The organism is Aquabacterium sp. (genome assembly GCF_049274795.1).
In the GTDB taxonomy this organism is placed as follows: Bacteria; Pseudomonadota; Gammaproteobacteria; order Burkholderiales; family Burkholderiaceae_C; genus Aquabacterium.
Map to the genome: position 1 here is coordinate 114,146 of NZ_JBASTH010000070.1, position 52,511 is coordinate 166,656.

Genomic DNA, 52,511 nt, shown 5'->3' on the forward strand with positions numbered 1-52,511 from the left:
TGTGGGGCGACACCACGCTGGTGCTGCCGCCCGGCGCGCCCGATGCCTGGCAGGACATGCTGGGGGGCCGCGTGGCGGCCGTGGCCACGGGCACCGACGGCCCGCCGCGCCTGAACATCACCGACGTCTTCCACAGCCTGCCGATGGCGGTGCTGGTGCCGCACGAGGCCTTCTCCGATATCCCGCGGACATGAAAACGCTCAATATCCTTTTTGCCACGCCGGAATGCGCGCCCTGGGTCAAGACGGGGGGTTTGGGTGAAGTCAGCGCTGACCTGCCCAAGGCCCTGCGTGCCCAGGGCCTGGATGTACAGGTGCTGATGCCGGCCTATGACTCGGTGCTCAAGGCCGCGCATGCGGCAGGCGAGGTGGCGCCCGTGGCCGATCTGCCGGCCGCGCACGGCTTTCCGGCGGCGCGGCTGCTGCGCACGCACCTGCCCAGCGGCGTGCCGGCCCTGCTGGTCGATGTGCCCGCCCTGTACCGGCGTGATGGGGGCCCCTACGGTGACCCATCTGGCCGCGACCATGAGGACAACGCCATCCGCTTCGGCCTGCTTTCGCATGTGGCCGCACGCCTGGCCAGCAGCCTGAGCCCCCTGCCCTGGCAGCCCGACGTGCTGCATTGCAATGATTGGCCCACAGCGCTGGCGCCGGCCTACCTGGCCCATGGCCTGCAGCGCCGCGTCGCCACGGTGATGGGCCTGCACAACATGGCCTTCCAGGGCCTGTTTCCGCTGCACCTGGCCGGCGCGCTGGGCCTGCCGGACCACCTGCTGCACATGGAGGGCGTGGAGTTCTGGGGGCAGCTGTCCTTTCTGAAGGCGGGCATCCAGTACGCCGACCACATCGTCACCGTGAGCCCCACCTATGCGCGCGAGATCCTGAGCGAACCGCTGGGCTGCGGCCTGAGCGGTGTGCTGGGCAACCGGCGCGAGGTGCTGTCGGGCATCCTCAACGGCATCGACACCAGCGTGTGGGATCCCTCAACCGATGCGCACCTGCACCAGACCTACGATGCGGTGACGCTCCAGCGCAAGCGCAGCAACAAGCTGGCCCTGCAGCGCCGCATGGGCCTGCCCGAGAACCCGGAGGCCTTCCTGATGGGCATGGTCAGCCGCATGACCGACCAGAAGGGCGTGGACCTGGTGATCGCCGCGCTGCCGGAACTGCTCAAGGATGGCGCGCAGGTGGTGGCCCTGGGCGCGGGCACGCCTGCGATGGAAACCGCCTGGCGTGAGGCCACGCATGTGTGGCCCGAGCAGGCTGCGTCCTTCATCGGTTTTGACGAATCGCTGGCGCACTTGATCGAGGCAGGTTCGGACGTGTTCCTGATGCCCTCGCGCTTCGAGCCCTGTGGCCTGAACCAGATGTACAGCCAGCGCTACGGCACGCCGCCTGTCGTGCATGCCACCGGGGGGCTGGCCGATGCGGTGCTGGACGCGGTGAGCGAGCCGGGGCAGCCCAGCGTGTCCACCGGCTTCAAGATGAACGAGCCGACGGTGGAGGCGCTGATCCAGGCTGTTCGCAGGGCGCGTGAGCTATACGCCGATGCCGATACCTGGGGCACGTTGTGCCGCAATGGGATGGCGCAGGATTTCAGTTGGGCGGGCAGTGCGGCTGCCTATGCTGACTTGTACGCTGGGTTGGTGGCACGCCGTGGCGTTGTGCCTTGATTTGGTTACCGCTTGCTTTACTGCAACAGGTTGGGCGCTTTGTCGGGGCAGCGCGGGGCACGGGATGTGGTGGCAGCCGTCCGGGCTTCAATGTTGGCGGTCCCGCCTTCGGCAGGACTGCTCTGCGGTGCTCGTCCAGGACAGGTGGCTGCGCAACTCGCCCTTTCAGGGCTCAAACATGCTCCCCATCCCCTCGCTCTGCGAGTGGCAGACCTGCCCTTCCCTGCGCGCCTCCGACGCCAACAAGGCGCCCGGCCGCCCGCTCCCACATCCCATTTGTGCCCCGCTGGTGGCGTGCGTAGAAGGCCGAGCCGGGGCACCATTGGTGTGAAGAGCAAGGCTGCCCTGAGCGCCAGCCTTTGCAAAGGGCAAGGAGGCGACCTCCGCATGCTTCGTCACCGGCCGCGATGGCGGGCGCGACATCGACCTGCGCAAGTTCGCCGCCGAGGGCATGCAACTGCACGGCCTGCTGGCAGGGCTGGACCGCGCCGACCAGGTCTACAACGGCATCAACGCCAGCATCGACAAGTACATCGCATCGCAAGGCATCGACGCCCCGCCTTCATCGGTGTACGAGCCGGTGTGGCAACCCGATGGCGAACAACTCAGCCTGGACCTGCAGGCTGCCGGTATCACCAGCGTGATCTGGTGCATCGGCTTCAGGCCCGATTTCGAATGGCTGGATGCGCCCGTGTTCAACGGCTGGGGCCAGCCCGTGCACACGCGTGGCGTCACGCAGCAGAAGGGCCTGTACTTCCTGGGCCTGCCCTGGCAGTACACCTGGGGCTCGGGCCGCTTCTCGGGCGTCTCGCGTGATGTGGCCTTCCTGGCTGAGCGCATTGATGCGCAGCGCGAGCTGTGCCCGCCGTTGTCGTCGGCAACGACAGGGACCAAGCCCACGCATGTGCAGATGGCGATGGCGGCCTGAGCGGCGCCAAGCTGTCAACCCGTCTTGCTCAACCACTCGCGGTAGAACTCGACGAAGGCGCGCACCCGCGCCGGTGGCGCCTGCCGCCCCGGCGGGTAGACCGCGTGGATGCCGCCAAAGGGGGCCTGCCAGTCCGGCAACACACGCACCAGGCGGCGTTCGCGCAGTGCCTTGGCGGCCGCGAACTGCTCCGTCACCGAGAGGCCCATGCCGTGTTCGAGTAGCGCCATCAACGCCGCGCCAGAGTCCACGCGCAGGCGGCTGCTCATGCGCACCGTCTGCGCCTCGCGGCGGGCGTGGGTGAAGGTCCAGGTCAGGGGAGATGGCAGCAGGCTCAGCGCCACCCAGTCGTGCTCGGCCAGGTCGCTGGGCTGCTTCGGCATGCCGCGCTGGTGCAGGTAATCGGGGCTGGCCAGCACCCATTGTTCGAAGCCACCGAGCTTCAGGGCCCGCTGGGTGGCGTCGCGCAGCCAGCCAACGCGGATGGACAGGTCCAGCCCCTCGCGCACCAGGTCCACGCGCTGGTCGGTGGCGCGCAGGTCGATGTGCAGGGCCGGGTGCAGCACGGCGAAACGCGCCAGGGCGGGCGCCAGTGACTGCGCTGCATGGTCTACCGGTGCGGTGATGCGCAGGGTGCCGTTGAGCGGCCCGTCGTCACGGCCCAGGTGCGCCACCGTGTCCTGCACGGAACGCAGTGGCGGGATGCATTCGCCATACACCTGCTGCCCCAGCTCGGTCAGGGCCAGGCGGCGCGTGGTGCGCGTGAGCAGGGCGCCACCCAACTGGCCTTCCAGTTCGCGCAGCACCAGGCTCACGCGGGCCTTGGTCTGGCCCAGCCGGTCGGCCGCGGCCGTGAAGCTGCCGGCCTCCACCACGGCCGCGAAGACCAGCAGGTGGTTCAGGTTCAGGGTGTCGATGGTGGCCATGCACGATTGTCAATCATCTGGAAACAATGAATTGTCGGCCGGGCTCTTTATCGAATCAATTGGCGGGCGCAAGATCCGTCCATCACGAACCCATTCCCGACCCTGAAGGACACACCATCATGAAGATCGCGATCATCGGCGCCACCGGTTTCATCGGCACCCACCTGCTGGCGGAAGCCGCCTCCCGTGGCCACACCATCACCGCCCTGGTCTCGCGCCCCGAGCGCGTGGCCACCACCGACAAGGTCAGCGCCCAGGGCGTGGACGTGACCGACACAGCCGCCCTCACCGCCGCGCTGAAAGGCCAGGGCTTCGAGGCCGTGATCTCGGCCTTCAGCGGCCATGCCCAGGCCGACACGCTGGACTACTACGTCAAGGGCTTCAAGAGCATCCTGGCGGCGGTCAAGGCTGCCGGCGTGCCCCGTTTCCTGGTGGTGGGCGGCGCGGCCACGCTGGAAGTGGCGCCCGGCAAGATCCTGCTGGACAGCCCCGACTTCCCCGCCCAGTGGAAGGGCACGGCCCAAGGCGCCCGCCAGGCGCTGGAAGTGCTGCGCGCCGAGCCCACGCTGGATTGGACCTTCCTGAGCCCCTCGGCCATGATCGAGCCCGGCCAGCGCACCGGCCAGTTCCGCCTGGGGGGCGACCAGTTGCTGGTCGATGCCCAAGGCAACAGCCACATCTCGCTGCAGGACTACGCCGTGGCCCTGATCGACGAGCTGGACAAGCCGGCCCATTCGCGCCGCCGCTTCACCGTAGGCTACTGAACGCCCACGGGTTCCCCACAGTAAAAAAATGCTGCACCGTGGCGGTGCATGGCCGACAATGGCCCGATGCAAGGATCTCGACGCCGGATCGCCTGGGCTCTGGCTTGGTGCTGCGCTGTCGTGGCCCCAGCCGCCTTTTCCCAGCCTGCGGGTGGGCTCGCGCCACTGTCGGCGTCGCCCTTGCAGGACAGCATTGGCCAGCGCGTCGATGCCTGCACCACCTGCCACGGGGCAGATGGCCGCGCCGGCCCCGATGGCTACTACCCGCGCCTGGCGGGCAAGCCTGCCGGCTATCTGGCCAACCAACTGCTGAACTTTCGTGATGGGCGGCGCAGTTATGCGCCCATGGTCTATCTGCTCGACCACCTGAGCGATGCCTACCTGCACGAGATCGCCGGCTACTTCGCGACGCTGGATGTGCCTTACCCGGCGCCTGCCCGCCCCACTGAATCGCCCGCCGTGCTGGCCCGGGGCCAGCGGCTGGTCATGCAGGGCGATGCGGCCAAAGGCCTGCCGGCCTGCGTGCTTTGCCATGGCCAGACGCTGACGGGCGTGGCCCCGGCGATCCCAGGCCTGCTGGGTCTGCCGCGCCACTACCTGGCCGGGCAGATCGGTGCTTGGCACAACGGCCGACGGCGCGCACAGGCCCCCGACTGCATGGCCGACATCGCCCGGCGCCTGTCACCCGATGATGTCAGTGCGGTGGCGTCGTGGTTGTCCAGCCAGCCTTGGCCGGCGGGTGGCAAGCCGGCGGTGAGCCTGCCCCAGCCCTTGCCGATGCCTTGTGGCGGTGTGCCTCGGAGCCAACCATGAGCCTCAAGGCACGCCGACGCCGGCTGATCACCTTGGCCCTGCTGGCTGCATTGGCGGGCATCGCCACCGCCACGGTGTGGTCGCTCAACCGGCTGGACGAAGCGCCCGTGCCCGAAGCCCAAGGCGCCGCACCTTCGATCCCCACCACCGAGGCCCAGATCACGCGCGGCGCCTACCTGGCCCGCGCCGGCAACTGCGCCACCTGCCACACCGAACGGGGTGGTGCGCCCTATGCCGGCGGCCGCCCCCTGGCCACGCCCTTCGGCACGGTCTACAGCAGCAACCTCACGCCCGATGAAGCCACGGGCCTGGGGCGCTGGTCGGCCGACGCCTTCTGGCGCGCGCTCCACAACGGCCGGTCGATCGATGGGCGCCTGCTCTACCCCGCCTTCCCCTACCCCAACTACACGCAGGTCACTCGCGCCGACAGCGACGCGCTCTACGCCTACCTGCGCAGCCTGCCGCCGACCAAGGCGCCCAACCGCGCGCATGAGCTGGCCTTTCCCTTCAGCACGCAGCCGGCGCTGGCCGTGTGGCGCGCGCTGTACTTCCGCCCTGGCGTGCACCGTGACGAGCCCGCGCGCACGGCCGAGTGGAACCGCGGGGCCTACCTGGTGCGGGGGCTGGGCCATTGCGCGGCCTGCCACGAGGCGCGCAACCTGCTGGGCGCCTCGCAGGGGCTGGAGCTGGCCGGTGGGTTGATGCCGCTGCAGAACTGGTACGCGCCGTCGCTGCGTGATCCGCACGAGGCCGGCGTGAGCGACTGGTCCGAGCAGGAGATCGTGGCCCTGCTGCGCACCGGCATGACGCCCAAGGGCAGCGTGATGGGGCCGATGGCCGATGTGGTCTACCGCAGCACGCAGCATTTGAGCGAGCCCGACCTGCGCGCCATGGCGGTCTTCCTCAAGAGCCTGCCGCCGGCTGGATCGCGGCCACCTGAACCGGTGCGCGCCACCAGCACACGCCTGGCCCAGGGGGCGGCGCTCTATGCCCGGCATTGCGCCGCCTGCCATGGCGAGCAGGGTGAAGGCGTGCCGGGCGTCTACCCGCGCCTGGCTGGCAACCGGGCCGTGCGCATGGCGGAGCCTGCCAACGTGATCCGCGTGATCGCCAAGGGTGGCTTTTTGCCGGCCACGGCGGGCAACCCACGCCCCTTCGGCATGCCGCCCTTCGCGCACCTGCTGTCGGACGACGAGATCGCCGCGGTGGCCACCTATGTGCGCGACAGCTGGGGCAACCGCGCCGGCGTGGTCGAGCCGCACGTGGTGGGCCGTTTGCGGGCGGGGGGCGACGACTGAGTCAGCGCGGTGCGGCGCCCAGGCGCCACAGCGAGGTCACTTCGGCGGCGCGGGCGGCATGCAGCGGGTCGTCCGCATCGCTGGCCTTGGGGTGGCGCGGGCGGATGTCCAGCCGGTCGATCACCTGCAGGCCGCCAGCCTCGATCCAGCCCACCAGCTCGGCGCGTGTGCGCAGGCCCAGGTGCTCGGCCAGGTCGGAGATGATCAGCCAGCCCTCGCCGCCCGGGGCCAGGTGCGCGCGCAGACCGGCCAGGAAGCCGCGCAGCATGCGGCTGTCCGGGTCGTACACGGCCTGCTCGATGGTGGACACCGGCTTGGCGGGCAGCCACGGCGGGTTGCAGACCACCAGCGGCGCCTGCCCGGGTGGGAAAAGATCCGCCTGCAGCAGCTCGACCTGGGCGGTCAGGCCCAGGCGCTGCAGGTTCTCTCGGGCGCAATCCAGGGCTTGGGTCGAGAGGTCCGTGGCCATGATGCGCCGCACGCCCCGGCGGGCCAGCACCGCGGCCAGCACGGCGCTGCCGGTGCCGATGTCGAAAGCGATGTCAGTGGCGGGCAGGGGGGCCTTGGCCACCAGGTCCACGTATTCGCCCCGCACGGGTGAGAACACGCCGTGGTGCGTGTGGATGCGGTCCTTGAGCGCGGGGATCTCCACGCCCTTCTTGCGCCATTCGTGGGCGCCGATCAGGCCCAGCAGTTCGCGCAGCGGGGACACATAAGGCGCATCCACCGCGCCATGGGCTTCCAGGCAGGCCTGGCGCACATCCGGTGCGCGACGCAGCGGCACGCTGTGATCAGCCTCGAAGGGCAGCAGCAGCATCCCCAGGATGCGGGCGCGGTGGCCCTGCTGCTGGCGGTGCTGGTGGAAGGCCTCGCGGGCGGCCTCGGGTGTGAGTTGCTTCGCCGGTGCCTGGCGCGGCGCTCGTGCCGGCCCTCCGCGTGTGCCAGCCTTGGGGCGCCGCCCGTGCTGGTCCAGGCGCCGGTCCAGGGCCTGCAGCAGGTGCCGCGCGTTCTGGAAATCGCCTTGCCACAGCAAGGCCGTGCCCTCGCAGGCCAGCTTGTAGGCGGTGTCGGCCGGCATGCGGTCGTCGGCGGGCACAACCTTGTGCGGCGCGGGCTGCCCGCCGAGGGCGCCCCAGCGGGCCTCACGCGCGGTGCCGTCTGCGTTGGTCCAGTGGATCAGGGTGGGAGCGTTCATGGGCCCGGGCAGTGTAGCGGCAGGGGGCTTTCAGGGATTTCGGTCGCACACCGTCATGTTTGCGGACGGGATGGGCCGATCAGGCCCCCTCAAGCTGGGGGGCGGCAGCGCAGGTTCTGCACCTCGATTTGTTGGATTGCATTAATGTGTGTGTCCGAGAGTTACAGATCGCTCGCCATCGGCGGGTCAGGAGTTCACACACATGAAAAGCATCGTCGCTGGCGCCCTGGGTGCCTTGACCCTGCTGGCTGCGCCGCTGGCATCCGCCGAGAACCTTTTTTTCACCAAGAGCAATGTGGTGTCGCTGCCGTCGGACCGTGTCAACGGCACGGCCTCGTCGGCCAATGCCTGCGCCAAGGAAGGCGTGTGCAGCGAATCCCTGAGCTTCAACACCGCCACGGCTGGCGTGCTCAACGTCACCGCGGCCGATGGCGGCAAGGCCAAGTCGGCCCTGGTGTTCCAGAGCAAGGACGTCAACGCCGGCCTGGGCGTGGCTTCGGGCTATGACAAGGGCAAGCACGGCTCCAAGATCACCGACGGCAACTACTCGCTGGATTCCTACAGCGAGACCCTGACCCTGAGCTTCGGCACCCAGGTGTCGCTGTACTCGCTGTATTTCTTCCCTGATGACCGCTCGACCTATGCGGCCACGCACGAGCTGGACAAGTTCGACGGCTTCACGCTGTCCATCGACGGCGGCAAGGCGGTGGAGTACTCCTTCGGCACCCTGGGCGGCCAGGGCGTGAGCTTCTCCACCCCGCTCACCGGCACCACCTTCACGCTGGGCTATGCCAAGTGGAAGTCGCCTGAAGACTATTACCTGGCCGGCGTTTCCTTCCTGCCGACCACCCCCGTGCCCGAGGCAGGCACCTTCGGCCTGATGGCGCTGGGCCTGGGCGCCGTGGCGCTGGCAGCACGCCGCCGCCGCGCCTGATCAGCCTGAACGGCTGACGCACCGAGACAAGGCGGCCTGTGGGCCGCCTTTTTTCATGGCTGCATTCATGACGGGAAAAAGGCGGGTTCTTCCGTGCTCCGCCGTGGCGCCGGCCGCCACACAATCACACGGTGATGAGCGTGGCCGGAGGTCTGCCCATGGTTCGCCTTGAAATGCTTGCTGTGTGTGTGCTGCTGGGGGCTCATGCCTGGGCCTGCGCGACCAGTGATCCTGCCGCGGCCCCGCCCAAGGCCCAGGCCCGCCCCTCGGTCATCGCCTTTACCGGGGCCGATGAGCCGCCCGAGCGCCAGGCCGTGGCCAGCTACCTGGCCGATGTGCTGATGCCTGCGCAGGGCGCGCGGCGCACCCCCACCGGCTACGCCCTGCTCGATGTGTCCGGCGGCGTGGCCCGCACCATCGACCTCACGCTGACGCAGCACCAGTGCTGGAAGATCAAGGACGGCTACCAGTGCCAGAGCACGGTGCGCACGACCACCAAGGCCACCGGGGGCCGCGCCCGCACCGCCCTGCTCCAGATCGACAACGATTACCAATGGCGGGAAGGGCGCTTGTTCAGCGCCCGGCTGGAGGCGGCCCGCACGCGCCCTTGAGGTCCCTGCGGGGCATGCACCCCACGTATCATGAGGTCGCCCGCGGCCATGGCGCCGCGCCGGCGTCTACCTTGTGAGATCCCATGGACACCTTCTACTTCGCGCCGGGAAGCTGCTCCCTGGCCGTGCTCATCGCGCTGGAAGAAGCAGGCGCCCCTTTCCAGGCCGTGCGCGTGGACCTGGCCCAGGGCCAGCAGCGCACGCCTGATTACCTGAAGCTCAACCCCAAGGGCCGTGTGCCGATGCTGCTCACGGCGCAAGGTGCGCTCACGGAAACACCCGCGCTGCTCCTGTACGTGGCGCAAAGCTTTTCGCAGGCCGGCCTGGCACCCTTGAGCGATCCCTTTGCGCTGGCACGCGTGCAGGCCTTCAACAGCTACCTGTGTTCCACGGTGCACGTGGCGCATGCGCACGGCAAGCGGGGCTCGCGCTGGGTGGATGCGCAGGACAGTGCCGCGATCGAGGCCATGCGCCGCCATGTGCCGACCAGCTATGGCGATTGCTTCGAGCTGATCGAGCGCGAACTGCTGCAAGGCCCCTGGGTGATGGGCGAGGCCTACAGCATCGCCGATGCCTACCTGTTCACCCTGGCCGGCTGGCTGGAGAGCGATGGGGTCGACCCCGCCCGCTTCCCGAAGGTGCTGGCGCACCGCCAGCGCATGGCTGAGCGCCCCGCCGTGCAGCGGGCTTTGGCGCGTGTGCAGCAAGGGTGAGCAGGGCGCACCGCCACGGGGGGGCGCCTAGCCCCCTGATGGCGTGTCGAAGAACGCCGTGGGTGCGATGCCGAAGTGCCGCTTGAACATGGCCGCGAAGGCGCTCTGGCTGCGGTAGCCGGCCGCCAGGGCCACATGGGCGACCTTCTCGCCCTGGGCCAGTTGCTCCAACCCCGCCAGCAGCCGCGCCTGCTGGCGCCATTGCCCGAAGGTCATGCCCGTGTTGGCCGCGAACAGGCGGTGCACCGTGCGGGCCGTCAGGCCCAGGGGCTCGGCCCATTGCGCCACGGTGCGTTCGTCATCGGCCGTCATCGCGGCCACAGGCATGGGCGTGCGTTCGAAACGCAGATGGCGTGTGGCCGGATCACGCAGCGGTAGCCTGGGCATGCCATGTCATCCCTGTTGTCCTGTCTGTACCCGCTGATTGCCATCGCGGCGGTGTTGCTGGGCGAGGTGCCCCAGCGCCATCACTGGATCGGCGGCGGGCTGGCGCTGGCCGGCGTGGCCCTGGCGCAATGGTGGAGCCAGCCGTTGCGTTCACCCGGTGCGAAGGGCGCCAAGGGCATGGCACCGGTGCGGCCATCAGTGAGCCGGCCATGAAAAAGCCCGCGCGGCGCATCCGTCGATGCGGCGGCGGGCTGTGTGCGATCCAGCGGCACGCGGCTCAGCGAGCCGGCGTGCCGACAGGGGGATCACTTCTTCTTGGCCGCGGCCTTCTTGGCAGGCTTGGCAGCCTTCACCACGGGCTTGGCGGCAGCCTTCTTGGCCGGCTTGGCAGCGGGAGCCTTGGCAGCCTTGCGGGCAGCAGCCTTGGCATCCACGGCGGCCTTGAAGGTGGCGCCAGGGGTGAACTTGGGCAGCTTGGCAGCGGCGATCTTGATCTTGGCGCCGGTGCTGGGGTTCACGCCGTTGCGGGCAGCGCGGGCGTGCAGCTTGAAGGAACCGAAGCCGGGGATGGTCACGGCGTCGCCCTTCTTGACTTGGGCAACGATGGTGTCCAGCAGCGTTTCCAGGACGCGGCCAGCTTCAGCCTTGGACAGGGAGTGCTTCTCAGCCAGGCGTTCGATGAGATCGGTCTTGTTCATGAAGAATCAGGATGGTTGATGGAGGGGACCCGCCGGGCGGGTCACGATGCCCTGAAGACAGGGCGCCTTATTGTGAGGGCAGATTGAGGCGATTTGACGGGCACCGTGGCCTGATGTGCGTCTGAAGAGCCCGATTCATGGGCCTTTCGAGCCCATGCGTTGCATGAAAGCCCTGTTCAACGGCCAAACAGGCCCTTGATGACACTGCCGACGCCCTCCGCGATGCCGGACAGGCTCACGCCCAGCGCCTCGGCCAAACCCGCGGCGGTGCGCATGGCCAACTGTTCGTTGAGCGAGAAGGCGGGGTCGTCCAGGCGGCCTTCGAGCGTGAAGCTCAGATCGATGCGGCCCTTCTCGCTCATGGCGGCCAGCACGGCCCGGCGTGGCACACCTGCGATGTTGCCCAGCACGCCCTGGCCGCTGCCCAGTTCCAGATCGATCAGGGTCATGCGGCCTGGCGCCTTCAGGCGCTGGTCTTTCACGGTGGCGTCGAGCTGCATGTCCAGGGTGCCGCGCTTGACACCGCCCTCGTTGAGCTTGAGCAGGTAGGGCTGCAGCGCGACCAGATCGACACCTTCGAGCCGAGTGCTCACCTGCGCATCGCGCGTGGCGGGCGTGACATCACCCTTGATGGCGATGAGCCCGTTGCGATGCGGGCCTCGCAGGCGCGCCTGCAGATCGATGTTCACCGGGGTGGCGAGCGCGGGCAGCACCACGGGGCCGATGTCGGCATGGACCTGGTCGAGCAGCAGCTTGTGGGGCTGGCGGCGCACGGATGCGTCATAGAAGGCCACCTGCACGCTACGCAGCTGGATCGTCTCGATGTGGATGTCGGGCAGGCTGGTGTCGACGGGTGTCAGGCCTGAAACGGCAGAGGCGGCCGAGGATGCGGCACTGGCGGCGGGTGCGGCTACGGCTGAACCGAGCCAGCCGCGAGTGGCCGTGCTGGCGCTGGCATCGGGCGTGGCTTTGTCACTGTGCTCCAGCCATGCGGGCAGCACGCGCAGCTGACCTTGCCGCGTGCGCAGTACGGACACATGGGCATCCTCGATGGTGACGCTGCGCACGCGCCATTGACCGCGCAGCAGGCTGCGCAGATCCGGCACGGCCTGCACGCGCGTGGCGCGCAACTCGTCGTCATCGGGCCATCCGGGGCTGGAGGCGCGCACGCGCAGATCGCGCAGTTCCACCGCGCGCCAGCCCAGGTCCATCGTGCCCACGCTGGCATGGGGCCCCAGGGCCTGCAGGATGCCGGCCTGCAGCCGGTGCAGGGCCAGCTGGTAGCCGCCCAGGGCGATCAGCAACAGGGCCACCGGCACGCCGATGGCCCAACGGATCCAGCGCGGTGGCCGGCTCATTCAGGCGATGCCTGGCCGTTGCCGGGCGGCCAACTGATCAACAGGCGCAAGGGCTTGTCCTTCTCGATCTGCACGGGCTTTTGCTGGCTCTGGCTGGCCAGTGTGGCGTGCACGGTGTAGTGGCCGGGCGCGAGCTTGACCAGCAGGAAGGGGCCTTCCGAGCGGGCCTTGAGCACCTGCTGGCCGGCCGCGTTGCGGATCTGCACGTCCACATCGGCGGCGAACTGGGCCCGGCCTTGCGGGGCACGCACCGCGAATTCCAGCGCCAGGGGCCAGTGGCGCGATTCGGCCTTGATCACTTGCGATTCGTCCTGGCCGACGCCACCGGTGAGGTACTGCGTCTGGCCACTCGTACGCACCGCGGGCAGCAGGGCTGCGGATGCCGGTGCGGACGCCGGATCGGCAGGCTCTGCGGCTGCGGCCTTGGGCGGTTCTGCAGCAGGGGCGGGCACCTGCGTCTGTGCCAGGCTGCTGCCCAAGCCGCTGAGGGCCAAGGCAGTGCCCAGCGCCAAGTGGCGCCAGGTGATGATGTGTTCGACAGTACGCTTGTTCATGACAGGTCTCCTTCTCCATCAGCGGGGTCGAAGACATCATGGATGATGACATGCGCTGGCGCAGGGCCCGCCATCGCAAGCCCCTGGCGTGGCCAGGGGCCGTGCTCGTTGCGGCTGTAACGAGCTGTGTGGGCCCCTGTGGACGATGGGCTCAACCCAGGCGCACGGGCACGAAGATCTTCTGCCCATCGCGCTGGATCAGCAGCGCCACCGACTTGCTGGACTTGTCGATCAGGCCGCGCACCTGGTCCACCGATTTCACCGGCGTGCCATTGACGGCCACCAGCACATCGCCCGGGTGCAGGCCCGCCAGTTCGGCCGGGCCATCGGTGTCTTCGATCATCAGGCCCGTGTCCACCCCCGCGTCGCGCCGCTCCTGCGGCTGCAGCGGGCGCAGGGCCAGGCCCAGCCGGCCTTGCTCAGCACTTGTGTCGGCCGAGGCCAGCTTGGCCGCCTTCTCGTTGGCATCGCCCAGGCGTGCGCTCAGTTCCTGCTGCTTGCCATCGCGCCACACCTCCAGCGTGATCTTGTCGCCCGGGGTGGATTGGCCCACCAGTGCGGGCAGATCGCCCGAAGCCACGATGGCCTGGCCATTGAGCTTGCGGATCACATCGCCCACCTTCAGGCCGGCCTGATCAGCGGGGCCGCCCTTCTCGATGCTGGACACCAGGGCGCCTTCGGGCTTGTCGAGCTTGAAGGAATCGGCGAAGGCCTGGTTGACCTCCTGGATGACCACGCCCAGGCGCGCATGGCTGGCCTTGCCGTTCTTGAGGATCTGGTCGCGCACCTTGGTGGCCACCTCGATGGGGATGGCGAAGGACACGCCCTGGTAGCCACCCGTGCGGCTGTAGATCTGCGAGTTGATGCCGACCACCTCGCCGCGGGCGTTGAACAGCGGCCCGCCCGAGTTGCCGGGGTTCACGGCCACGTCGGTCTGGATGAAGGGCACGAAGCTGTCGTCTGGCAAGGAGCGGCCCTTGGCGCTGACCACACCCGCCGTCACGGTGTTCTCGAAGCCGAAAGGGGCGCCGATGGCCAGCACCCACTCGCCCACCTTCAGGTCACGCGTGTTGCCCAAGGGCAGGTAGGGCAGGTCCTTGGCGTCGATCTTGATCACGGCCACGTCGGTCTTGGGGTCGGTGCCGACCACCTTGGCTTTGTACTCGCGGCGGTCGGGCAGCTTGACGGTCACGTCCTTGGCATCCTGCACCACGTGGGCGTTGGTCAGGATCACGCCGTCGCTGCTCACGATGAAGCCCGAGCCCTGGCCGCGCACGGTCTGCTCGCGCGGGCCCTGCTGCTGCGGGATGCCGCCGAAGCGCTTGAAGAATTGGAAGACGGGATCGTCCGGGTCCATGCCGGGGAAGGGCGAACCGTTGCCCGAGGTCTTGACCGTGCCGGTGACGCTGATGTTGACCACGCCGGGGCCGCGCTGCTCGGTGATGCGGGAAAAATCGGGCAAGGTGATGGTGGCCGGGGTGGCGACACTGCCTGACGACGGCGCCGTGTTCAGGGGCGCTGCCGTGCCGTTGGGGCCGGTGGCGCTGGCGTTGGCCACGGTCTGGGCCCGATCCTGCAGCAGGGCGTGCGAGGTGATGGCGCCGGCGCCGGCCGCGCCGACCAGGGCTGCGGCGGCCAGCGCGATGATGGATTTCTTGCGCGAGGGGAAGACGTCGGTGGGCATGAAGGCTCCTGTGACCATGAGGCATGCGGTGCATGCGATGGACTCACTGTGCGCAGCCTGCCTTAGCCCTTCCTTAAGACTGAGCTGCCTGTGTGTGCTCGGGCAGGCGCAGGCTGGCGCGCAGGCCGCCTCGCGTGGGGGATGTCGCCAGAGAGAGCGCGGCGCCGTACAGCTCGGCCACGGCCTTGACGATGGCCAGGCCCAGCCCGCTGCCCGTGCTGGGCGTGCCGGGCACGCGGTAGAAGCGGTCGAGCACACGGGCCCGATCGGCCTCGGGGATGCCGGGGCCGCTGTCGTCCACGCTGAACACCACGCCCTGGCCGTCGCGGCGCACGGCCACGTCCACCGAGCCGCCGTCGGGGGTGTACTTCACGGCGTTGTCCAGCAGGTTGCGCACCAGGATGCGCAGCGCCTCTCGGTGGCCCCACACGGCCACCTCGTCGGCCTGCACCAGGCCCAGGTCGATGCCCCGGGCCTGTGCAGCGGGCACGGCCTCGGCCAGTTCCAGCCGCGCGATGTCGGCCAGTGACAAGGCCTCGGCCTTGGCGCCATGCGCATCGCTGGCTTGCTGGCGCGCCAGGATCAGCAACTGGTCGACCAGGCGGGTGGCGCGGTCGATGCCGCCCAGCAGGCGGGTGATGGCCAAGGTGCGAGCTTCGTCGTCGGGCGCGCGTTGCAGGCCCTGGGCCTGCAGCTTGAGCGCGGCCAGGGGGGAGCGCAGTTCATGCGCGGCATCGGCCACGAAGCTCTTCTGCGCGTCGAAGGCGCGGCGCACCCGGCCGAAGAGCAGGTTGGTCTCTCGCACCAGGGGCTGGATCTCTTCGGGCACGCCGGCCTCGTCCAGCTCGGTGAGCTCATCGGGCTGGCGCAGGGCCACCTGTCGGCGCAGGCGGGCCACGGGGGCGAGCGAGGCGCCCACGGCCCACCACACGATCAGCAGCAAGGCCGGCCCGATGATGGCGATGGGCAGCACCGCGCGCAGGGCCAGGTTGCCGGCCATGCGGCGGCGCACGGTCAGGTCCTGCGCGATCTGGATCACGTGCGTGCGCGAGGCCAGTGAAAAAACACGGTAGGAGGCACCTTCGGCGCGCATGGTGGCAAAGCCCAGCACCACGCGGGTGGGCAGGGGCACGCGCAGGTTGGATCGGAACACCAGCAGGCCGCCGGTGGTCCACACCTGCACGGCGAACTCCTCGCCGGGGCGCGCCTCACCAGGGCCGTCGAGCGGGCTGGTGACGGTCACTGGCAGGCCCGAGCGCAGCGACATGGCCATCTGCTGCATGTGGTAGTCAAAGATCTGGTCGGCCTCGGACAGGGCCGAGCGGTAGGCCAGGCCGCCCTGTAGCAGGGCCGCGAGCGTGATGGCCGCGATCAGCAGCCACAGCAGCCTGGCGCGCAGCGAATGGATGCCGGGCAGGGGGATCATGTGCCGCGGCCTTCCTGGCTGTGCTTGGGCACGCAGTAGCCCAGGCCGCGCACGGTCTGGATCAGCTCGGCGCCCAGCTTCTTGCGCAGGCCATGGATGTAGACCTCGACGGCGTTGCTGCTGATCTCGTCCTTCCAGCCGTAGAGCTTGTCTTCGAGCTGGCTGCGCGAGAGCACCCGGCCCGGCCGGGCGATCAGGGGTTCGAGCACGGACCACTCGCGCGCCGAGAGCTGCACGGGCTCGCCGTTCACGCTGGCTTCGCGGGTGCTGGGGTTCAGGCTCACGCCCTGGTGTTCGTACACGGGCTCGGCGCGGCCGTCGGCACGGCGCAGCAGGGCGCGGATGCGGGCCAGCAACTCGTCGAGGTCATAGGGCTTGGGCACGTAGTCGTCGGCCCCGGCGTCCAGGCCGGCGATGCGATCGGGCACGGCATCACGCGCGGTGGCCACGAGCACGGGGGTGCGGTCCTTGCGGGCACGCAGGGCGCGCAGCACGTCCAGGCCATCGCGGCGGGGCAGGCCCAGGTCCAGCAGGACCAGGTCGTAGGCCTGCGTGCGCAGGGCGGTGTCGGCCATCTCGCCATCGCGCACCCAGTCGACCGCGTAGTGCTCGGCGCGCAGCAGGTCGAGCACGGCTTCGCCGATCATGGTGTCGTCTTCGACGAGCAGCAGGCGCATGGGCGTGGTGTTCTGTGTGTCGGGTGGGGCGTGGCCAGCCGCTGAGCTTAGCGCAGCACCGCCACTTTGCGCCACAGGGCGTGGTCGCGCCACTGTGCCGGCGCTGGCTTAGCCCTGGCTTAACGGTTGTGTTGGCTGCTGTCTTGGTGGTTGGCTGGCAGGCACACCGCGCAGCGCCTCGGCCATGCGCTGGTGCAGCAGGGCGGGGGACACGGGCTTGTGCAGCAGGGTCACGCTGCTGTCGATGGCCTCGCGCAGGCGTTCCGGGGCAGTGTCGCCGGTCACCAGCAGGGAGGGCAGGGCCCGGCCCAGGGCGGTGCGCAGCAGGTCGATGGCTTCGGCCCCGGTGCGCTGGTCACGCAGGCGGTAGTCGCTGATCACCAGATCGGGTGCCTGGGCGTGGGCCAGGTCCAGGGCCTGCTCGATGGACTCGGCCACATCGCATTGGCAACCCCAGCTGGCCAGGGTCTGGCGCATGCCGTCGCGCACGGCTTCGTCATCGTCGATGACCAGCACGCGCCGGCCGGCCAGCACCGTCTGGTGGGCTGGGCCGGTGGGCAGGTTGTCGTCCCACGGGGGCGTGGTCTGCGCGGCATCGGCCTGCGGCAGCGACAGGCGGAACACGCTGCCGCGCCCGGGCCGCGAGGCCAGCGACAGGGTGTGGCCCATCGCGCGTGCCAGGCCCTGGGCGATGGCCAGGCCCAGGCCCAGCCCCTTGCGCCGGTCGCGCTCGGCATTGCCCAGCTGGTGAAACTCCTGGAAGATGGCCTGGTGCTGCGATGCAGGGATGCCGATGCCGGTGTCCCACACTTCGACCACCCACTGCCCGCCCTGGTGACGACAGCCCAGCAGCACGCCGCCCTGCTCGGTGTAGCGGATGGCGTTGGACACCAGGTTGCGCAGTACCAAGGCGACAAGCGCGGGATCGGCGCACACCTCGGCAGGCGTCTCGCGGGTGCGGTAGACCAGGCCCTTGGCATCGGCCTGCGGTGCCAGTTCGGATTCGATCTTGTGCAGCAGGGGCTGCAGGGCGAACAGGCGCCGCTGGGGTTCGATGACACCAGCCTCGATGCGGGAGAAATCCAGCAGCGTGTCCAGCATCTCGGCCGAGGCCTGCCAGGTGGCGCGCGCGTTGTCCAAGGCTTCGGCCTGCGGCCGGTCCAGGGGCGCCGTGCCACTGCCAAGCACCTCCAGGAACATGCCCTGGGCATGGATGGGCTGGCGCAGATCGTGGCTGGCCGCGGCCAGGAAGCGCGACTTGGCCACGTTGGCCTGCTCAGCCGCCCGGCGCTGGGCCTGGGCGTTGGCCGTTTCCTGCCGCAGGCGCTCGATCAGCTCGATGTTCTCGAAGCGCAGGGTGATGGCTTGGCGTGCGGCCTGGGCGCTGTTGCGCGACTGGCCCAGCAGCGAGGCCGTGTAGAGCACGCCGGCCACGCCCAGGGCGTCGTAGGCCGGATCGCCCAGCGTCCACAGCTTGGTGGCCAGCCCTGTCAGCAGACAGACCACGAAGGCGACGAAGGCCGGAAACACTGGCGACAGCGATGACATCGAGCTGCCCGCGATGCCGCCGATCACGGCCACGACCAGGATGCTGCCGGCCAGGGTGCTGCTGCTCAGGGTCACCCAGGCCAGGGCGCCCCACAAGGCGCCATCCACGGCATTGAGCGCGATCAGCCACCAGGTGTTGCGGTGGGCGCGCTCGAGCGGCACGCCGCGGCGCAACTGCTGGCGGCCCACCCAGGCGCTGAACAACTTCCATCCGATGGTGGCCGCGCCCCACAGGCGCAGGGGCCACGGGTTGTGCGCATCGGCCAGGGTCCACACCAGCAGCAGCACCAGCAGCACACCGGGGATCACGGAGCTGATGATGTGCTGGTGCAGCAGGCGCTGCAGCTCGACCAGCAGGCGAGGGTTGGCCTGCGCAGGCCACGCCAGGCGCGTGAAGGGCATCAGGCGATCAGGCCGCGCCGGCGGGCCTCGAAGGCGGCCTGCGAGCGGCTGGCCGCGTTCAGCGCCACCAGCAGTGACTGCACGTAGCCACGCACGGTGTTTTCCGACAGGTTCAGGCGCCTCGCGATCAGCTTGTTGGACAGCCCCTGGCAGACCAGGTCGAGCACTTCGCACTGGCGTGCGGTGAGGCGCAGCTTATCAGCGGCCGCGGAGGCATCCTGGGCCTGCGGGGGCGCGCTGGGGGCCTCGCCCCGCAGCAGTTGCCGGATCACGCCCAGGATGTGCTCGGCGCCATCGGCCTTGGAGGCGAAGGCGCGTGCTCCGCGGTCCAGCGCGGAGCGCACCGTGCTGCCGGAGGTGTCGGACGACAGGATCAGCACCGGCACCTCGGCCCAGCGCCGCAGCACCAGCGCCATGCCATCCAGCCCGTTGACGCCCTGCAACTGGATGTCCAGCAGCACGATGTCGGGGGGCGGCATGTCGGCGCGCATGGCTTCTTCCAGGGAAGAGGCTTCGTTGAACTCGGCCTCGCCCAGGCCATTGGCCAGCACCATGCGCAGCCCGGTGCGGAACAGGGTGTGGTCGTCGATCAGGAGCAGGCGCGGTGGCGACATGGCAGGGTGTGGGCGTTGTGCGGACGGGGCATCCTGCAGGCCCGTGCTGTCCAGCGAAGTGGTGGATTCTGGCATGGTGCCCCATGGCGAGTCATGCCCCGGGATACAAGGCGCCGTAAAGCCCCGACGCACCCGCGAATTGTTGCACTGCAGCACAATGTGGCGCCAGGCCCTTGCCATTCACCTTTGCCCCTTGCGCCCCATGTCGTCCGCTTCCGCCCTGCCCCCGTCGCCCGATGCCTCGTCCACCTCTGCCAGGGCCGTGTCGCATGAAGGGGCCTTTGGCCCGGCCGTGCTGGCGTTGGGCGTGGGCGGCTTTGCCATCGGCACGGGCGAGTTCGTCATCATGGGCCTGCTGCCCGAGGTGGCGCGCGACCTGACCGTCACCATCCCGCAGGCCGGCCATGTGATCAGTGCGTATGCGCTGGGCGTGGTGATCGGGGCGCCCTTGCTGGCGGTGCTGGCCGCGCACTGGCCGCGCCGCCGGCTGCTGGTGGCCTTGATGGCCTTGTTCGCCATCGGCAACCTGGCCAGCGCGATGTCGCCTGACTATGCGTCGATGAACGTGCTTCGGCTTGTCGCCGGCCTGCCGCATGGTACCTATTTCGGCGTGGCCGCGCTGGTAGCCGCCTCGCTGGCACCACCCGCGCGGCGTGCGAGCGCGGTGGGGCTGGTGATGCTGGGGTTGACCAGCGCCACGCTGGTGGGGGTGCCGATTGCCACCTGGCTGGGCCAGCACCTGGGCTGGCGCGCCGCCTTCGTGATGGTGGGCCTGATCGCGGCCGTGACCTGTGTGCTGGTGCAGCGCTTTGTGCCGGATCTGCCGGCGCCGCAGGGCGCCAGCCCCTCGCGCGAACTCGGCGCGCTCACGCGCCCGCAGGTGTGGCTCACCCTGGGCATCGGCGCCATCGGCTTTGGCGGTATGTTCTCGGTGTTCAGCTACATCAAGCCGATCCTTACCGAGGTGACGGGCCTGTCCGTGAACACGGTGCCCATGGTCCTCAGCCTGTTCGGCCTGGGCATGGTCGCGGGCAACCTGGTGGGCTCGCGCTTGGCGGACAAATCCCTCACGCGCACCATCGCGGGCCTGCTGGTGTGGAACGCGCTGGTGTTGGTGGGGGTGGCGTTCACGGCGCCATACGCTGTGGCTATCTCCATCAATGTCTTCCTGGTGGGCACATTGGTGGCCATCGCTCCGGCGCTGCAGATCCGGCTGATGGACGTGGCTGGTGACGCGCAGACGCTGGCCGCCGCGCTCAACCACTCGGCCTTCAACCTGGCCAATGCGCTGGGGGCCTGGCTGGGCGGCATGGCCATTGCCGCCGGGCTGGGCTGGACATCGACCGGCTGGGTCGGGCTGGCGCTGGCCCTGGGGGGCATGGCGGTGTTCGGCCTGTCGGTGTGGCAGGACCGGCGCACGCTCAGGCGCGGGGCCTGAGCATCAAGCATCTGCCCGGGTTGGCTGCCGAGATTTTGATATTGTCGACAAAATAGAAGGCGCGGCAGCACACGCTCAACAGGCTCGCCTCGCGGCTATTTGGTGGCCGGATCGCGCCTCAACTGATCACTATTTAAGGGCGTAAAACCCAGAAGCGAGCCCCGCCGTCAAAGATTGCGCACCAGAGGTGTGCAATACCTGCCTTAGGGCAGTGTGTGCAATATTGCCCGTTCCTGCTGACACCCGGACATCACCCACAGCCTTGTGCTTTTTCTGGAGATGTCCGTGATGCCTGCCAAAACCGCATTGCACCGCCGCGCCCTGATCGCCGCCGCCCTCGCCTGTTCGCTGCTGCCCGCCCAAGGGCGTGATGGCTGCGCGCGAGCTGATCTGCAAGGAAAAGGTCACCGTGCTGTTCGGCGGCCTGGACACGCCCGTGTCGGTCGCCATCGTGCAGATGGCCAACCAGGATAAGGTGCCCTTCATGGGCTCGTGGGCCGCAGGCACGCCGATCGCCAAGAACGGCGGCAACCCCAACTTCGCCTTCCGTGTCTCGGCTGTGGACGAGATCGTGGACCGCGGCATGCTGGCCTACGCGCAGAAGAACTTCAAATCGGTCAAGCCGGGCATGATCCTGGTGAACAACCCCTGGGGCGAATCCAACGAGCGGGGCCTGACCGCTGCGCTCAACGCCAAGGGCATGAAGGCCGCGGGCGCCGACACCCTGTTCCTGGTAGGCAATGTGGGCCCGTCGGCCCAGGTGGTGAAGTCGCTGGACCGCATGGGCCGGAAGGTGCCGGTGGTCTCGCACTGGGGCCCGGCCGGTGGCCGTTTCACCGAGCTGGCCGGCCCGAACGCCAAGAACGTGCACTTCGTGCAGACCTACAGCTTCTTCGGCAAGCAGTCGCCCGTGGGCGAGAAGGTGATCGCCTCGCTCAAGGCCAAGTACCCTGCCGTCAAGGATATGGGTGACATCACCCCGACCGTGGGCGTGGCCAATGCCTACGACGCGCTCAACGAGAACGACTACGTGTGGGCGCAGTTCATCGGCGACGAGATCCTGCCGGTGGGCCTGGCCAAGTAAACGCTGAACGCACGGATCGGATCACACGATGCTTTTGCTATCCGCCTTGATCAGCGGCCTGGGCCTGGGCAGCATCGATGATGCCTGGCGCGGTGCTGGCCTTGCCGGCGCTGCGCGTGAAGGGGCCTTACCTGCCCATGATCACCATCGCTTTCGGCTTCGTGGTGGCGCACAGTGCGGTGGAGTTGCGCGGCCTCACGGGTGGGCAGAACGGGCTGATGGGCATCATGGGCCCGGCCTTCGGTGAAGTGCGTGGCGAGCGGGCCATGGCCACCATCGCCGTGGCGGCCGAATCCATCGGCCTGCAACCCCTGGCGCTCAAGACGGTGGCCTTTGCTGTGTCCGCCGCGCTGGCGGGGCTGGCTGGCGGCCTGTATGTGCCGCTCTCGGGCTTTGTCACGCCGCAGAGCCTCGGTTTTTCGCAGAGCCTGCTGTTCTTCGGGGCCTTGCTGTTGGTTGTGCTGTGGGCTGCGCCGCAAGGCCTGGTGGGCCTGGCGCAGTGTGCGTGGCGGCATCGCGCGCACCTACCAGACCTCGCTGCTGTTCGGCTCGCTCAGCGTGCTGGACAACGTGGCGCTGGCGCTGCCGCGTGGTCGTGATCGATGCCGGCAAGCCGCTGGCCGAATGCACACCCGCTGCCGTGTAGCAGGACGCCGTCGTGCGCCGCGCCTACCTGGGCGAGCCCGGCGCGTTGCAGGCCGTGCCCCGCGCCGCCGGTGTGGCCGACGATGCCCGCGAACTGCTGGGCGCCAACGGCGCGGGCAAGTCCACCTTGATACGCAGTCTGTGCGGCCTGCACCGCCCGCTGCAGCAAGGCGGCATCCATCTGGATGGGCAGGACTTGGCCTTGTTGCGTGCCGAGCAGATCGTGGGCCGTGGCCTGGTGCTGGTGCCCGAAGGGCGCGAGGCGAGTGTCGAGCAGATGCTGGCCATCGGCTGTGCCTTGATGGCGCGCCCGCGCGTGCTGCTGCTCGATGAGCCCTCATTGGGGCTGGCGCCGCAGGGGATCGCCGAGCTGTTCGCCGCGCTCGATGCGTTGCGCGCCGAATCGATGACGCTGGTGCTGGTCGACCAGATGGCACCGCTGGCCTACCTGGGCGGGCACTGAGCGAGGCAGCAATTTCGGTCAGGACCAGGCCGGCGCATGGACCTCAACGAACTGCTGGCATGGATCAAGGCGCGGCTCGACGAGCCACTGACACTCGATGCCATTGCCGCCCAGGCCGGGGTGGGCCACCTATGGCGTCGTCTGCAGCGCCGACCGCGACGAAGGAACCTTCGCCTACATGGCTGGCGTGCCGCCCTCAACGTGTCTTGCGCAGAAAGGCCTTGAAGGCCTGCCCGAAGCGTGGGTCGGCCGCGGCCCCGACATTGAAGCGGGACCCGGCGCACGGCTGTGTCGAGTCCACGTTGAAGATGCAACCCGGGGCCATCACGATCTTCTGTTTGAGCAGTTCCTTCGCCAGCGCCAAGGAGTCGTCCATCCGGGGCAGTGAGGCCCACAGGTACAGCGAAGAGCTGTTCTTCACGAACACCTCCGCCCCGATGGCATCGAGCGATTCGATGGCCGAGCTGCAGGCGGCTTCAAGCCGGCCGCGCAGCTTGTGCATGTGCCGCTGGTAGTGGCCTTCGTTGAGCATCACCTCCACGGTCCGTTCGCAGTACTCCGAGCTGCTGATGTGGATCAGGGCCTTGAGGTCGGCCAGGTCGCTCGCGAGGTCGTTGCCACAGGCGACGAAGCCCACGCGCAGCGCCGCGGAGAACGATTTCGAGAAGCTGCCGATGTAGATGGTTCTTTCGAGCTGGTCCAGTGCCGACAGCCGAGGCGCCGAGGTGGGCTTGAAGTCGGCCAGGGGATCGTTTTCCACCAGCAGCAGGTTGTACTTCTCCGCCAGTTGCAGCAGCCGGTAGGCCTTGGCCAGCGACAGGTCCGAACCGGTCGGGTTGTGGGCCAGCGACTGCGTGAAGAACAGGCGGGGCCGGTGTGCCTGGAGCGCGGCTTCCAGCGCATCGAGGTCCGGGCCGTCGTGCTGTCTGGGCACGCCGACCACGCTGGCGTCGGCCAGCTTCAGCTTGCCGAAGAGCGGGTAGTAGCCGGGCTCGTCCACCAGCACTTTGGCGCCGCGTGGCACGAAGTAGCGGATGACCATGTCCAGGGCTTCGTTGGCCCCGTGCGTCAGCACGATCTGGTTGGGCTCCGCGCCGATGCCGAAGTCGGCCAGCTTGCGCACCAGCTGATCGCGCAAGGGTGCATAGCCAAAGCGGCTGCCATACCGGAACAGGGCGCCCAGCCCCGTGCGCACGACCTTCTGCTGGTACTTGTCCAGGCGCACATCGGCCAGCCATTCGACAGGCGGGAAGCCGTCGCCCACCGCCAGGCCATCAGGGTGTGACTTGAGCTGCTCGCGCAGCAGCCAGACGGTGTCCATGGCGCGGCCGATCCTGCCGGACTCCTCGTCCGGGCGCTTGGTGCGCTTGTGCTCCACGACGAAGTAGCCTGCGCCGCGCTTGGGCTCGATCAGCCCGCGGGACACCAGGATCTCGAAGGCCGCCACCACCGTGTTCTTGGCGTACTTGTGCAGGGCCGCCAGTTCCCGCAAGGAGGGCAGCCTGTCGCCGGCCTTGTAGGCGCCATCTTTGATCTGGCGTTCGATGGAATCGGCCAGCGACACCGCCAGAGACGGGCGATCCGGGCGGTGAGGGGCGTCGAGAGGCGGATTCTTCATCGTGCGGCCGTCATGCAAGGTGGGTACACGGACAACTGTTCGTCTCAACTGTACCGACAAACTGTACCTTTTGCGACTGATACAGATTGCCTACATTGGGGCGCACTCGAACACAACCCTCCTGGATCCACGATGGCCCGCGACTCACGCCTTCCGAATTTCCGTGCGCTCTCACCGGCGCAGCGCCTTGAATACATCGCCGCGCAGGCGGGCTTGTCCGATGCCGAGCAGACGCTGATCAGCACCCCGGGCGCCCTGACCACGTCGCGGGCCGACGGCATGATCGAGAACGTGATCGGGACGTTCGAGCTGCCCTTCGGTGTGGCCGGCTACTTCCAGGTCAATGGCCGTGACGTGCTGGTGCCGATGGCTGTGGAGGAGCCCTCCGTGGTGGCCGCTGCCTCGTACATGGCCAAGCTGGTGCGCGAGTGCGGCGGCTTCGACACCTCCAGCACAGGGCCGCTGATGCGCGCCCAGGTGCAGGTGCTGGGCATCTCGGACCCATACGGCGCCCGCCTTGCCCTGCTGCAGAAGCGCGAAGAGATCATCGAGCTGGCCAACACGCGTGACAAAGTCCTCATCGGCCTGGGCGGTGGTTGCCGTGACATCGAGGTGCACGTGTTCCCGGACACGCCCCGCGGGCCGATGATCGTGATGCACCTCATCGTCGATGTGCGCGATGCCATGGGGGCCAACACGGTCAACACCATGGCCGAATCGGTGTCGCCCCTGGTCGAAAAGCTCACCGGTGGCACGGTGCGCCTTCGCATCCTGTCGAACCTGGCCGATCTGCGACTGGCGCGTGCCCGGCTGCGCGTGACACCCGAGGTGCTCAAGACCAAGGAGCGCAGTGGCGAGGAGATCATCGAAGGCATCATCGACGCCTACACCTTCGCCGCGATCGATCCCTACCGCGCCGCCACGCACAACAAGGGCATCATGAACGGCATCGACCCCGTCATCGTGGCCACCGGCAATGACTGGCGGGCCGTCGAGGCGGGAGCCCATGCCTACGCGTGCCGCAGCGGCACGTACACCTCGCTGACCACATGGGAGAAGGACACCAGCGGCGCCCTGGTCGGCACCATCGAGCTGCCGATGCCGGTCGGCCTGGTGGGGGGGGCCACGAAGACCCACCCGCTGGCCAAGCTCTCGCTCAAGATCATGGACGTGAAGTCCGCCCAGGAGCTCGGTGAGGTCGTCGCCGCGGTTGGCCTGGCCCAGAACCTGGGCGCCTGCCGTGCACTGGCCACGGAGGGCATCCAGCGTGGCCACATGGCGCTCCATGCACGCAATATCGCGCTGGTGGCCGGTGCGGTCGGTGATGAGATCGATGCCATTGCCAAGCGCATGGCGAGCGAGCACGATGTGCGCACGGACCGTGCCGTGGCGCTGCTCGCCGAGCTGCGCGGCCGCTGATCGCGAGCGCAGCACATCGGATTTGAATAAAGAGAGGCCGGCCCGATGTGGCGGTCCTCCCCGCTTGAGGAAGGAGACACTGCCATGTCCGCAGAATCTGAGGTACACCGCTGGCGCCTGCTGGAGGTGTGGGGTGACACCGTCGATCAACGCCATCTGGCCTTTGCCGCCCTGATCGGGGCGAGCATCAGCCTGGCGGGTTTCCTCGTGGCCGAGGTGATCCTGGCGAAGGTCGTCAGCCAGCCCGATCTGGCGCGCAGCTACGCGATGCTGGCCGGCTTGGTGTGCTGCCTGTTGTCCGGGCTGGTGTGCGCGCTGGCCTTTCCGCCCAAGCGGCAGGTGGTGGAAGACCGGCAGGCCGATGAGGCCTCCCGCTTGCAGGTGCTGGCCCAGCTCGACCAGGGGCAGGGATTGGGGCGCATCGAAGACCTGTCGCCCGATGTGCTGCGTGAACTGGAAGACATCCAGCTGCGCGCCTTGTTCGAGCGCTATGGCGCAGGCGGCAACACCGCCCGTGTCATCGATGTGACGGCCAAGCCCAGGGGCAATGCGAAGGAGTGTGCATGATGGATGCCGCACTGCTGAACGATCTGATGGTGGCCACGGGCATGGGGCTGCTCGGTGCTGCTGTCTTCGCGGCGATCGGACTGATCTCGGGCACGGACGAGACAACCACGCTGGCGCCGCTGACTTTGCTGGTGGTGCTGCTCGGCGTGCCGCCCGTGGGCGTGTTCACGTTCTTCCTGGCAGGGGCCGTGGCCAAGCACATGACGCATGCGATCCCCACGGCCTTGCTGGGCATTCCGGGCGACACGCTGGCCACGCCGCTGATGCGCGAGGCCAACATCATGCGCAACCTGGGGGTGCCGCACATCGCGCTGCGCAAGATGGTGTCGGGCGCCGTGGTCGCGGCCTTCGTCTCTGTGCCGCTGGCGGTGCTCTTCGCCGTTATCCTCGCGCCGTTCGGGCCCGTGATCGTCAAGGCCGCGCCCTGGATCTTCGTGGTGGCCGCCGTGCTGATCGCCTACTTCTCCGCCGGACGGTGGGCCGCGGTGGCCGCGCTGGTGCCCTTCGTGCTGCTGATCATCGCGCTGCAGGCGCTCACGGCCGCGCACAACGTCAAGCTGACGGTGAGCTATTTCCTGGGCATCGCCATCGGCCCGCTGATCGTGGACCTGGTCTCTTCGCTGGCACCGGGCGAACGCAAGAAGCAGGAGCGCGATACCGTGCGCACCTTCCAGTTGGCACCCGACGCCAAGGGATGGGCGGGCTACTTCCCGAACCCGCTCAAGGTGCTGGACCGTGTGCAGGTGAAGTGGACCCTGGCGACCGCAGGCATCTCCAGCGCGACCTTCGTCTTCAGCCCGGTCGCGATGACAGTGGTGCTCGGTGAGCTGGTCAGCTCACGCGTCAAGCACGCCTACCACCGGCTCACCACGACACTGGCGGCGAAGAATGGCGTCACGGAGGCCACCTACATCGCCGAGGCGCTGATCCCGCTGATCGCCTTCGGACTGCCGCTGAGCCCGGTGGCTGCAGGCCCGGCCGCACCGCTGTTCAATGCGCCGCCGCGTTTCACGGTCGATGGCCCCAACGGTACCGTCAACAACCTGCACAACATGCTGAGCCACTGGGAGTTCCTGGGCTATGGCCTGCTGGCGGTATTGCTGGCCACCATCGTGGCCTACCCGTTCGCCATGACCTACGCCCGGCGCGCGGCGCTGTTCGTGTCCCGCAAGGTGAGCCACGAAGCCATCATCGCGACCTTTGTAGGATTGATCATGGTGATCAGCATCTGGGAGGGGCAACTCCTGGGGCTGCTGGTCATCCTGACCGTGGGCCTGGTTGGCGGGATGCTGTCCCGTGCCATCGGGTTCAACTCTGGTGTCCAGTTCATGGGCTATTACACGGCTGTCCTGACCGTGCCCGCCATCCTGAAGCTCTTCGGCTGACCAGGCCTCATCGGCCCAACCCTGCTTTCTCACGTGCCCGGCGCCTGCGTGTGCCAGGTTCCTCTTGCCTGTCCATCCATTTGAAGGAGACGATATGACCTTGCGTGATTCCTGCCGTGACCAACGGATCTTGCCGGCATCCGCCACGAAGGCGCTGTCAATGGCTGCGGGGCTGCTGCTCGGCCTGACCGTGGCCGCACAGACGGCGCAGGCCGCCGCAAGCGGCTTGCGCTACACACCGGACACCCACGGCGTCGTGCCCATTCCGGCCGGTGAGCGCCAACTGCAGACCGTGGTCGCGGAACCCTACTTCAAGGTCTCTGACAAGGCGCTGCAGTTGGAAGGGCCCGCCTTCGACCGTGAGGGCAACCTCTACTTCGTGGAGGTGTTCGGTGGCAGCGTGATGAAGCTCACCAAGGACAAGAAACTCAGCACGGTGCTGCCCAAGAACGCGTACGGCTCTGCCGGCCTGGCCGTCCACAAGGATGGGCGCATCTTCATGGCGGGCCTGGGCAACTTCAAGGACACCGGTGTGGTGGTGGCCTTCAACCCGGATGGCGGCCAGCTGCAGACGATCATCCCCGCATCGGCGGGTTATCTGCCGGACGACCTGGTGTTCGATGCCGAGGGTGGCTTCTACTTCACCGACTTCAAGGGGACATCGACCCAGCCCACGGGCGGCGTGTACCACGTCTCGCCCGATTTCAAGACCATCACGCCGCTGATGCCGAACATGGCCGTGCCCAACGGCGTGGCCTTGAGTCCCAACGGCAAGGTGCTCTGGGCCGACGAGTTCAGCAATGGTCGCCTGCATCGTGTCGAACTGGCGAACGCCACCACGATCGCGCCGTTCGGCACCACCGTGACATACCAGTTCCAGGGCCATGCGCCCGATTCGATGCGCACGGACCGCGATGGCAATGTGTACGTGGCGATGTACCAGCAGGGCCGCGTGCTGGTTTTCAATGACAACGGCCTGCCCATTGGCCAGATCCTGCTGCCGGGCCGCGAGAAGGGACACAACCTGCGCTCCACCAGCCTGGCCTTCGTGCCCGGCACGAACGAGGTGCTGATCGTTACCAACGACGCGGACCGTGGACAAGGCTCCACCATCTACCGGGCCAAGGGCTTCGCGCCGGGCGTCCAGTTGTTCTCTCACCAGTGAGCCTTGCCAGGGAACACGCCATGAGCGACGCCGTCAAGATTGTCGAAGTGGGGCCGCGAGACGGCCTGCAGAACGAAGCCCGGCCCATCGAGACCAGCGAGAAGCTTCGGCTTGTCGAGTTGCTGATCGAGGCCGGGGTGGGGCATATCGAGGTGGCGTCGTTCGTGTCTCCGAAGTGGGTGCCCCAGATGGCGGGCAGCGCGGAGGTGATGCAGCGTGTGCCCAAGGTGCAGGGTGTGCACTACAGCGCGCTGGTGCCCAACATGATCGGCCTGGAGCAGGCCCTGGCGGCGGGATGCCGGGAGATCGCGGTCTTTGCCGCGGCCTCGGAGTCCTTCTCCCAGCGCAACATCAACTGCGGCATCCGCGAGAGCGTCGAGCGCTACCGCACCGTGGTCGAGAGCGCGCTCCAGAACGGCCTGCGCGTGCGCGGCTACGTGTCCTGCGTGCTGGGCTGCCCCTACGAGGGCCCGATCGCCCCGGACAAGGTGGCCGAGGTGGCGCACATGCTCCGCGAGATGGGGTGTTATGAAATCTCTCTTGGCGACACGATCGGCAAGGGAACGCCGCGCGGCACACGCCTGATGATCGAGGCGTGTGCCCAGCGTGTACCGCTCGGCGAACTGGCCGGGCACTTCCACGACACGTACGGCATGGCCATCGCCAATGTCTCTGCCGCACTGGACTGGGGGGTTCGTGTGTTCGACAGTTCCGTGGCCGGCCTGGGCGGATGTCCCTATGCCAAGGGCGCCACGGGCAATGTCGCGACAGAGGACGTTGTCTACCTTCTGCAATGCCTGGGGTTCGAGACCGGGATCAATCTCGAGCGCCTGGGCCGGGCAGCGTCATACATCAGTGGCGTGCTGGGTCGGCCGACCTCGTCCAAGGTCGGTCAGGCCATGGCATGCGCCACCTGACGAGGGTAGTGGCAACACGCTGCCCTCGTTAGTTTCTCCCGCCCATCAGGGCATCCGTCGCGCCGTCCCTGCGACAGGGGCTGGCCGCTGCATTTCCCACAACCGACGCACTGCACGGCACGTGCAGTGCGCGGATCAACTCAGCCTGAAGAATGGAGAAGCCATGAAGTTTCGAATCGGTTCCATCGGCTTGGCGGTATTTTCTGGCGTGGCCTGCATGGCTGCCAGCCCTGCCTTTGCCCAGTCCAATGTCACGGTCTATGGTCTCATCGACCTGGCCGTGGTGAAAGAGAGCAAGCGACCTACGGCCCTTGACCGGGGGTACCTCAACTGGCTCGGGGTCATGGGCTCCGAGGACCTGGGGGGCGGCCTGTCCGCGACCTTCAACTTGATGACGCGGTTCAACACGGACACGGGCTCCAATGAATCCAGCACCTTCTGGCACGGCGAGAGCACGGTGGGGCTCAAGAGCGCCACGCTGGGCCACCTGAGGCTGGGCCGGGCCATCACGCCGTTGTGGGGCCTGAAGTACCAGTTCGACCCCTGGGGTGACAGCTGGTTCGTCGGCTCGCTCGGCAAGTACCAGACGACCGGCCGCTTCTTCACCAACCCGACCTCCTGCATGACGGCTGCGGAGTGCCCAGGCTTCGCACGGCTGAACAACGCGGTCTTCTATGACTCGCCCACTTTCAGCGGTTTTGACTTTCACCTGACCACGCAGCTCGAGGTCGAGCCTGGTGCTGCCCGCAAGGGATCCGGGGCGTCGATCAACTATGCCTCGGGCCCCATCAAGGCCATGGTGAGCTGGGAGCGCAACACCGCGGACATGACGGCGCTGTACCTTGGCGGCTCTTATGACTTCGGTGCGGCGGTGGTGATGGGGTCGTTGGGCCAGAGCAAGCAGGACAACGTCTCCACCGAGAAGTCGTACATGGTGGCCGTGAGGGTGCCGCTGCCCAGCAGCAATGCGTTCCGGGCGGGCTATGGCCGCAATACCAGCACGAAGGACAACAAGATCAGCCTGGGCCTGCAGCACTTCTTCAGCAAGCGAACCCACGTGTATGTCGATCTCTACCGTGAGCGCATCGACTACACGCTCAATGGTTATGCCGTGGGCATCCAGCATTCCTTCTGACGCGCAAGGCGCGGCGTGGCCACCTGCCGGCCTGGCCGGCAGGTGGCCTGGCGCCGGTGCCGACTACTGGCTTGAACGATGACCAAGATCTACCCGAGCGCGCTGGACGCGCTCAAGGACATTGTCCATGACGGGCAACTTCTGGCCGTTGGGGGCTTCGGCCTGTGCGGCATCCCGGAAGCACTGATCGATGCGCTGCAGGCGACTGGGGCCAAGGCGCTCACCGTGATCTCCAACAACGCCGGGGTCGATGATTTCGGCCTGGGCAAGCTGCTCCAATCACGGCAGATCCGCAAGATGATCTCCAGCTATGTGGGCGAGAACAAGGAGTTTGAGCGGCAGTACCTCAGTGGTGAGCTGGCGCTCGAGTTCACACCGCAGGGAACGCTCGCCGAAAAGCTGCGGGCCGGGGGCGCCGGCATCCCGGCCTTCTTCACGAAGACCGGTGTGGGCACTGTGGTGGCCGAGGGTAAGGAGCTGCGTGAGTTTGGCGGCGACACCTATGTGCTGGAAGAGGCCCTGGTGCCTCACATCGCCCTGGTGAAGGCCTGGAAGGCCGATGCCAGCGGCAACCTGGTGTTTCGGCGCACGGCGCGCAACTTCAATCCGGCCGCCGCGATGGCCGGCCGGATCACCGTGGCCGAGGTCGAGGAGATCGTCGAGGTGGGTGCGATCGACCCCGATCACGTGCACTTGCCCGGCATCTATGTGAAGCGGCTGGTGCTCAATCCCACACCTGAGAAACGCATCGAGAAACTGACCCTGCGGACGGTGGAGAACTGAGATGGCATGGACGCATGAAGAGATGGCGCGCCGCGCCGCGAGCGAGCTGCAGGACGGGTTCTACGTGAACCTCGGGATCGGTCTGCCCACCCTGGTGGCCAACCACGTGTCACCCAACATCGATGTGTGGCTGCAGTCGGAGAACGGCATGCTGGGCATCGGCCCCTTCCCGCAGGCCCATGAGGTGGACCCCGACCTGATCAATGCGGGCAAGCAGACCGTCACCGTGCTGCCGGGCTCGTCGATCTTCGCGAGCCACGAGAGCTTCGCCATGATCCGTGGCGGCAAGATCGACCTGTCGGTCCTCGGGGCCATGCAGGTGTCGGAGCACGGGGATCTGGCCAACTGGATGATCCCCGGCAAGATGGTCAAGGGCATGGGCGGCGCCATGGACCTGGTGGCCGGCGTGGCCCGCGTGGTCGTGCTGATGGAGCACTGCGCCAAACATGGCGAACACAAGCTGCTGCGCCACTGCACGCTGCCTCTGACGGGCACACGCGTGGTGAACCGGATCATCACCGAACTGTGCGTGCTCGATGTACGGGCCGCAGGCTTTGTCTGCATCGAGCTGGCGCCCGGCGTGACGCCTGATGAGGTTCAACGTGCCACTGGCGCGACGGTGACGTTCGAGCTGGCCTGACTCCGCATTGTTTGTCTCCTCGGTACCCAGAGCGGTGCCTTTGGCCCGGTGTGTGCGAACCCAGCGGGCTTTTTTTCATCCGCCGGTCTTGCGCGGCCGGAACCTGAGCATGGATCGGGCAAAGCGCGGGTCGACGACATAGCCGACGTTGTACCGGCTCCAGGCGCTCACATGGCGTGCGTCCAGGCCGAAGAAGGCCCCGGGCGCGAGCGCGACGTGGTCTTCCAGCAGGGCCTTGGCGAGCGTGAGGGAGTCCGACGCCCAAGGGAACTCGGCCCACAGGTACAGCGTGTGCGAAGGCGTGCAAAAGAGCCGCGCACCCAGGCCCGTGAGCACCTTCGTGGCGTGCCTGGTCGAGCGCTCCACCTGATCCTGCAGGTGGGCCAGCTGCCGCGGATACTCGCGCGCACGCAGCACCGCATCGACGGTGCGCTCGGCATATTCCGAGGTGCTGACATGCATCAGCATCTTCACATTGGCCAGCCGCTCCGCCAGCCCTGCCTCTGCGGCAATGAAGCCAACCCGCAGGGCCGCGGCCACGGACTTGGTGAAGCTGCCCACGTACACCGTTCGACGCAGCTGATCCATCGTGCACAGGCGGGCCAGGGCATGCGGCTTGAGATCGGCGAGGGCATCGTTCTCGACGATGGTGACGTCGTACTTCTCCGCGATCTGCAGCAGACGGAAGGCCTTGGCGGGCGAGGTGTCCGATCCGGTCGGGTTCTGGCCCACGGACTGCGTGAAGAAGACCTTGGCCTTGGTGCTGATGAGCAGCCTTTCGAAGGCGGCGATGTTGGGCCCATCGGCTTCCCGGGGCACACCCACCACGGTCGTGCCATGCAACTGCAGCTTGCCGAACAGCGGGTAGTAGCCGGGCTCGTCGACCAGGGCCACGTCGCCCGGCCGCATCAGGCCGCGCACGATGATGTCCAGCGCGCCGTTCGCGCCGTTCGTCAGCACGATCTGATTGGCGCGGGCCTGGATGCTCAGGCTGGCCAGCTTGCCTTCCAGCAGATCCCGCAGCGGCCGGTGGCCATAGGGGTTGCCGTACTGGAACATCGAGGCCAGCGCCACGCGCGAGACCCGCTGCTGCACTTTCTCGAGGTGGTTGTCGGCCAGCCATTCACCGGGCGGGATGCCATGTCCGATGGCCAGGTGCTGCGGGTCGTTGTTGAGCTGCTCGCGCAGCATCCACACGGCATCCAGCGCCTTGTCCAGCGTGGTGGGCTGGTCTTCGGCTTCCGATGCGGTGGGCGCGAGCCTCACGAAATAGCCCGCACCGCGGCGTGCTTCCACTTCGCCGCTGGCCACCAGGCGATCGAAGGCCTCCACGATGCAGTTCTTCGAATGGCCATGCTGCGCGACCAAGGCGCGGATGGATGGCAGCCGTTGTCCCACGACATAGACGCCATCGTGGATCTGCTGGCGCAGGTCATTTGCGACTTGCTCGGATTTCGATGGATGTTGGGGCATTGGTGTTTTCCCTTTGCTGCGCCCAGCGCACGCGCAGTCTCCCCTGGGGGCTTGGGTGTGTGAACTGTTCTAGGACAGTTGCGGGTGTGTCTGTGAGAACTGTACCTTTTTTGTGGGTGACGGTTTCAATACAGTCTCGGCACACGATCTCCATCAGCCAATGCGCTGCGCAGTGGCTCCCGCAAGGACACGTCCATGAATCGCCTTCACCCTGCCGCGCTGCCTGTCAGCGAAGTCAAGGGCCCCTTGTCCGGTATCGTCGTGCTCGACCTCACACGCGTGGTCGCAGGGCCTTACTGCACGATGATGCTCGCCGACCTTGGCGCCACGGTCATCAAGCTCGAGAATCCGCTGGATCCCGACTACGTGCGGACCTTTCCGCCGATGGTGGCGGTGGAGGGCGAAGAGCGCAGCGGCTTCTTCGCACAGTACAACCGGCACAAACTCGGTGCTACGCTGGACCTGAAGTCTGCGCAGGGCCGCGAGCTGTTCCTGGCCATGGTGGCGAAAGCGGACATCCTCGTCGAAAACTTCCGGCCCGGCACGATGAAGAAGCTGGGGCTGGACCATGAGGCCCTGCATGCCGTCAATCCACGACTGGTGTACACCGCCATCAGTGGCTTTGGACAGACCGGTCCACATTCGTCACGCCCTGCGTTTGACAACAATGCCCAGGCGGCGGGCGGCCTGTGGTCGATGAACGGCATGCCTGGAGAGCCGCAGCGCGTGGGCACGATCATCGGTGATCTGGCCGCGTCGCTGTACGCGTCCTTCGGCACGCTGGCCGCGTTACGCCAGGCAGAAGCCACGGGCCTAGGGCAGTTGGTCGACATCTCGCAGCAGGACTCGGTGTTCACGCTGACCGAAAACGCGGTGGTCAACTACACCGTGGCCGGCAAGGTGGCGCAGCCATTGGGCAATGACCATCCCTTCGTGCGGCCTTACGGTCGTTATGCCTGCCGCGATGGCCACGTGTTCTTCGGCGCGTACACGGACAAGTTCTGGATGGAGGCCTGCCGGGCGTTCGGCACGCCGCAGTACGCGACGGATCCGGAGATCGACACCATGGACAAGCGCTTCGTGCCGGAGGTGTACGAGCGCCGGGTGCGTCCCATCGTGGAGGCCTGGTGCCAGCCGCGGACCAAGCAGGAGCTGGAAGCACTGGCCTCCGACAAGTTCCCCCTGTCGCCGATCAAGACCATCGCGGAAGCCGTGGTGGACCCGCACCTGGCGGCGCGCGCCATGTTGATGAACGTGCGTTATGGCGGCGCTCAGGCGCAGGTGTTTGCTTCCGCAGTGCATCTGTCGGCGCTCGAGTCGTCGCCGTCGGCCAGCGTGCCTCTGGTGGGCGAACACAACCAGGCGGTCTTCACCGACTGGCTCGGCGTTGAGCCCGTGCGGCTGGCGGCGCTGCGCGCGGAAGGGGTGATCTGAGCATGGCCATTGCCTACGAGTTGCGCGGTTCGACCGCGTTGATACGCTTCGACCGGCCGGCCAAGCTCAATGCGCTGACGCTGTCGATGTATTCGGACCTGGGCGAAGCCTTCAAGAAGGCCGGCGCAGACCCGGCGGTGCGTGTGATCGTGCTGACCGGTGCGGGCGAGCGCGCCTTCTGCGTCGGTGCCGATCTGACGGAATCGATCCCGGCGCTGGCGCGCAACGAGATCGACATCTCGGCCTGGGACGATGCCCATCTCAAGCACGTCGACATCGACAAGCCCATCATCGCCGCAGTGAATGGTCTGTGCATGGGCGGCGGCTTCGAGATCATGCTCGCCACCGACATCCGCCTGGCGGTGCCGCATGCGCAGTTCAGCCTGCCGGAGGTGTCGCTGGGCATCGTGCCCGCAGGGGGCACCCTGGCCCGGCTCAGCCGGCAGATCGGCCAGGCCCATGCGATGGAGCTGCTGCTGACGGCAGGCCGCTTCAGCAGCGAGCAACTGCTGCGCATGGGGGTGCTGAACCAGGTCGTGGCGCCTGATGAGTTGCTGCCATCGGCCCTGGCGCTGGCGGAGCGGATCGCGCAGCTCAGCCCGACGGCCATCGCCGTCACGAAGCGGGCGGTGCGCGAACTGGGCGAGCTGCCGCTGGGCGAGGCCTTCCGTCGTGAAGCCGTCCTGGGCCAGCAGGCCTTCACGAGTGACGATGCGAAGCGGGGGCTGGCGGCCTTCGCGCGCGGTGAACGTATGGATTACCGATCATGAACAAGCACGCGATGCATACCCAACCGATTCCTTCTGCCGCCGATGCGCCCAAAGCGCCTGCGAAAACAGCGGTGAAAGCGGCCGGCCATGACGTGGGCGCGTGGCGCAAGGCCAAGCGCTGGTTCACGCAGGAGCGCATCGTGCTGAGCCTGGCGTTCCTGCTCTTTGCCTTGTTCAGCGTGGTCCTGCCGGGGTTCGCGACCCACGAGAACATCCTGGCCCTGGTGCGCAGCGTGTCGGTGCTGGGGATCCTGGGCCTGGCGATGGCCGTGGTGGTGATCGGACGGGGCATCGACCTGTCCATGGTGGCCACGATGGCGATATCGGTGGCCTGGACGCTGGCCCTGGCGGGCTCGGGCCTGCCGCTGGAAACCGCGCTGCTCTACGGGCTCGGCTGCGCCGTGCTGATCGGCGTGGTGAACGGCATCCTGGTGGCCTATGCCGAGATCCCGGCCCTGTTCTCGACCTTGTCGATGGGCACCTTCATCTACGGCTTCGGCCGGCTCAAGCTGATCCCCTCGGATGTGGTGGCCGCGCCGGAGGACCAGCCCTGGTTCACGCAGATCGGCCAGGGCGAAGTGCTGGGCGTGCCCATGCCGGTGCTGCTGTTCGTGGTCCTGGCCGTGCTGACCGGGCTGTTCCTGCGCCATGCACGGGCCGGCCGCTTCGTCTACGCGATGGGCGACAACTACCAGGCCGCCCGCATCACGGGGATCCCTGTGCGGCCCATGATCGTGCTGCAGTACGGCGCCGCCGCGCTGATCGGCTTCCTGGCCGGCGTCATCACCGCGGCATCCGTGGCCAGCATGAACACGCGGATCGTGAACTCCACGCTCATCTACGACGTGATCCTGGTGGTCGTTCTGGGCGGCATCGGCCTGAGCGGCGGCAAGGGCGGCGTGCGCAACGTGATCGTCGGCACGCTGCTGATCGGCATCCTGCTCAATGGCATGACCATCATGGATGTCCAGTACACGGTTCAAAACGTGGTCAAGAGCTCGATCCTTCTCGCGGCCTTGATCTTTGACAGCCTGCTCAACCCGCGCGATGAGCAGACAGCCCAGCAGGGCGATATCTGAGGACAGCGCATTTTTTCTTGCACGTGCACTGCAAGAGGAGACCGATATGACCAGAATGATCAAACCCACGCTTTTCGCAACGGCCCTTCTGTCGGCAGCCCTGGCGGGCCCGGCGTTCGCGCAGGATGCTGCGCTGAAGGGCAAGACCGTGGCCTTCGTGCCCACCTCGCTGGGATACGACCTGACCGATGGCTGGAACGCCATGGTCGGCAAGCAGCTCCAGGCGCTGGGCATCAAGTGGGTCGTGCGTGACCCCAACTGGAGCACCGACGCTGGTGCGCAGGCCATCACCGCGCTCATCTCGGAGAAGCCCGATGTGCTGCTGGTGCAGAACCCCGACATCCAGTCCTATGCCCGCCTGCTCAAGCGTGCCGAGGACGCCGGCATCCGCGTGGTGCAGGTGAACATGCGCTCCGCCGCCAACACCAGTGCGTTCGTGGGCGCCGACTGGGTCGGCATCGGTGAAACCATGGCCAAGGCCGTGGTGGCCAAGTGCGGCAAGGGCACAGGCAAGTCCGGCAAGGTGAGCATCGTGCAGGGCGTGCTGACAGCAGCTGCCAGCACCTTCCAGATGAAGGGTGTCGAGAACGTCCTGGCGAAGTCGCCGGAGATCAAGGTGGTCTCCAAGCAGGCGGCCGACTGGGATGCCTCCAAGGCACGCGCCGTCACGGACACCACGCTCAAGCAGAACCCCGATCTGTGCGGCGTCATCGGCTTCTGGGATGGCCAGGACACCGGTGCGGCGGCCGCCATCCGTGAGGCCAAGCGCCAGGGCGATGTCTTCCTGGTCACCAACGGTGGCGCCGCCATGACGGGCTGCAACAACGTGGGCAACGGCAACTTCAGTGCCTACATGACCTACAACGTGAAGCAGCAGTCGGACGAGATCGTCGCCGTCGTCAAGGATCTGCTGACCAAGCCCAAGCCCGCGGCGATGGTCAACAAGGTCACCCCGGTGACCGTGATCGACAAGGCCTCGCTGCGCCCGGATTCCTGCTGGAACCTGGCCGACGTGCGCAAGTAAGTCTCACGACGTGGGCTGCCTGGCCGCCCACGTCCGTACTGGATGTTTCCGATGACCACTGACAACACCCTGGCGCGCTGGCGCTACAAGTACGTGCCGGATCACGTGCTTGGGGAGATCCTGTCGAAGAACTGGATCGACAACACCGTGCCCTTCCTCTCGCTGGTGGCGGTGCTCGCCATCTTCGGCAGCCTCATCCCCAACTTCTTCTCGCTGGGCAACCTGGGCGACAGCGCGCGCCAGCTCGGAGAGTTCGGCTTCGTCGTGTTCGCGATGATGCTGGTCATGGTGGCCGGGGGCATCGACCTGAGCGTGGGCTCCAACTTCGCGCTGGGCAACTTCGTGGCGCTGTGGCTCATGAACGTGCACGGCTGGCCCGTCGGGGCTGTGGTCCCGGTGGTGCTGATCGCCTGCGCGCTGGTGGGGCTTGTGAACGGCGTGCTCATCGGCTACCTGAGGTTGCGGGCCTTCCTGACCACGCTGGTGACGCTGATCATCGTGCGGGCGATCGTGGACATGCTGCTGCTCAAGCACGCCGTCGACATCGCCACCAACATGCCGGAATCGTCTGCATGGGAGTACCTGGGCGCTGGCTCGATCCTGGGCTTTCCCGTGAGCTTTTGCCTGCTCTTCGTGTTCGCGGTGGTCGCGCACATCTTCCTGAGCCGCACGCGGCCGGGCTGGCACATCATGGCCATTGGCGGCTCGCGCAAGTCGGCCTACAACGTGGGCATCTCCGTGCGGCGCTCCGTCTGCCTGACCTATGTGGCCTCGGGCGTGCTGTGTGGCGTGGCGGGGCTGCTGTACGCCTCGCGCCTGTCCAGCGCGGGCTCCGACACGGGCATGGGGCTGGAGATCATGGCCCTGACGGCGGCCGTGGTGGGCGGCAACAGCCTGGGCGGCGGGCGTGGCTCGGTGGCCAAGGCGGCCATGGGCGCGGTGATCGTGCTGATGATCGTCAATGGCCTGGTGCGCATCGGCTTTCAGAGCGGCGCGGGCTCCATGGCGCTGGGGCTCATCCTGATGGCGGCGATCTTCGTGGATGTGCGCTGGCTCAAGAACCGCCACAAGCTGCTGGCCAAGGTGTATGTGTCGCCGGCCTACCTTGATCTGCCGCCGGCACCGTCGACCGACAAGGACAGTGGCACGCCCTATGCCCTCAACGACAAGCTCAAGGCGGTCGAACTGATCGGCCTGGGGCAGGTGGAGGGGCCTGAAGACGTCATCTTCGATCGCGACGGCCACCTGTACACCGGCACGCGCCATGGCGACATCATGCGCTTCCTGGGGCCTGACCACACGGTGATGGAGCGCTTCGCCCACGTGGGTGGCCACCCGCTGGGCCTGGCCTTCGACCGCGAGGGCAACCTGCTGGTCTGCATCGCGGGCATGGGGCTGTACAGCGTGAGCCCGCAGCGCGAGGTCCGCAAGCTGACCGACGAGACCAACCGCACGGCCTGGTCCGTGATCGACGATTCGCGGCTGAAGCTGGCAGACGACCTCGATGTGGCGCCGGATGGCCGTGTTTTCTTCAGCGAGGCCACGGTGCGCTACGAGATGCACAACTGGGCCTACGACGCGCTGGAGAGCCGTGGCAACGGCCGCATCATCTGCTACGACCCGCGCGACCAATCGACCAGGACGGTGATCCGCAACCTGATCTTTCCGAACGGCATCTGCATGGCGCAGGATGGCGAATCGTTCTTCTTCGCGGAGACCTGGGCCTGCCGCATCAACCGCTACTGGTTCAGCGGCCCCAAGGCCGGCACGACGGAATGCGTGATCCGTGATCTGCCTGGCTACCCGGACAACATCAACCGCGCGTCCGATGGCAACTACTGGGTGGCCCTGGTGGGCATGCGCACACCGTCCATGGACTTGTCCCTGAGGATGCCGGGCTTCCGCCGCCGCATGGCCCGCCGGGTGTCGCCGCAAGAGTTGATCTTCCCGAACATCAACACCGGCTGCGTGCTCAAGTTCAACGACCGGGGCGACGTCCTGGAATCGCTGTGGGATCTGGGCGGCGAGAACCACCCGATGATCACATCGATGCGGGAGCACAAGGGCTATCTGTACCTGGGCGGCCTGTTGAACAACCGGATCGGCAAGTACCGTGTCGACGGGGCGGATGCCGACTGGACCGCCACACGCAACTACTGGGGAGGCCAGGCATGACGTCCTATGTATTGCAAGCCATCACCTCCATCGGAGACGCCCTGCTGGGGCGCGGCGATCACGCGGTGACGGTGCCCCCGATGGACGGGGCCCTGCAGCCGAACCAGGCGCTGGAGGCGGCCCGGGGTCTGCTCCACATCGAACAACCCGACAACCTGGTCGCGGTGGGCGATGCGGTCTACCTGTCCAGCGGTGCCTCCCTGTACCGGTGGCATCCTGCCGTGGGCGGCAGCGAGTGCGTGAAGACCTTCTCCGCGACGATCACCAGCATGGCGGCGTTCCCGGATGGCGCGCTCGCGGTGGGCACCGATACCGGCGAGATCCACCTGGTGGGTGGCGAGCAGGATGGCCGTACCCTGATCGCCGTGGGCGACTACCGCGCCTTCTGCCCCACGGCGCTGCTGGCCACGGGGCCGGGCCAGTTGGTCGTGGCGGAGGGCTCGTCCCGCCACCGCTGCAGTGCCTGGCGCCGCAGCCTGATGTCGCGTGACCACGCCGGTGCCGTGTGGCAGCTCGACCTGGCGCATGGCACGGCCAGGTGCCTGGCGCGGGAGCTGGCCTACCCCTCGGGCTTGTCGGCGCATCCCGCCGGTGGCCTGGTGGTCAGCGAGAGCTGGCGCCACCGCCTGCTGCGACTGCCGGCTGACGGCGGCCGGAGCACGGTGCTGGTGGCCGACCTGCCGGGCTATCCGGGGCGCTTGGCGCCGTCCTGGAACGGAGGGCACTGGCTGTGCATCTTCGCGCCTCGCAGCCAGCTCGTCGAGTTCGTGCTGCGCGAGCCCAAGTTCCTGGCCCGGATGATGAACGAGGTGCCGGAGAGCTTCTGGGTGGCGCCCTCGCTGGCGTCGGGCCGCGATTTCCGCGAGCCCCTGCAGGGCGGCGCCATCAAGTCGATGGGCATCCTCAAGCCCTGGGCGCCCACGCGCTCGTATGGCCTGGTGGTCCACCTGGACCGGAACTACCTGCCTGTCGACAGCCTGCACAGCCGGGCAGACGGCCGCCGGCATGGCATCACCAGCGCGCTGGAATGGCGCGGTGAGCTGTACGTGGCGAGCCGAGGAGGCGACGAAATCGTTGCCGTGGCCAGATAAGGAATCGAAGCAGGACCTACCCATGAGCACATTAGTCGAACTTCGCGGCATCACCAAGGAGTACTGGGGCGCGTACGCGGTCAAGAACATCAGCCTTAGCCTCAAGCAGGGCGAGATCCATGCCCTGCTGGGTGAAAACGGCGCGGGCAAATCCACCTTGACCAAGATGATCGCGGGTGCGGTCAAGCCCTCGCGCGGGCAGATGCTGATCGATGGCCAGGAGACCAGCTTCGACACGCCGAACGCGGCGCTGCGCAGCGGCATCGCCATGGTCTACCAGGAGACCAGCCTGGTGCCCTCCCTGACGGTGGCCCAGAACCTGTACCTGGGCGACGAGGACTTCTTCAACCGCCTGCGTGGCCTGTACATCTCGGCCCAGCAGTTCCTGCAGAAGCTGAACTTCAACGTCGATCCCACCAAGCTGGTGTCGCAGCTGGGCGCCGCGCAGCGGCAGATGGTGGAGATCGCACGCGCGGTGCACCACAAGGCGCGTCTCATCATTTTCGATGAACCCACCGCGACGCTGACACCCGAAGAAAAGCACCACTTCTTCGGCCTGATCGACCGACTCAAGAGCGAGGGCGTCTCGATCGTGTTCATCTCCCACGCGCTGGAAGAGGCCCTGGCCATTTCCGACCGGGTCACGGTGCTGCGCGATGGCGAGCACGTCATGACCGAGGACACCGCGAAGCTGGACCGCGACAAGATCGTGAAGGCCATGGTGGGGCGCGACCTGTCCGACAGCATCTACGCCAAGGACGGGCAGGCACGCACACGGCGCCCTCGAGGCGAGAAGCTGCTGAGCGTGCAGAACCTCTCGATGGGCACCATCGTGAAGAACAATGCGTTCTCGCTGTACGCCGGGCAGATTACGGGCTTCTTCGGCCTGATCGGCTCCGGGCGCACGGAGACGGCCAAGATCATCGCCGGCGTCGTCAAGCGCGACTTCCTGCATGGAGGCGAGATCTTCCTGGACAACCAGCCCGTGCGCTACCGGACGCCCCGGCACGCGGTGGCCGATGGCATCGTGTATGTCACCGAGGATCGCAAGATAGAGGGCTTCTTCGAGACGATGTCCATCGCCGAGAACATCCATGCCGGCCGCCTCGCGACCAGCGATCCGGGCGATGTGTTCGTCAGCTACCGCGAGATGGCGGAACTGGCCGAACACTGGCGCAAGTCCCTGAACATCCGCGCCATCAGTGGCGATGCCAAGGTGATCGAGCTGTCTGGCGGGAACCAGCAGAAGGTGGTCATCGCGAAGTCCCTGGTGCAAAAGCCCCGCCTGGTCATCTTTGACGAGCCGACCCGTGGCGTGGACGTCGGGGCGATCGCCGAGATCCACCAGTTGATCCACCGGCTGGCGGACGCGGGGCTGGCCGTCATGGTGATCTCGTCCTATCTGCCCGAAATCCTGGCACTGTCGGACCGCATCCTGGTGATGCGCCAGGGGCGGGTGGTCGAGGAGTTCACACCGGAGTCGGCCAAAGAAGAGCGGATCATGTATGCCGCCGTGCACTGAGGCCCGACAATAGGGCCCATGGATCCCAGCCGCATCGCCGCCATCTCCTTCGACCTCGACGACACCCTGTGGCCCTTCCTGCCTTGCCTGGTGCGGGCCGAAGGCGCCTTGATGAACTGGTTGATCGCGCAGGCCCCGGCGACCGCTTCCGTGCTGGATTCACCGGCGGCGCTCAGGCCCTACCGCGACAGGGCGGTCGACGGGCATCCGCACCTGCGGCATGACCTGAGCGAGTTGCGCCGCGTGGCCATCCGCACCTTGCTGCATGACGTCGGCGAGGACGTGGCGCTGGCAGAGCCCGCGTTCGATGTGTTCTTCGCCGAACGCCTGCGTGTGGAGTTGTATGCGGATGTGCTGCCCGCGCTGGCGCGGTTGAGCCGGCGCTATCCCCTGGTGGCCCTGACCAATGGCAATGCGTGCATCCACAAGGCCGGGTTGACCGAGCACTTCAAGGGTAGTCTGAGCGCAGGCATCCTGGGCGCCGCCAAGCCGGATGCGGCGGCATTCGAGGCGGCCGCATCACTGGCCGGAGTGGAGACCTCCCGGTTGTTGCATGTGGGTGATGACTGGGCGCTGGATGTGGAGGGGGCCCTGAAGGCCGGCGCGCAGGCGGCCTGGGTGGTGCGCCAAGGTGACGCGCCCGTCGTGCCACCGACCGAAGCGCCTGCGCCGGTGGTGGTGCGTGATCTGGCGGCGCTGTGTGAACTGCTGGCTTGTGACTGACCCGGGGCCCAGTGCATGGGCGATGTGGGCGGACTGATCGCGTCCGCGGACTTGTCGCGTATGCTTTCAGACCACGCTCAGCGCCCTGGGCGCCCATCACTCCCTAGCCTCACATGCCTCTCCAAGCCGCCATCATCGACCTCGACGGCACCATGGTCGATACCCTCGGTGATTTCGTCGTCGTGCTGCACCACACCCTGGCCGATCTGAACTGCCACCCGGTGGAGGTGGCCCGTGTCAGCCGCGAGTTCATCGAGCAAACCGTGGGCAAGGGCACGGAAGACCTGTTGCGCAAGACCCTGGCCCACGCCTGGGGCCTGCTCGATGATGACGCCGAGGTGCTGGCCCAGTTGCCCCAGGCCCTGGCCCGCTACAAGCACCATTACGAACGGCTCAACGGCCAGAACGCCCAGGTCTACCCCGGCGTGGCCACCGGCCTGGCCCGCCTGAGCGAGCTGGGTGTGCCCCTGGCCTGCCTGACCAACAAGCCCACAGCCTTTGCAGAGCAACTGCTCACGCTCAAGGGCCTGCGCGGCTACTTCCGGCATGTGTTCGGTGGCGATGCCTTCGAGCGCAAGAAGCCCGATCCGCTGCCGCTGCTCAAGACCTGCGAGGCGCTGGGCACCGAACCGGCCCGCACGCTGATGGTGGGTGACTCCAGCAACGATGCGCAGGCCGCGCGCGCGGCCGGCTGCCCGGTGGCGCTGGTGCGCTACGGCTACAACCATGGCCACCCGATCGAGGAGGTGCCGGCCCTGGTGCACGTGGACAGCCTGGACGCGCTGGATTGGCCGGCCCTGAGCCTGGCGGCCGACAGCGGCGCCTGACCCTGCCGGCAGCATCGGTTCGCGCACTGAACGCACAATCCGTCGAACGGGCCAACCCTGGCCATCGACCGATTGACCTGCACAGGAGCGAGAGACGATGCCCAGCAAGAACACAGTCTGCCTCTGGTACGACGGCACGGCCGAAGAGGCCGCGCGCTTCTATGCCGCCACCTTCCCTGGCAGCTCCGTCGGCGCGATCCACCGCGCGCCCGGTGACTACCCCTCTGGCAAGGAAGGCGACGTCTTGACGGTGGAGTTCACCGTGATGGGCATTCCCTGCCTGGGCCTGAACGGCGGCCCGGTGTTCAAGCCGGACGAGGCCTTCTCTTTCCAGGTCGCGACCGACGATCAGGCCGAGACGGATCGCCTGTGGAACGCCATCGTGGGCAACGGCGGGCAGGAAAGCGCCTGCGGCTGGTGCAAGGACAAGTGGGGCCTGTCGTGGCAGATCACGCCGCGTGCGCTCACCGAAGCCATCGCCGATCCGGATCGCGCCGCAGCCAAGCGGGCCTTCGACGCCATGATGCAGATGGGCAAGATCGACATCGCCACGATCGAGGCTGCGCGCAGGGGCTGACAGCCCCCAAGGGCGCCCAACCCAACCCGGGGCACTCAGTTCAAGGCATCAAGCAGCGGTGGCGCCTGGTAGTCGAGCAAGGCGTTCTTCAGATCCAGCGTGGTCGGCGCCTTGCCGATCCACACGCGCAGCACCGCGTTGAAGAACGCCGTCATCTGGATGGGCAGGCCCGAAGGCTGGCCGTTCACGAAGAAGATGGTGCCCCGCTGGGGCACGTACTCGATGGCGATGGTGTCGCCGGGCACCATGCGTTTCATGTGCGAGAAGATGCGGCCCATCTCCACCGTGGCGGGGATCAGCTCGCGAAACTCCTCGCGCGAGCTGTTGGCCTCGATGCCGCGGGCGATCAGCTTGCCCAGCTCGTCCACGCGCATGGGCACCAGCATTACGAAGCGCAGCTGCTTGGGGCCGGGGGTCTTGAGCAGGGTGTCGGCGTTGGAGTTCTTGGTGGTGACATACAGCCCCACCGTGTAGACCTTCTGCAGGGCCTTGTAGCTCAGGCCCGAGCCGTTGAGCTGCAGGGTCTGGCCCTCGACCTTGATGGTGGGCTCGTAGCGCACACCGGCAATCTCGGTGTTGACGGCCCAGGCGGGCGAGGGCGTGGCAACAACGGCGGCCAAGGCGGCCAGGCAGAGCACCATCCCCGTGCCGAGGCGGGTGGTGTGGCGGGCGGCCGCGGCGCTCAGCGCGCGTCGTCCCTGGCGTGCGGTCGAACAGTTCATGCGATGGCTCGTGTCGGCAATGCGTTGATGTTACTCCCGGGCGTCGGGGGGAGGGGTTCAGGGTCTGCCCCGGGGCATGGCCTGCCTGCTACACTGATCCGCATGTTCATGCCGCGCCGTTGGATCAAAGAAGCGAGCGAAGGTCCCCATGACCGGGGAGCCTGGCCCTGGCGTGGCGGCGCCCTGGTCACCCCCCTCGCCCGCCCCCGGTAAGCGCTGCGCGCCTCGCGCCGCAGCCTGCACTGCCGCGACACCTCCGCGCACGCGCCCACGCACCGCGAACACGAGCTGAACACCCATGATCTCCCAAGACGACTTCAACGCCCTGGCCGCGCAGGGCCACAACCGCATCCCCCTGGTGGCCCAGGCCCTGGCCGACCTCGACACCCCGCTGTCGCTCTACCTCAAGCTCACGCATGGCCAGCGGGACCACAGCTTCCTGCTCGAATCCGTGGTGGGCGGCGAGCGCTTCGGGCGCTATTCCTTCGTGGGGCTGCCTGCCCGCACGCTGCTGCGTGCCACCGGCCCGCACGTCGAGGTGCTGACGGATGGCCAGGTGGTCGAGACGTTTGATGGCAACCCGCTGGATTTCATCGCCCAGTACCAGGCGCGCTTCAAGGTGGCGGTGCCCGAGGGCCTGCCGCGCTTCATCGGCGGGCTGGCCGGCTACTTCGGCTACGAGACGGTGCGCTTCATCGAGCCGCGCCTGGCCGGTGTCACCAAGCCGCAGGGCATCGGCACGCCCGATATCCTGCTGCTGCAGTGTGAAGAACTCGCCGTCATCGACAACCTGGCCGACCGGCTCTACCTGATCGTCTACGCGGATCCGTCCGTGCCGGGCGCCTATGGCCAGGCCCGCGCGCGCCTGACCGAGCTGCAGGCCCGCCTGAACGAGACGGTGGCTGTGCCGCCCATCGGCGCCGGCCCTGCCTACCCGGTCGAACGCCACTTCGCCAAGGCCGATTTCGAGGCAGCGGTGCTGCGTTGCAAGGAGTACATCGCCGCGGGTGACTGCATGCAGGTCGTCATCGGCCAGCGCTTGCAGAAGCGCTACACCGCGTCGCCCCTGAGCCTGTACCGCGCGCTGCGTTCGCTCAACCCCAGCCCCTACATGTACTACTACGACATGGGGGACCACCACATCGTCGGCTCGTCGCCCGAGATCCTGGTGCGCCAGGAGCATGTCGAGGGCGGCCAGAACGTCACCATCCGCCCCATCGCCGGCACCCGCCCGCGAGGCGCCACCCCTGAGGCTGACCGCGCCAACGAGGCCGAACTGCTGGCCGACCCGAAGGAGCGCGCCGAGCACGTCATGCTGATCGACCTGGCCCGCAATGACATCGGCCGCATCGCCCAGACGGGCTCGGTCAAGGTGACGGAGGCGTTTGGCATCGAGCGTTATTCGCACGTCATGCACATCGTCAGCAACGTCGAGGGGCGCCTGAAGGAAGGCCTGTCGGGCCTGGACGTGCTGCGTGCCAGCTTCCCGGCCGGCACGCTCAGCGGTGCGCCCAAGATCCGCGCGATGGAGATCATCGACGAGCTCGAGCCCGTGCAGCGCGGCGTCTACGGCGGTGCCGTGGGCTACCTCAGCTTCGCGGGCGACATGGACGTGGCCATTGCCATCCGCACCGGCGTCATCAAGGACCAGACCCTGTACGTGCAGGCCGGTGCCGGCGTGGTCGCCGATTCGGTGCCCGAGCTGGAATGGAAGGAAACCGAGGCCAAGGCACGCGCCGTGATCCGCGCGGCCGAGCTGGTGGAGCAGGGCCTGTAAGCCTCCATGGATGCGGCTTGGCGGGCATCTTGCATGTGTCCGGCTTACCATATCAGGGTAAGCCATGGCTTCGGGTCATCCCTGAATGGCCGATAAAGTCAGGATCACCCCTTCCGACCCATCTCCAGCAGTGCAGCGGCCTCAATCGTGATCTACACCCTCGCGGTCTACACGACGGTGACTTTCGTCACAGGTGTGGCCCTCCTGCTGGTCTGGCGCAACGACCGTACCCAGGCCTTCACGCGCCTGCTGGGCCTGTCGCAGGTGGCGCTGGCCGCCAACCCGCTGGCCTACCTGGCCTGGAAGAGCCCCCACCCGCTGCTGCACATGGTGGGGCAGTTGGTGATGATCGGCCTGGGCACCGCCTACATCGTGATGCTGATCATGGGGGGCGCGCACCTGTCCCACCGCCGGATCTCGCAGCGCACCTGCTGGGGCCTGGTGGCCGGCTTCGGGCTGTTCTATACCCTGGTCGCGCTGACGATCAGCTCCGCCCATGGGCAGATGGCGCTGGCCACCTGCAACACCCTGGTCGGGCTGATGCTGATCTGGTGGCTGCGCCGGCTGGGCCGTGCCGAACTGCTCAGCGGCGTGTTCATCACCCTGTGCGGCCTGGACCAGTTCACCTTCGTGGTGCTGGGCGATGCCGGGGTCGAGCCGCAGACGGCCGTGGCCACGGTGCTGCGCGTGATGCTCTGCCTGAGCCTGATCTACGCGGCCTTCGAGCGCTCGACCAAGCAGATCCGCCGCCTGCACCAACGCTTCGAGGAACTGGTGAGCCGTTCCCACCAGGGCGTGACGGTGATGCGCAACGGCAAGGTGGTCTACGCCAACCCGGCCTTCCTGCGCATCTATGGCCTGGCTGACCCGGAGCAGGCGCGCCAGGCCCTGCTCAAGCCCTGGCTGGATGCCACCGTGCCCGAGGCGGACCGAGCCTCCGTGGTCGAGCGCACGCTCCGCATCATGGCCGGGCAGGTGGCGCAGGAGAGCTGGGAGGGCGAGCGCGTGTCCATGGACGGCCGCCGCCTGCAGCTGCGCTTCTCCGCCTGGCAGGTGGACTGGGACGGCCAGACCGCCATGCAGATGGTGGTGACGGACGACACCGAGCGCCACGATGCCATGCGCGCCCTGCTGCGCCGCGCCACCCGCGACGAACTCACCGGCCTGCCCAACCGCAGCGCCCTGCTGCAGCGCCTGCGCGAGCTGTTCTCCGATGGCGAGATCGCCGGCTTCGTGCTGGTGTCGCTCGATGTGGACCGCTTCAAGCTGTTCAACGACGCCCATGGCCACCGCGTGGGCGACCAGGTGCTGCAGGCCCTGGCGCAGTCGCTCAGCCAGCACTTGCATGAACACGCCGAGGTGATGCGCCTGGGCGAGGACGAGTTCGCGCTGCTGGCCCTGGCCAGCGATGGCCCCGCCATGGCCGAGCGCCTGACCCGCACCGTGCGCGAGATGCTGGCCCAGCCGCTGCAGTTGCCCGAGCACCAGTTCTTCCTGGATGTGTCCATGGGCGTGGCCGTGCACCCCTCGCAGGCGCAGGGCCCCGAAGGCCTGCTGCAGGCCGCCAACGCCGCCATGCACGAGGCCAAGCGCCTGCCGGGCACCTCGGTGCAGTTCGCGCAGGAGCAGGCCCAACGCGGCATGGGCGCGCTGCTCACGGCCGAACAGGCTCTGCGCGCCGGCCTGCGCAATGAAGAGTTCACGCTGCTCTACCAGCCCAAGGTGGATGCGCGCGATCACCGCTTGGTGGGCTTTGAGGCCCTGGTGCGCTGGGACCGCCCCGGCCAGGGCCGCATCAGCCCGCTGGATTTCATCCCCGCGGCTGAACGCACGGGCCTGATCGTGCCGCTGGGCGCGCTGATCCTCACGCAGGCCTGCCGGCAGCTGGCGCAATGGCAGGCCGAGGGCGGGCAGGCCGTGCCGGTGGCCGTGAACGTGTCGCCGCTGCAGTTGCTGGACGCGGGCTTCCCGGCTGCGGTCATGCGCACCCTGGCCGAGTTCAAGGTACCGCCCGCCCTGCTCACGCTGGAGATCACCGAAAGCGCCGCCGTGACCCACATGGCCCAGGCACGCGACCAGATCGGCCAGTTGCGCCAGCAGGGCGTGGAGGTGGCGCTGGACGACTTCGGCACGGGCTTCTCGTCGCTGAACATGCTGCGTGGCCTGCCGCTGTCCACCGTCAAGATCGACCGCAGCCTGATCGACCCGATGCCCGCGCCAGATGCTGCGGCCGTGGTCAAGTCCATCTGCGACCTGGCTGGCGTGCTGAACCTGGAAGTGGTGGCCGAAGGCGTCGAGACCACCGAGCACGCCACCGCAGCCCTGGCCGCCGGCTGCAATGTGCTGCAGGGCTATTTCTTCGCCAAGCCGCTGGAAGTGGCCGTGGCCACCGAGTGGCTGCAGAAGCCGCGTTGAACCGGCCCGGTCAGCGGGCAGCCACGGGCATCAGACGGGTGCGCAGCCTGTCCTGGGCGGGCAGTTCGATCCAGCGGTACACCAAGGCAGACAGCCCGAACACGATCACCAGATAGCCCAGTAGCCACAGGGGGCTGTCCAGCGGCAGGCGTTCGGCCAGGTGCGGCCCCAGCGTGGCGGCCAGCAGCAATTGCAGCGGGAAGTGGATCAGGTAGCTGGCGTAGGTGGTGTTGCCCAGCAGGGTGATCCAGCCGGCGGTGCCTGCAGATCGCGGCTGCACCCAGGCCAGCAGCGCCAGCACGGCGGCCGGGGTGGCCAGCGCCACATAGACCATGGGGCGCAGCATGTCGGCCAGTGCCATCGCAGAGCCTGCCATCAGCGCCAGCGTCGTCGCTCCCAGCACAGCCCGCCGCTGCGCGGCCGGCCGGCTGGCCAGTGCCTGGTGCGCCAGCTGGGTCAACCCGCCCAGATAGAAGAAGAACAGGCACAGCACCACTGGGTGCATCGTCAGCTTCAGTGCATAGATGATGCCGGACACGCCGATCACGGCCACCGCGTGCCACCAGCGCGTCAGCCCCAGGCGGCACAGCCCGAAGAAGATCGCGTAGACCAGGATCTCGATCGAGATGCTCCAGATCGGGCCGTTGAAGGACCATTCGAAGCCCGAGGCCCAGTCGCTCACCATGAACAGCTGCAGCACGAAGTGCAGCGCGTCGTTGTTGCCGTAGACAAAATCGGCGCCCGAACCCGCTCGTTGCCGGTAGAGCACCAGCAGCCCGGCCACCGCCAGCAGGGTGATCAGGTGCAGGGGGTACAGGCGCGAAAAGCGCAGCACCGCGAAGCGCCAGCCGCCCACCCGCCCTTGTGACACCGGCTGGGCGTACTTCCAGAAGAAGATGAAGCCCGACAGGCACCAGAAGGCCTGCACACCCAGGAAGCCGTGGTGGTACAGCGGCTGCAGCAGCGCGAACCAGGGTTGGGCCTCGCGGCTGAAGCCCACGGGCTGGCCGCCCACGTAATAGAAGTGCTGGTAGTGCCACACCAGCACCGACAGCGCGCAGGCAAAGCGCATCAGCTCCAGGCCAAGCAAGGTCTTGGGGGGTACGGCCGAGGTGCTGGAAAGAGGGGCGCTCATCGTTGCCGTGGATCATGTCACGGCGGGCATGTTTTCAGGCTGTGGGACGCCCCCCGATAACGGGGGCCCCACGGGGCTGGGCCCGCCCATGTAGAATGAGCTTCATGCAGCACCCCTCGGGCTTCAACACTCGCCTGTTCTTCGGCTGGTGGCGGTAACGCCAGCCAGACACTGCACGCCCCTGCGCGCCGCCTCCCCGATGGCGCGACACACACAGAGGGCTCACCACCGAGGGGGGAATCATCGAGGGCCGTGCCACGCACCTGACCCTGAACAGAATCCACGCACAGGATCGTTCCCATGCTGCTCATGATCGACCAGCCCCAAGGTCGTTTTCTGGCGTCCCATACAGGCTCAAAATCCGGCGTTCTCCTGGGGACCTTGGCTCTTGACGTCTCACCAAAGCCCCCTTCATCCCGGAAAAAAGCGGGTATCAAAGCGGGTATCGGTTTTGAGCCGTTGCCATGGTCAAAGCAGCCGTCTGACGGTGCCTTGTAAGCAGCATTGCACCCACTGATCTTGACGCGCCAGGCATGGCTGCAAAGATGAATTCAGGTCGGCTCGCCTGTGCGCGCCGGGGAATTCAGCGGAGCAGCCATGCCACTCACCGACATCAAGATCCGTCAGGCCAAGGCCAGCAAAAGGCCGCTGAAGCTCTCAGATGGCAATGGCCTGTACCTGGAGGTCAAGCCCAGCGGCTCGAAGCTCTGGCGCTACCGGTATCGCATCGATGGCAAGGAGAACCTCTATGCCATTGGCGACTACCCAACCATTACCCTTTCCCAGGCGCGCAAGGTCCGCGACGACGCACGCGAGCTGATTAAAAGGGGGCAGCACCCTGCGCATGATCGACAGAACGGGCGCCGCCAAACCATCGCGAGCAATCGCGACACCTTCAAGGCCATCGCACAGGAGTGGATTGAGAAAAAACGTGGTGGCTGGACGCCCTACTACCTGCTGCAAATCGAGCGGGGCATGAAGACGGACATCTACCCGCGCATCGGACGACTGCCCATCCGAGCTGTGACATCGGCAGACGTCCTGGCCATCCTGGACCGTGCGTCGAAGCGTGGCGCGGAAACCGTGGCGCTCAATTTGCGCCAGTGGTGTTCGGCTGTGTTTCGCTATGCCGTCGCAACTTTGCGCGCGGACCTTGACCCTGCGGCGCCTTTGCGTGGCGCCGTCATTCGGCCACCCGTTGAGCACAGCAAGCCGCTGTCACGAGAAGACATCGCAGACCTGCAAAATCGACTCGCTGTGTACGGCGGGCACCGCACCACCATCATTGCCGTGCGACTCTTGCTGC

General features: G+C 67.5%; 49 protein-coding genes and 2 pseudogenes (1 of these 51 cut by a window edge). 36 read left to right on the forward strand and 15 right to left on the reverse strand.

The window, feature by feature from the left end; all coding sequences use genetic code 11:
* The 3 genes and pseudogenes from WAQ08_RS10565 to WAQ08_RS10575 all read left to right on the forward strand — a co-directional run.
* Positions 1-194, forward strand: partial view of a malto-oligosyltrehalose synthase gene (locus tag WAQ08_RS10565; protein WP_422191534.1) — the end only. The gene continues 4,969 nt to the left of window position 1, outside the view; only the last 194 of its 5,163 coding nucleotides appear in the window; its start codon lies beyond the left edge, outside the window; its stop codon occupies positions 192-194.
* A complete protein-coding gene (gene glgA / locus WAQ08_RS10570) occupies positions 191-1,672 on the forward strand; it encodes a glycogen synthase GlgA (protein ID WP_422191535.1) in 1,482 nt (493 codons plus the stop codon). Before WAQ08_RS10565 ends, glgA begins: the two co-directional genes overlap by 4 nt.
* Before the next feature lie 391 nt (positions 1,673-2,063).
* Positions 2,064-2,600, forward strand: a pseudogene (locus tag WAQ08_RS10575) (FAD-dependent oxidoreductase); the annotation flags it as partial.
* 14 nt (positions 2,601-2,614) lie between these two features.
* Here WAQ08_RS10575 and WAQ08_RS10580 read toward each other — a convergent pair.
* A complete protein-coding gene (locus WAQ08_RS10580; RefSeq protein ID WP_422191536.1) occupies positions 2,615-3,526 on the reverse strand; it encodes a LysR family transcriptional regulator in 912 nt (303 codons plus the stop codon).
* A 119-nt stretch (positions 3,527-3,645) separates the two neighbouring features.
* Here WAQ08_RS10580 and WAQ08_RS10585 point away from each other — a divergent pair, with 119 nt between their 5' ends.
* From WAQ08_RS10585 to WAQ08_RS10595, 3 genes are all read left to right on the forward strand, one after another.
* Positions 3,646-4,290, forward strand: coding sequence for an NAD(P)-dependent oxidoreductase (locus WAQ08_RS10585; RefSeq protein ID WP_422191537.1), 645 nt, complete (start codon positions 3,646-3,648; stop codon positions 4,288-4,290).
* Positions 4,291-4,356: 66 nt separating this feature from the next.
* Positions 4,357-5,103, forward strand: a complete 747-nt coding sequence (locus WAQ08_RS10590) for a c-type cytochrome (RefSeq protein WP_422191538.1) — start codon at positions 4,357-4,359, stop codon at positions 5,101-5,103.
* Positions 5,100-6,401 (forward strand): cytochrome c, encoded by a 1,302-nt coding sequence (locus tag WAQ08_RS10595; RefSeq protein WP_422191539.1) that lies wholly within the window; start codon positions 5,100-5,102, stop codon positions 6,399-6,401. Before WAQ08_RS10590 ends, WAQ08_RS10595 begins: the two co-directional genes overlap by 4 nt.
* 1 nt (position 6,402) lies before the next feature.
* Here the strand turns inward: WAQ08_RS10595 and WAQ08_RS10600 are convergent, their stop codons facing one another.
* Positions 6,403-7,596, reverse strand: a complete 1,194-nt coding sequence (locus WAQ08_RS10600; protein ID WP_422191540.1) for a methyltransferase — start codon at positions 7,594-7,596, stop codon at positions 6,403-6,405.
* Between the two features lie 202 nt (positions 7,597-7,798).
* Between WAQ08_RS10600 and WAQ08_RS10605 the strand changes: the two genes are divergently transcribed.
* The 3 genes from WAQ08_RS10605 to WAQ08_RS10615 all read left to right on the forward strand — a co-directional run bounded on the left by WAQ08_RS10605 (position 7,799) and on the right by WAQ08_RS10615 (position 9,854).
* The gene (locus tag WAQ08_RS10605; protein WP_422191541.1) at positions 7,799-8,530 is read left to right on the forward strand and encodes a PEP-CTERM sorting domain-containing protein; all 732 of its coding nucleotides are present in this window, start codon (positions 7,799-7,801) and stop codon (positions 8,528-8,530) included.
* A gap of 158 nt (positions 8,531-8,688) precedes the next feature.
* Entirely contained in the window at positions 8,689-9,141 is a 453-nt protein-coding gene (locus WAQ08_RS10610; RefSeq protein ID WP_422191542.1) for a hypothetical protein, read from the forward strand.
* Between the two features lie 83 nt (positions 9,142-9,224).
* On the forward strand, positions 9,225-9,854 hold the full coding sequence (locus WAQ08_RS10615; RefSeq protein ID WP_422191543.1) for a glutathione S-transferase family protein: 630 nt from the start codon (positions 9,225-9,227) through the stop codon (positions 9,852-9,854).
* Between the two features lie 27 nt (positions 9,855-9,881).
* Here WAQ08_RS10615 and WAQ08_RS10620 read toward each other — a convergent pair whose 3' ends face one another.
* Positions 9,882-10,241: a helix-turn-helix transcriptional regulator gene (locus WAQ08_RS10620; protein WP_422191544.1), complete on the reverse strand. Its 360-nt coding sequence runs from the start codon at positions 10,239-10,241 to the stop codon at positions 9,882-9,884.
* 3 nt (positions 10,242-10,244) lie between these two features.
* Between WAQ08_RS10620 and WAQ08_RS10625 the strand changes: the two genes are divergently transcribed.
* Positions 10,245-10,454, forward strand: a complete 210-nt coding sequence (locus tag WAQ08_RS10625; RefSeq protein WP_422191545.1) for a hypothetical protein — start codon at positions 10,245-10,247, stop codon at positions 10,452-10,454.
* A 92-nt stretch (positions 10,455-10,546) separates the two neighbouring features.
* On the opposite strand, the gene WAQ08_RS10630 is transcribed toward WAQ08_RS10625, so the two are convergent.
* The 8 genes from WAQ08_RS10630 to WAQ08_RS10665 all read right to left on the reverse strand — a co-directional run bounded on the left by WAQ08_RS10630 (position 10,547) and on the right by WAQ08_RS10665 (position 19,277).
* On the reverse strand, positions 10,547-10,939 hold the full coding sequence (locus WAQ08_RS10630) for an HU family DNA-binding protein (protein WP_422191546.1): 393 nt from the start codon (positions 10,937-10,939) through the stop codon (positions 10,547-10,549).
* Positions 10,940-11,115: 176 nt separating this feature from the next.
* Positions 11,116-12,297, reverse strand: coding sequence for a DUF748 domain-containing protein (locus WAQ08_RS10635; protein ID WP_422191547.1), 1,182 nt, complete (start codon positions 12,295-12,297; stop codon positions 11,116-11,118).
* Positions 12,294-12,851: a carboxypeptidase-like regulatory domain-containing protein gene (locus tag WAQ08_RS10640; RefSeq protein WP_422191548.1), complete on the reverse strand. Its 558-nt coding sequence runs from the start codon at positions 12,849-12,851 to the stop codon at positions 12,294-12,296. Before WAQ08_RS10640 ends, WAQ08_RS10635 begins: the two co-directional genes overlap by 4 nt.
* Before the next feature lie 151 nt (positions 12,852-13,002).
* Positions 13,003-14,535 carry a DegQ family serine endoprotease gene (locus tag WAQ08_RS10645; protein WP_422191549.1) on the reverse strand — a complete coding sequence of 511 codons (1,533 nt, stop codon included), beginning with the start codon at positions 14,533-14,535 and terminating at the stop codon, positions 13,003-13,005.
* 73 nt (positions 14,536-14,608) lie between these two features.
* The gene (locus tag WAQ08_RS10650; RefSeq protein WP_422191550.1) at positions 14,609-15,961 is read right to left on the reverse strand and encodes an ATP-binding protein; all 1,353 of its coding nucleotides are present in this window, start codon (positions 15,959-15,961) and stop codon (positions 14,609-14,611) included.
* Positions 15,958-16,638, reverse strand: coding sequence for a response regulator transcription factor (locus tag WAQ08_RS10655; RefSeq protein WP_422191551.1), 681 nt, complete (start codon positions 16,636-16,638; stop codon positions 15,958-15,960). Before WAQ08_RS10655 ends, WAQ08_RS10650 begins: the two co-directional genes overlap by 4 nt.
* Before the next feature lie 108 nt (positions 16,639-16,746).
* The gene (locus WAQ08_RS10660; RefSeq protein ID WP_422191552.1) at positions 16,747-18,588 is read right to left on the reverse strand and encodes a hybrid sensor histidine kinase/response regulator; all 1,842 of its coding nucleotides are present in this window, start codon (positions 18,586-18,588) and stop codon (positions 16,747-16,749) included.
* The gene (locus tag WAQ08_RS10665) at positions 18,588-19,277 is read right to left on the reverse strand and encodes a LuxR C-terminal-related transcriptional regulator (protein WP_422191553.1); all 690 of its coding nucleotides are present in this window, start codon (positions 19,275-19,277) and stop codon (positions 18,588-18,590) included. Before WAQ08_RS10665 ends, WAQ08_RS10660 begins: the two co-directional genes overlap by 1 nt.
* A gap of 127 nt (positions 19,278-19,404) precedes the next feature.
* Here WAQ08_RS10665 and WAQ08_RS10670 point away from each other — a divergent pair, with 127 nt between their 5' ends.
* From WAQ08_RS10670 to WAQ08_RS10685, 4 genes and pseudogenes are all read left to right on the forward strand, one after another.
* A complete protein-coding gene (locus WAQ08_RS10670; protein ID WP_422191554.1) occupies positions 19,405-20,640 on the forward strand; it encodes an MFS transporter in 1,236 nt (411 codons plus the stop codon).
* 355 nt (positions 20,641-20,995) lie between these two features.
* Positions 20,996-21,724, forward strand: a pseudogene (locus WAQ08_RS10675) (ABC transporter substrate-binding protein); the annotation flags it as partial.
* 77 nt (positions 21,725-21,801) lie between these two features.
* On the forward strand, positions 21,802-22,323 hold the full coding sequence (locus WAQ08_RS10680) for an ABC transporter permease subunit (protein ID WP_422191555.1): 522 nt from the start codon (positions 21,802-21,804) through the stop codon (positions 22,321-22,323).
* Between the two features lie 59 nt (positions 22,324-22,382).
* On the forward strand, positions 22,383-22,832 hold the full coding sequence (locus tag WAQ08_RS10685) for an ATP-binding cassette domain-containing protein (RefSeq protein WP_422191556.1): 450 nt from the start codon (positions 22,383-22,385) through the stop codon (positions 22,830-22,832).
* A 196-nt stretch (positions 22,833-23,028) separates the two neighbouring features.
* On the opposite strand, the gene WAQ08_RS10690 is transcribed toward WAQ08_RS10685, so the two are convergent.
* Complete coding sequence (locus WAQ08_RS10690; RefSeq protein WP_422191557.1) at positions 23,029-24,450, reverse strand: PLP-dependent aminotransferase family protein; 1,422 nt, start codon at positions 24,448-24,450, stop codon at positions 23,029-23,031.
* Between the two features lie 132 nt (positions 24,451-24,582).
* On the opposite strand from WAQ08_RS10690, the gene WAQ08_RS10695 reads away from it, so the two are divergent.
* From WAQ08_RS10695 to WAQ08_RS10730, 8 genes are all read left to right on the forward strand, one after another.
* Positions 24,583-25,869 (forward strand): hydroxymethylglutaryl-CoA reductase, degradative, encoded by a 1,287-nt coding sequence (locus WAQ08_RS10695; RefSeq protein ID WP_422191558.1) that lies wholly within the window; start codon positions 24,583-24,585, stop codon positions 25,867-25,869.
* Positions 25,870-25,953: 84 nt separating this feature from the next.
* Entirely contained in the window at positions 25,954-26,436 is a 483-nt protein-coding gene (locus WAQ08_RS10700; protein WP_422191559.1) for a hypothetical protein, read from the forward strand.
* Entirely contained in the window at positions 26,433-27,821 is a 1,389-nt protein-coding gene (locus WAQ08_RS10705; RefSeq protein WP_422191560.1) for a tripartite tricarboxylate transporter permease, read from the forward strand. The genes WAQ08_RS10700 and WAQ08_RS10705 overlap by 4 nt, the downstream gene beginning before the upstream one ends.
* 94 nt (positions 27,822-27,915) lie before the next feature.
* Positions 27,916-28,986 (forward strand): SMP-30/gluconolactonase/LRE family protein, encoded by a 1,071-nt coding sequence (locus WAQ08_RS10710; RefSeq protein ID WP_422191561.1) that lies wholly within the window; start codon positions 27,916-27,918, stop codon positions 28,984-28,986.
* Between the two features lie 20 nt (positions 28,987-29,006).
* Entirely contained in the window at positions 29,007-29,903 is an 897-nt protein-coding gene (locus WAQ08_RS10715; RefSeq protein ID WP_422191562.1) for a hydroxymethylglutaryl-CoA lyase, read from the forward strand.
* Between the two features lie 163 nt (positions 29,904-30,066).
* Positions 30,067-31,038: a porin gene (locus tag WAQ08_RS10720; RefSeq protein ID WP_422191563.1), complete on the forward strand. Its 972-nt coding sequence runs from the start codon at positions 30,067-30,069 to the stop codon at positions 31,036-31,038.
* A 78-nt stretch (positions 31,039-31,116) separates the two neighbouring features.
* Entirely contained in the window at positions 31,117-31,821 is a 705-nt protein-coding gene (locus WAQ08_RS10725) for a CoA transferase subunit A (RefSeq protein WP_422191564.1), read from the forward strand.
* A gap of 1 nt (position 31,822) precedes the next feature.
* The gene (locus tag WAQ08_RS10730) at positions 31,823-32,461 is read left to right on the forward strand and encodes a CoA transferase subunit B (RefSeq protein WP_422191565.1); all 639 of its coding nucleotides are present in this window, start codon (positions 31,823-31,825) and stop codon (positions 32,459-32,461) included.
* A gap of 75 nt (positions 32,462-32,536) precedes the next feature.
* On the opposite strand, the gene WAQ08_RS10735 is transcribed toward WAQ08_RS10730, so the two are convergent.
* On the reverse strand, positions 32,537-33,934 hold the full coding sequence (locus tag WAQ08_RS10735) for a PLP-dependent aminotransferase family protein (protein WP_422191566.1): 1,398 nt from the start codon (positions 33,932-33,934) through the stop codon (positions 32,537-32,539).
* Positions 33,935-34,129: 195 nt separating this feature from the next.
* Here WAQ08_RS10735 and WAQ08_RS10740 point away from each other — a divergent pair, with 195 nt between their 5' ends.
* The 10 genes from WAQ08_RS10740 (at position 34,130) to WAQ08_RS10785 (ending at position 45,156) form a co-directional block, all read left to right on the forward strand.
* A complete protein-coding gene (locus tag WAQ08_RS10740; protein WP_422191567.1) occupies positions 34,130-35,368 on the forward strand; it encodes a CaiB/BaiF CoA transferase family protein in 1,239 nt (412 codons plus the stop codon).
* 2 nt (positions 35,369-35,370) lie between these two features.
* Complete coding sequence (locus WAQ08_RS10745) at positions 35,371-36,138, forward strand: enoyl-CoA hydratase/isomerase family protein (RefSeq protein WP_422191568.1); 768 nt, start codon at positions 35,371-35,373, stop codon at positions 36,136-36,138.
* Complete coding sequence (locus WAQ08_RS10750; RefSeq protein WP_422191569.1) at positions 36,135-37,217, forward strand: ABC transporter permease; 1,083 nt, start codon at positions 36,135-36,137, stop codon at positions 37,215-37,217. The genes WAQ08_RS10745 and WAQ08_RS10750 overlap by 4 nt, the downstream gene beginning before the upstream one ends.
* Positions 37,218-37,263: 46 nt before the next feature.
* Positions 37,264-38,241 (forward strand): sugar ABC transporter substrate-binding protein, encoded by a 978-nt coding sequence (locus WAQ08_RS10755; RefSeq protein WP_422191570.1) that lies wholly within the window; start codon positions 37,264-37,266, stop codon positions 38,239-38,241.
* Positions 38,242-38,292: 51 nt separating this feature from the next.
* Positions 38,293-40,416, forward strand: coding sequence for an ABC transporter permease (locus WAQ08_RS10760; RefSeq protein WP_422191571.1), 2,124 nt, complete (start codon positions 38,293-38,295; stop codon positions 40,414-40,416).
* Positions 40,413-41,507: a strictosidine synthase gene (locus WAQ08_RS10765; RefSeq protein WP_422191572.1), complete on the forward strand. Its 1,095-nt coding sequence runs from the start codon at positions 40,413-40,415 to the stop codon at positions 41,505-41,507. The genes WAQ08_RS10760 and WAQ08_RS10765 overlap by 4 nt, the downstream gene beginning before the upstream one ends.
* Before the next feature lie 22 nt (positions 41,508-41,529).
* Positions 41,530-43,029, forward strand: coding sequence for a sugar ABC transporter ATP-binding protein (locus tag WAQ08_RS10770; RefSeq protein ID WP_422191573.1), 1,500 nt, complete (start codon positions 41,530-41,532; stop codon positions 43,027-43,029).
* Positions 43,030-43,047: 18 nt separating this feature from the next.
* Positions 43,048-43,752, forward strand: a complete 705-nt coding sequence (locus WAQ08_RS10775; protein WP_422191574.1) for an HAD family hydrolase — start codon at positions 43,048-43,050, stop codon at positions 43,750-43,752.
* Positions 43,753-43,865: 113 nt separating this feature from the next.
* Positions 43,866-44,579, forward strand: coding sequence for a phosphoglycolate phosphatase (gene gph / locus WAQ08_RS10780; RefSeq protein ID WP_422191575.1), 714 nt, complete (start codon positions 43,866-43,868; stop codon positions 44,577-44,579).
* 97 nt (positions 44,580-44,676) lie between these two features.
* Complete coding sequence (locus WAQ08_RS10785; protein WP_422191576.1) at positions 44,677-45,156, forward strand: VOC family protein; 480 nt, start codon at positions 44,677-44,679, stop codon at positions 45,154-45,156.
* Positions 45,157-45,191: 35 nt separating this feature from the next.
* Here WAQ08_RS10785 and WAQ08_RS10790 read toward each other — a convergent pair whose 3' ends face one another.
* Positions 45,192-45,878, reverse strand: a complete 687-nt coding sequence (locus tag WAQ08_RS10790) for a chalcone isomerase family protein (protein ID WP_422191577.1) — start codon at positions 45,876-45,878, stop codon at positions 45,192-45,194.
* A 298-nt stretch (positions 45,879-46,176) separates the two neighbouring features.
* On the opposite strand from WAQ08_RS10790, the gene trpE reads away from it, so the two are divergent.
* Together trpE and WAQ08_RS10800 are read left to right on the forward strand one after the other, a co-directional pair.
* Positions 46,177-47,655, forward strand: coding sequence for an anthranilate synthase component I (trpE, locus tag WAQ08_RS10795; protein WP_422191578.1), 1,479 nt, complete (start codon positions 46,177-46,179; stop codon positions 47,653-47,655).
* Between the two features lie 147 nt (positions 47,656-47,802).
* Complete coding sequence (locus tag WAQ08_RS10800) at positions 47,803-50,070, forward strand: putative bifunctional diguanylate cyclase/phosphodiesterase (protein WP_422191579.1); 2,268 nt, start codon at positions 47,803-47,805, stop codon at positions 50,068-50,070.
* Positions 50,071-50,080: 10 nt separating this feature from the next.
* Here WAQ08_RS10800 and WAQ08_RS10805 read toward each other — a convergent pair whose 3' ends face one another.
* The gene (locus WAQ08_RS10805) at positions 50,081-51,205 is read right to left on the reverse strand and encodes an acyltransferase family protein (RefSeq protein ID WP_422191580.1); all 1,125 of its coding nucleotides are present in this window, start codon (positions 51,203-51,205) and stop codon (positions 50,081-50,083) included.
* 300 nt (positions 51,206-51,505) lie between these two features.
* Between WAQ08_RS10805 and WAQ08_RS10810 the strand changes: the two genes are divergently transcribed.
* Positions 51,506-51,703 carry a hypothetical protein gene (locus tag WAQ08_RS10810; RefSeq protein WP_422191581.1) on the forward strand — a complete coding sequence of 66 codons (198 nt, stop codon included), beginning with the start codon at positions 51,506-51,508 and terminating at the stop codon, positions 51,701-51,703.
* A 99-nt stretch (positions 51,704-51,802) separates the two neighbouring features.
* The coding region (locus WAQ08_RS10815; RefSeq protein WP_422191582.1) for a tyrosine-type recombinase/integrase at positions 51,803-52,511 on the forward strand (709 nt) is incomplete at its 3' end.

Bases quoted from the DNA above. Each gene is read 5' to 3' on its own strand.
- glgA (WP_422191535.1), top strand. From the start codon at position 191: ATGAAAACGCTCAATATCCTTTTTGCCACGCCGGAATGCGCGCCCTGG.
- WAQ08_RS10585 (WP_422191537.1), top strand. From the start codon at position 3,646: ATGAAGATCGCGATCATCGGCGCCACCGGTTTCATCGGCACCCACCTG.
- WAQ08_RS10760 (WP_422191571.1), top strand. From the start codon at position 38,293: ATGACCACTGACAACACCCTGGCGCGCTGGCGCTACAAGTACGTGCCG.
- WAQ08_RS10680 (WP_422191555.1), top strand. From the start codon at position 21,802: ATGATGCCTGGCGCGGTGCTGGCCTTGCCGGCGCTGCGCGTGAAGGGG.
- WAQ08_RS10645 (WP_422191549.1), bottom strand. From the start codon at position 14,535: ATGCCCACCGACGTCTTCCCCTCGCGCAAGAAATCCATCATCGCGCTG.
- WAQ08_RS10665 (WP_422191553.1), bottom strand. From the start codon at position 19,277: ATGCCAGAATCCACCACTTCGCTGGACAGCACGGGCCTGCAGGATGCC.
- WAQ08_RS10695 (WP_422191558.1), top strand. From the start codon at position 24,583: ATGGCCCGCGACTCACGCCTTCCGAATTTCCGTGCGCTCTCACCGGCG.
- WAQ08_RS10745 (WP_422191568.1), top strand. From the start codon at position 35,371: ATGGCCATTGCCTACGAGTTGCGCGGTTCGACCGCGTTGATACGCTTC.
- WAQ08_RS10710 (WP_422191561.1), top strand. From the start codon at position 27,916: ATGACCTTGCGTGATTCCTGCCGTGACCAACGGATCTTGCCGGCATCC.
- WAQ08_RS10670 (WP_422191554.1), top strand. From the start codon at position 19,405: ATGTCGTCCGCTTCCGCCCTGCCCCCGTCGCCCGATGCCTCGTCCACC.
- WAQ08_RS10625 (WP_422191545.1), top strand. From the start codon at position 10,245: ATGTCATCCCTGTTGTCCTGTCTGTACCCGCTGATTGCCATCGCGGCG.
- WAQ08_RS10590 (WP_422191538.1), top strand. From the start codon at position 4,357: ATGCAAGGATCTCGACGCCGGATCGCCTGGGCTCTGGCTTGGTGCTGC.
- WAQ08_RS10580 (WP_422191536.1), bottom strand. From the start codon at position 3,526: ATGGCCACCATCGACACCCTGAACCTGAACCACCTGCTGGTCTTCGCG.
- trpE (WP_422191578.1), top strand. From the start codon at position 46,177: ATGATCTCCCAAGACGACTTCAACGCCCTGGCCGCGCAGGGCCACAAC.
- WAQ08_RS10600 (WP_422191540.1), bottom strand. From the start codon at position 7,596: ATGAACGCTCCCACCCTGATCCACTGGACCAACGCAGACGGCACCGCG.
- WAQ08_RS10770 (WP_422191573.1), top strand. From the start codon at position 41,530: ATGAGCACATTAGTCGAACTTCGCGGCATCACCAAGGAGTACTGGGGC.
- WAQ08_RS10750 (WP_422191569.1), top strand. From the start codon at position 36,135: ATGAACAAGCACGCGATGCATACCCAACCGATTCCTTCTGCCGCCGAT.
- WAQ08_RS10615 (WP_422191543.1), top strand. From the start codon at position 9,225: ATGGACACCTTCTACTTCGCGCCGGGAAGCTGCTCCCTGGCCGTGCTC.
- WAQ08_RS10705 (WP_422191560.1), top strand. From the start codon at position 26,433: ATGATGGATGCCGCACTGCTGAACGATCTGATGGTGGCCACGGGCATG.
- WAQ08_RS10735 (WP_422191566.1), bottom strand. From the start codon at position 33,934: ATGCCCCAACATCCATCGAAATCCGAGCAAGTCGCAAATGACCTGCGC.
- WAQ08_RS10595 (WP_422191539.1), top strand. From the start codon at position 5,100: ATGAGCCTCAAGGCACGCCGACGCCGGCTGATCACCTTGGCCCTGCTG.
- WAQ08_RS10635 (WP_422191547.1), bottom strand. From the start codon at position 12,297: ATGAGCCGGCCACCGCGCTGGATCCGTTGGGCCATCGGCGTGCCGGTG.
- WAQ08_RS10810 (WP_422191581.1), top strand. From the start codon at position 51,506: ATGCTGCTCATGATCGACCAGCCCCAAGGTCGTTTTCTGGCGTCCCAT.
- WAQ08_RS10740 (WP_422191567.1), top strand. From the start codon at position 34,130: ATGAATCGCCTTCACCCTGCCGCGCTGCCTGTCAGCGAAGTCAAGGGC.
- WAQ08_RS10765 (WP_422191572.1), top strand. From the start codon at position 40,413: ATGACGTCCTATGTATTGCAAGCCATCACCTCCATCGGAGACGCCCTG.
- WAQ08_RS10605 (WP_422191541.1), top strand. From the start codon at position 7,799: ATGAAAAGCATCGTCGCTGGCGCCCTGGGTGCCTTGACCCTGCTGGCT.
- WAQ08_RS10755 (WP_422191570.1), top strand. From the start codon at position 37,264: ATGACCAGAATGATCAAACCCACGCTTTTCGCAACGGCCCTTCTGTCG.
- WAQ08_RS10725 (WP_422191564.1), top strand. From the start codon at position 31,117: ATGACCAAGATCTACCCGAGCGCGCTGGACGCGCTCAAGGACATTGTC.
- WAQ08_RS10640 (WP_422191548.1), bottom strand. From the start codon at position 12,851: ATGAACAAGCGTACTGTCGAACACATCATCACCTGGCGCCACTTGGCG.
- WAQ08_RS10785 (WP_422191576.1), top strand. From the start codon at position 44,677: ATGCCCAGCAAGAACACAGTCTGCCTCTGGTACGACGGCACGGCCGAA.
- WAQ08_RS10700 (WP_422191559.1), top strand. From the start codon at position 25,954: ATGTCCGCAGAATCTGAGGTACACCGCTGGCGCCTGCTGGAGGTGTGG.
- WAQ08_RS10720 (WP_422191563.1), top strand. From the start codon at position 30,067: ATGAAGTTTCGAATCGGTTCCATCGGCTTGGCGGTATTTTCTGGCGTG.
- WAQ08_RS10690 (WP_422191557.1), bottom strand. From the start codon at position 24,450: ATGAAGAATCCGCCTCTCGACGCCCCTCACCGCCCGGATCGCCCGTCT.
- WAQ08_RS10790 (WP_422191577.1), bottom strand. From the start codon at position 45,878: ATGAACTGTTCGACCGCACGCCAGGGACGACGCGCGCTGAGCGCCGCG.
- WAQ08_RS10630 (WP_422191546.1), bottom strand. From the start codon at position 10,939: ATGAACAAGACCGATCTCATCGAACGCCTGGCTGAGAAGCACTCCCTG.
- WAQ08_RS10655 (WP_422191551.1), bottom strand. From the start codon at position 16,638: ATGCGCCTGCTGCTCGTCGAAGACGACACCATGATCGGCGAAGCCGTG.
- WAQ08_RS10805 (WP_422191580.1), bottom strand. From the start codon at position 51,205: ATGAGCGCCCCTCTTTCCAGCACCTCGGCCGTACCCCCCAAGACCTTG.
- WAQ08_RS10650 (WP_422191550.1), bottom strand. From the start codon at position 15,961: ATGATCCCCCTGCCCGGCATCCATTCGCTGCGCGCCAGGCTGCTGTGG.
- WAQ08_RS10610 (WP_422191542.1), top strand. From the start codon at position 8,689: ATGGTTCGCCTTGAAATGCTTGCTGTGTGTGTGCTGCTGGGGGCTCAT.
- WAQ08_RS10775 (WP_422191574.1), top strand. From the start codon at position 43,048: ATGGATCCCAGCCGCATCGCCGCCATCTCCTTCGACCTCGACGACACC.
- gph (WP_422191575.1), top strand. From the start codon at position 43,866: ATGCCTCTCCAAGCCGCCATCATCGACCTCGACGGCACCATGGTCGAT.
- WAQ08_RS10730 (WP_422191565.1), top strand. From the start codon at position 31,823: ATGGCATGGACGCATGAAGAGATGGCGCGCCGCGCCGCGAGCGAGCTG.
- WAQ08_RS10715 (WP_422191562.1), top strand. From the start codon at position 29,007: ATGAGCGACGCCGTCAAGATTGTCGAAGTGGGGCCGCGAGACGGCCTG.
- WAQ08_RS10620 (WP_422191544.1), bottom strand. From the start codon at position 10,241: ATGCCCAGGCTACCGCTGCGTGATCCGGCCACACGCCATCTGCGTTTC.
- WAQ08_RS10660 (WP_422191552.1), bottom strand. From the start codon at position 18,588: ATGCCCTTCACGCGCCTGGCGTGGCCTGCGCAGGCCAACCCTCGCCTG.